General features: G+C 44.2%; 64 protein-coding genes and 1 other RNA gene (2 of these 65 only partly in view). 13 read left to right on the top strand and 52 right to left on the bottom strand.

Going from position 1 to position 56,790, the window contains the following annotated elements; translation table 11 throughout:
* The 17 genes from xseA to AC0YOD_RS07365 all read right to left on the bottom strand — a co-directional run.
* Positions 1-514: the 5' portion of an exodeoxyribonuclease VII large subunit gene (gene xseA, locus AC0YOD_RS07445; protein ID WP_475798640.1), read on the bottom strand. 857 nt of this gene lie to the left of the window's left edge; the window shows 514 of its 1,371 coding nt (coding positions 1-514); its start codon is at positions 512-514; the stop codon falls past the left edge of the window.
* Positions 515-522: 8 nt separating this feature from the next.
* Positions 523-1,383 carry a bifunctional methylenetetrahydrofolate dehydrogenase/methenyltetrahydrofolate cyclohydrolase FolD gene (gene folD / locus AC0YOD_RS07440; protein WP_475798639.1) on the bottom strand — a complete coding sequence of 287 codons (861 nt, stop codon included), beginning with the start codon at positions 1,381-1,383 and terminating at the stop codon, positions 523-525.
* A gap of 49 nt (positions 1,384-1,432) precedes the next feature.
* Positions 1,433-1,876 (bottom strand): transcription antitermination factor NusB, encoded by a 444-nt coding sequence (gene nusB, locus AC0YOD_RS07435; RefSeq protein ID WP_475798638.1) that lies wholly within the window; start codon positions 1,874-1,876, stop codon positions 1,433-1,435.
* Between the two features lie 137 nt (positions 1,877-2,013).
* Entirely contained in the window at positions 2,014-2,244 is a 231-nt protein-coding gene (locus tag AC0YOD_RS07430; protein WP_475798637.1) for a DUF2273 domain-containing protein, read from the bottom strand.
* A gap of 14 nt (positions 2,245-2,258) precedes the next feature.
* Positions 2,259-2,816, bottom strand: a complete 558-nt coding sequence (gene amaP, locus AC0YOD_RS07425; protein WP_475798636.1) for an alkaline shock response membrane anchor protein AmaP — start codon at positions 2,814-2,816, stop codon at positions 2,259-2,261.
* Between the two features lie 100 nt (positions 2,817-2,916).
* A complete protein-coding gene (locus AC0YOD_RS07420; protein ID WP_475798635.1) occupies positions 2,917-3,324 on the bottom strand; it encodes an Asp23/Gls24 family envelope stress response protein in 408 nt (135 codons plus the stop codon).
* Between the two features lie 130 nt (positions 3,325-3,454).
* The gene (gene accC, locus AC0YOD_RS07415) at positions 3,455-4,816 is read right to left on the bottom strand and encodes an acetyl-CoA carboxylase biotin carboxylase subunit (RefSeq protein ID WP_475798634.1); all 1,362 of its coding nucleotides are present in this window, start codon (positions 4,814-4,816) and stop codon (positions 3,455-3,457) included.
* A gap of 52 nt (positions 4,817-4,868) precedes the next feature.
* A complete protein-coding gene (gene accB / locus AC0YOD_RS07410) occupies positions 4,869-5,360 on the bottom strand; it encodes an acetyl-CoA carboxylase biotin carboxyl carrier protein (protein ID WP_475798633.1) in 492 nt (163 codons plus the stop codon).
* 233 nt (positions 5,361-5,593) lie between these two features.
* The gene (locus tag AC0YOD_RS07405) at positions 5,594-6,214 is read right to left on the bottom strand and encodes a SpoIIIAH-like family protein (protein ID WP_475798632.1); all 621 of its coding nucleotides are present in this window, start codon (positions 6,212-6,214) and stop codon (positions 5,594-5,596) included.
* A gap of 31 nt (positions 6,215-6,245) precedes the next feature.
* Entirely contained in the window at positions 6,246-6,875 is a 630-nt protein-coding gene (gene spoIIIAG, locus AC0YOD_RS07400) for a stage III sporulation protein AG (protein ID WP_475798631.1), read from the bottom strand.
* Between the two features lie 30 nt (positions 6,876-6,905).
* Entirely contained in the window at positions 6,906-7,661 is a 756-nt protein-coding gene (gene spoIIIAF, locus AC0YOD_RS07395) for a stage III sporulation protein AF (RefSeq protein ID WP_475798630.1), read from the bottom strand.
* Positions 7,662-7,677: 16 nt separating this feature from the next.
* A complete protein-coding gene (gene spoIIIAE / locus AC0YOD_RS07390) occupies positions 7,678-8,925 on the bottom strand; it encodes a stage III sporulation protein AE (RefSeq protein WP_475798629.1) in 1,248 nt (415 codons plus the stop codon).
* Between the two features lie 4 nt (positions 8,926-8,929).
* Positions 8,930-9,325: a stage III sporulation protein AD gene (gene spoIIIAD / locus AC0YOD_RS07385; protein WP_475798628.1), complete on the bottom strand. Its 396-nt coding sequence runs from the start codon at positions 9,323-9,325 to the stop codon at positions 8,930-8,932.
* Between the two features lie 39 nt (positions 9,326-9,364).
* The gene (gene spoIIIAC, locus AC0YOD_RS07380) at positions 9,365-9,568 is read right to left on the bottom strand and encodes a stage III sporulation protein AC (protein WP_475798627.1); all 204 of its coding nucleotides are present in this window, start codon (positions 9,566-9,568) and stop codon (positions 9,365-9,367) included.
* Between the two features lie 15 nt (positions 9,569-9,583).
* On the bottom strand, positions 9,584-10,102 hold the full coding sequence (gene spoIIIAB, locus AC0YOD_RS07375) for a stage III sporulation protein SpoIIIAB (protein WP_475798626.1): 519 nt from the start codon (positions 10,100-10,102) through the stop codon (positions 9,584-9,586).
* Positions 10,099-11,130 carry a stage III sporulation protein AA gene (spoIIIAA, locus tag AC0YOD_RS07370; RefSeq protein WP_475798625.1) on the bottom strand — a complete coding sequence of 344 codons (1,032 nt, stop codon included), beginning with the start codon at positions 11,128-11,130 and terminating at the stop codon, positions 10,099-10,101. Before spoIIIAA ends, spoIIIAB begins: the two co-directional genes overlap by 4 nt.
* Before the next feature lie 102 nt (positions 11,131-11,232).
* Positions 11,233-11,505: a YqhV family protein gene (locus tag AC0YOD_RS07365; RefSeq protein WP_475799321.1), complete on the bottom strand. Its 273-nt coding sequence runs from the start codon at positions 11,503-11,505 to the stop codon at positions 11,233-11,235.
* Between the two features lie 81 nt (positions 11,506-11,586).
* On the opposite strand from AC0YOD_RS07365, the gene AC0YOD_RS07360 reads away from it, so the two are divergent.
* Positions 11,587-12,351, top strand: a complete 765-nt coding sequence (locus AC0YOD_RS07360) for a 2-phosphosulfolactate phosphatase (RefSeq protein WP_475798624.1) — start codon at positions 11,587-11,589, stop codon at positions 12,349-12,351.
* 82 nt (positions 12,352-12,433) lie between these two features.
* Here AC0YOD_RS07360 and AC0YOD_RS07355 read toward each other — a convergent pair whose 3' ends face one another.
* The 5 genes from AC0YOD_RS07355 to AC0YOD_RS07335 form a co-directional block, all read right to left on the bottom strand.
* On the bottom strand, positions 12,434-13,687 hold the full coding sequence (locus tag AC0YOD_RS07355; protein ID WP_475798623.1) for an aspartate kinase: 1,254 nt from the start codon (positions 13,685-13,687) through the stop codon (positions 12,434-12,436).
* 129 nt (positions 13,688-13,816) lie between these two features.
* A complete protein-coding gene (gene efp / locus AC0YOD_RS07350) occupies positions 13,817-14,374 on the bottom strand; it encodes an elongation factor P (RefSeq protein ID WP_475798622.1) in 558 nt (185 codons plus the stop codon).
* A 28-nt stretch (positions 14,375-14,402) separates the two neighbouring features.
* Positions 14,403-15,476: a M24 family metallopeptidase gene (locus tag AC0YOD_RS07345; protein WP_475798621.1), complete on the bottom strand. Its 1,074-nt coding sequence runs from the start codon at positions 15,474-15,476 to the stop codon at positions 14,403-14,405.
* A gap of 24 nt (positions 15,477-15,500) precedes the next feature.
* On the bottom strand, positions 15,501-15,929 hold the full coding sequence (gene aroQ / locus AC0YOD_RS07340; protein ID WP_475799320.1) for a type II 3-dehydroquinate dehydratase: 429 nt from the start codon (positions 15,927-15,929) through the stop codon (positions 15,501-15,503).
* Between the two features lie 101 nt (positions 15,930-16,030).
* The gene (locus AC0YOD_RS07335) at positions 16,031-16,540 is read right to left on the bottom strand and encodes a YqhR family membrane protein (RefSeq protein WP_475798620.1); all 510 of its coding nucleotides are present in this window, start codon (positions 16,538-16,540) and stop codon (positions 16,031-16,033) included.
* Between the two features lie 216 nt (positions 16,541-16,756).
* Here AC0YOD_RS07335 and AC0YOD_RS07330 point away from each other — a divergent pair, with 216 nt between their 5' ends.
* Together AC0YOD_RS07330 and AC0YOD_RS07325 are read left to right on the top strand one after the other, a co-directional pair.
* Positions 16,757-17,719 (top strand): DUF1385 domain-containing protein, encoded by a 963-nt coding sequence (locus tag AC0YOD_RS07330; RefSeq protein WP_475798619.1) that lies wholly within the window; start codon positions 16,757-16,759, stop codon positions 17,717-17,719.
* A gap of 33 nt (positions 17,720-17,752) precedes the next feature.
* Positions 17,753-18,088, top strand: a complete 336-nt coding sequence (locus AC0YOD_RS07325) for a hypothetical protein (protein WP_475798618.1) — start codon at positions 17,753-17,755, stop codon at positions 18,086-18,088.
* A 75-nt stretch (positions 18,089-18,163) separates the two neighbouring features.
* On the opposite strand, the gene mntR is transcribed toward AC0YOD_RS07325, so the two are convergent.
* Complete coding sequence (gene mntR / locus AC0YOD_RS07320) at positions 18,164-18,586, bottom strand: transcriptional regulator MntR (RefSeq protein WP_475798617.1); 423 nt, start codon at positions 18,584-18,586, stop codon at positions 18,164-18,166.
* A 209-nt stretch (positions 18,587-18,795) separates the two neighbouring features.
* Between mntR and splB the strand changes: the two genes are divergently transcribed.
* Positions 18,796-19,863, top strand: coding sequence for a spore photoproduct lyase (gene splB / locus AC0YOD_RS07315; protein ID WP_475798616.1), 1,068 nt, complete (start codon positions 18,796-18,798; stop codon positions 19,861-19,863).
* Positions 19,864-19,893: 30 nt separating this feature from the next.
* Here splB and AC0YOD_RS07310 read toward each other — a convergent pair whose 3' ends face one another.
* The 11 genes from AC0YOD_RS07310 to AC0YOD_RS07260 all read right to left on the bottom strand — a co-directional run bounded on the left by AC0YOD_RS07310 (position 19,894) and on the right by AC0YOD_RS07260 (position 27,732).
* Positions 19,894-20,607, bottom strand: coding sequence for a cytochrome c biogenesis CcdA family protein (locus AC0YOD_RS07310; protein WP_475798615.1), 714 nt, complete (start codon positions 20,605-20,607; stop codon positions 19,894-19,896).
* A 20-nt stretch (positions 20,608-20,627) separates the two neighbouring features.
* Positions 20,628-21,437 (bottom strand): metal ABC transporter permease, encoded by an 810-nt coding sequence (locus AC0YOD_RS07305; protein ID WP_475798614.1) that lies wholly within the window; start codon positions 21,435-21,437, stop codon positions 20,628-20,630.
* On the bottom strand, positions 21,418-22,245 hold the full coding sequence (locus AC0YOD_RS07300) for a metal ABC transporter ATP-binding protein (RefSeq protein WP_475798613.1): 828 nt from the start codon (positions 22,243-22,245) through the stop codon (positions 21,418-21,420). The genes AC0YOD_RS07305 and AC0YOD_RS07300 overlap by 20 nt, the downstream gene beginning before the upstream one ends.
* A gap of 60 nt (positions 22,246-22,305) precedes the next feature.
* The gene (locus tag AC0YOD_RS07295; protein WP_475798612.1) at positions 22,306-23,307 is read right to left on the bottom strand and encodes a metal ABC transporter solute-binding protein, Zn/Mn family; all 1,002 of its coding nucleotides are present in this window, start codon (positions 23,305-23,307) and stop codon (positions 22,306-22,308) included.
* A gap of 204 nt (positions 23,308-23,511) precedes the next feature.
* A complete protein-coding gene (metG, locus tag AC0YOD_RS07290) occupies positions 23,512-25,512 on the bottom strand; it encodes a methionine--tRNA ligase (protein ID WP_475798611.1) in 2,001 nt (666 codons plus the stop codon).
* Positions 25,513-25,695: 183 nt separating this feature from the next.
* A complete protein-coding gene (locus tag AC0YOD_RS07285) occupies positions 25,696-25,860 on the bottom strand; it encodes a hypothetical protein (RefSeq protein WP_475798610.1) in 165 nt (54 codons plus the stop codon).
* Positions 25,861-25,894: 34 nt separating this feature from the next.
* Positions 25,895-26,134 (bottom strand): membrane protein insertion efficiency factor YidD, encoded by a 240-nt coding sequence (gene yidD / locus AC0YOD_RS07280; RefSeq protein ID WP_475799319.1) that lies wholly within the window; start codon positions 26,132-26,134, stop codon positions 25,895-25,897.
* A gap of 17 nt (positions 26,135-26,151) precedes the next feature.
* Positions 26,152-26,583: a Fur family transcriptional regulator gene (locus AC0YOD_RS07275; protein WP_475798609.1), complete on the bottom strand. Its 432-nt coding sequence runs from the start codon at positions 26,581-26,583 to the stop codon at positions 26,152-26,154.
* A 74-nt stretch (positions 26,584-26,657) separates the two neighbouring features.
* Positions 26,658-26,882 carry a hypothetical protein gene (locus AC0YOD_RS07270; protein ID WP_475798608.1) on the bottom strand — a complete coding sequence of 75 codons (225 nt, stop codon included), beginning with the start codon at positions 26,880-26,882 and terminating at the stop codon, positions 26,658-26,660.
* A 35-nt stretch (positions 26,883-26,917) separates the two neighbouring features.
* Complete coding sequence (locus AC0YOD_RS07265; protein ID WP_475798607.1) at positions 26,918-27,118, bottom strand: hypothetical protein; 201 nt, start codon at positions 27,116-27,118, stop codon at positions 26,918-26,920.
* A 152-nt stretch (positions 27,119-27,270) separates the two neighbouring features.
* Positions 27,271-27,732, bottom strand: a complete 462-nt coding sequence (locus AC0YOD_RS07260) for an Hsp20/alpha crystallin family protein (protein ID WP_475798606.1) — start codon at positions 27,730-27,732, stop codon at positions 27,271-27,273.
* Between the two features lie 99 nt (positions 27,733-27,831).
* On the opposite strand from AC0YOD_RS07260, the gene AC0YOD_RS07255 reads away from it, so the two are divergent.
* From AC0YOD_RS07255 to AC0YOD_RS07230, 6 genes are all read left to right on the top strand, one after another.
* The gene (locus AC0YOD_RS07255) at positions 27,832-28,071 is read left to right on the top strand and encodes a spore germination protein (RefSeq protein ID WP_475798605.1); all 240 of its coding nucleotides are present in this window, start codon (positions 27,832-27,834) and stop codon (positions 28,069-28,071) included.
* The gene (locus AC0YOD_RS07250) at positions 28,068-28,271 is read left to right on the top strand and encodes a spore germination protein GerPB (RefSeq protein WP_475798604.1); all 204 of its coding nucleotides are present in this window, start codon (positions 28,068-28,070) and stop codon (positions 28,269-28,271) included. Before AC0YOD_RS07255 ends, AC0YOD_RS07250 begins: the two co-directional genes overlap by 4 nt.
* A 41-nt stretch (positions 28,272-28,312) precedes the next feature.
* The gene (gene gerPC, locus AC0YOD_RS07245) at positions 28,313-28,978 is read left to right on the top strand and encodes a spore germination protein GerPC (protein WP_475798603.1); all 666 of its coding nucleotides are present in this window, start codon (positions 28,313-28,315) and stop codon (positions 28,976-28,978) included.
* Positions 28,978-29,214: a hypothetical protein gene (locus tag AC0YOD_RS07240; protein ID WP_475798602.1), complete on the top strand. Its 237-nt coding sequence runs from the start codon at positions 28,978-28,980 to the stop codon at positions 29,212-29,214. The genes gerPC and AC0YOD_RS07240 overlap by 1 nt, the downstream gene beginning before the upstream one ends.
* Entirely contained in the window at positions 29,198-29,641 is a 444-nt protein-coding gene (locus AC0YOD_RS07235) for a spore germination protein GerPE (protein WP_475798601.1), read from the top strand. The genes AC0YOD_RS07240 and AC0YOD_RS07235 overlap by 17 nt, the downstream gene beginning before the upstream one ends.
* Positions 29,642-29,854: 213 nt before the next feature.
* Positions 29,855-31,720 (top strand): squalene cyclase, encoded by a 1,866-nt coding sequence (locus AC0YOD_RS07230; protein ID WP_475798600.1) that lies wholly within the window; start codon positions 29,855-29,857, stop codon positions 31,718-31,720.
* 48 nt (positions 31,721-31,768) lie between these two features.
* On the opposite strand, the gene gntK is transcribed toward AC0YOD_RS07230, so the two are convergent.
* The 7 genes from gntK to helD all read right to left on the bottom strand — a co-directional run bounded on the left by gntK (position 31,769) and on the right by helD (position 43,788).
* A complete protein-coding gene (gene gntK, locus AC0YOD_RS07225; RefSeq protein WP_475798599.1) occupies positions 31,769-33,307 on the bottom strand; it encodes a gluconokinase in 1,539 nt (512 codons plus the stop codon).
* Between the two features lie 210 nt (positions 33,308-33,517).
* Positions 33,518-35,497 carry a glycoside hydrolase family 15 protein gene (locus tag AC0YOD_RS07220; RefSeq protein WP_475798598.1) on the bottom strand — a complete coding sequence of 660 codons (1,980 nt, stop codon included), beginning with the start codon at positions 35,495-35,497 and terminating at the stop codon, positions 33,518-33,520.
* Complete coding sequence (gene glgA, locus AC0YOD_RS07215) at positions 35,479-36,942, bottom strand: glycogen synthase GlgA (RefSeq protein WP_475798597.1); 1,464 nt, start codon at positions 36,940-36,942, stop codon at positions 35,479-35,481. Before glgA ends, AC0YOD_RS07220 begins: the two co-directional genes overlap by 19 nt.
* Positions 36,943-36,985: 43 nt before the next feature.
* Positions 36,986-38,095, bottom strand: a complete 1,110-nt coding sequence (glgD, locus tag AC0YOD_RS07210) for a glucose-1-phosphate adenylyltransferase subunit GlgD (RefSeq protein ID WP_475798596.1) — start codon at positions 38,093-38,095, stop codon at positions 36,986-36,988.
* Complete coding sequence (locus AC0YOD_RS07205; protein ID WP_475798595.1) at positions 38,092-39,258, bottom strand: glucose-1-phosphate adenylyltransferase; 1,167 nt, start codon at positions 39,256-39,258, stop codon at positions 38,092-38,094. The genes glgD and AC0YOD_RS07205 overlap by 4 nt, the downstream gene beginning before the upstream one ends.
* Before the next feature lie 16 nt (positions 39,259-39,274).
* Positions 39,275-41,182, bottom strand: a complete 1,908-nt coding sequence (glgB, locus tag AC0YOD_RS07200; RefSeq protein WP_475798594.1) for a 1,4-alpha-glucan branching protein GlgB — start codon at positions 41,180-41,182, stop codon at positions 39,275-39,277.
* A gap of 278 nt (positions 41,183-41,460) precedes the next feature.
* Positions 41,461-43,788 (bottom strand): RNA polymerase recycling motor HelD, encoded by a 2,328-nt coding sequence (gene helD, locus AC0YOD_RS07195; RefSeq protein WP_475798593.1) that lies wholly within the window; start codon positions 43,786-43,788, stop codon positions 41,461-41,463.
* A gap of 242 nt (positions 43,789-44,030) precedes the next feature.
* Between helD and AC0YOD_RS07190 the strand changes: the two genes are divergently transcribed.
* Positions 44,031-44,747 (top strand): queuosine precursor transporter, encoded by a 717-nt coding sequence (locus AC0YOD_RS07190; protein ID WP_475798592.1) that lies wholly within the window; start codon positions 44,031-44,033, stop codon positions 44,745-44,747.
* A gap of 55 nt (positions 44,748-44,802) precedes the next feature.
* Here the strand turns inward: AC0YOD_RS07190 and AC0YOD_RS07185 are convergent, their stop codons facing one another.
* Together AC0YOD_RS07185 and AC0YOD_RS07180 are read right to left on the bottom strand one after the other, a co-directional pair.
* Positions 44,803-47,127 (bottom strand): alpha/beta hydrolase family protein, encoded by a 2,325-nt coding sequence (locus tag AC0YOD_RS07185; protein WP_475798591.1) that lies wholly within the window; start codon positions 47,125-47,127, stop codon positions 44,803-44,805.
* On the bottom strand, positions 47,118-47,906 hold the full coding sequence (locus tag AC0YOD_RS07180) for an ABC transporter ATP-binding protein (protein WP_475798590.1): 789 nt from the start codon (positions 47,904-47,906) through the stop codon (positions 47,118-47,120). Before AC0YOD_RS07180 ends, AC0YOD_RS07185 begins: the two co-directional genes overlap by 10 nt.
* Before the next feature lie 162 nt (positions 47,907-48,068).
* Between AC0YOD_RS07180 and AC0YOD_RS07175 the strand changes: the two genes are divergently transcribed.
* Positions 48,069-48,704, top strand: a complete 636-nt coding sequence (locus AC0YOD_RS07175) for a GTP pyrophosphokinase (protein ID WP_475798589.1) — start codon at positions 48,069-48,071, stop codon at positions 48,702-48,704.
* A gap of 51 nt (positions 48,705-48,755) precedes the next feature.
* On the opposite strand, the gene AC0YOD_RS07170 is transcribed toward AC0YOD_RS07175, so the two are convergent.
* From AC0YOD_RS07170 to AC0YOD_RS07160, 3 genes are read right to left on the bottom strand one after another with little or no spacing between them, the layout of a single operon-like run.
* Complete coding sequence (locus tag AC0YOD_RS07170; RefSeq protein WP_475798588.1) at positions 48,756-49,190, bottom strand: hypothetical protein; 435 nt, start codon at positions 49,188-49,190, stop codon at positions 48,756-48,758.
* A 5-nt stretch (positions 49,191-49,195) separates the two neighbouring features.
* Complete coding sequence (locus AC0YOD_RS07165; protein ID WP_475798587.1) at positions 49,196-49,408, bottom strand: DUF1540 domain-containing protein; 213 nt, start codon at positions 49,406-49,408, stop codon at positions 49,196-49,198.
* Between the two features lie 54 nt (positions 49,409-49,462).
* A complete protein-coding gene (locus AC0YOD_RS07160; RefSeq protein WP_475798586.1) occupies positions 49,463-49,963 on the bottom strand; it encodes a YpuI family protein in 501 nt (166 codons plus the stop codon).
* A 182-nt stretch (positions 49,964-50,145) separates the two neighbouring features.
* Between AC0YOD_RS07160 and AC0YOD_RS07155 the strand changes: the two genes are divergently transcribed.
* Positions 50,146-51,993 carry a S8 family peptidase gene (locus AC0YOD_RS07155; RefSeq protein ID WP_475798585.1) on the top strand — a complete coding sequence of 616 codons (1,848 nt, stop codon included), beginning with the start codon at positions 50,146-50,148 and terminating at the stop codon, positions 51,991-51,993.
* 165 nt (positions 51,994-52,158) lie between these two features.
* Here AC0YOD_RS07155 and rnpB read toward each other — a convergent pair.
* The 6 genes from rnpB to dnaG all read right to left on the bottom strand — a co-directional run.
* An RNA gene (gene rnpB, locus AC0YOD_RS07150) (RNase P RNA component class A) lies at positions 52,159-52,566 on the bottom strand.
* Between the two features lie 74 nt (positions 52,567-52,640).
* Positions 52,641-53,762 carry a Nif3-like dinuclear metal center hexameric protein gene (locus tag AC0YOD_RS07145; RefSeq protein ID WP_475798584.1) on the bottom strand — a complete coding sequence of 374 codons (1,122 nt, stop codon included), beginning with the start codon at positions 53,760-53,762 and terminating at the stop codon, positions 52,641-52,643.
* Positions 53,738-54,511: a tRNA (adenine(22)-N(1))-methyltransferase gene (locus tag AC0YOD_RS07140; protein ID WP_475798583.1), complete on the bottom strand. Its 774-nt coding sequence runs from the start codon at positions 54,509-54,511 to the stop codon at positions 53,738-53,740. Before AC0YOD_RS07140 ends, AC0YOD_RS07145 begins: the two co-directional genes overlap by 25 nt.
* On the bottom strand, positions 54,511-55,347 hold the full coding sequence (locus tag AC0YOD_RS07135; protein WP_475798582.1) for a hypothetical protein: 837 nt from the start codon (positions 55,345-55,347) through the stop codon (positions 54,511-54,513). Before AC0YOD_RS07135 ends, AC0YOD_RS07140 begins: the two co-directional genes overlap by 1 nt.
* Positions 55,348-55,465: 118 nt before the next feature.
* A complete protein-coding gene (gene rpoD / locus AC0YOD_RS07130; RefSeq protein WP_475798581.1) occupies positions 55,466-56,602 on the bottom strand; it encodes an RNA polymerase sigma factor RpoD in 1,137 nt (378 codons plus the stop codon).
* Positions 56,603-56,620: 18 nt separating this feature from the next.
* A protein-coding gene (gene dnaG, locus AC0YOD_RS07125) for a DNA primase (RefSeq protein WP_475798580.1) crosses the window boundary here: on the bottom strand, positions 56,621-56,790 show its final stretch. Its footprint extends 1,684 nt past the window's final position; only the last 170 of its 1,854 coding nucleotides appear in the window; its start codon lies off the right edge, out of view — the gene reads right to left on this strand; the stop codon is at positions 56,621-56,623.

Genomic DNA, 56,790 nt, shown 5'->3' with positions numbered 1-56,790 from the left:
ACACATAAATGGGTATCAATGGATAACGACGACCCAAGGTGATGATAATATCACGTACTGCTGCTCCTGTCGGTGATGTTATAACACCAATTGCACGTGGAAAACGCGGAATCGCCTGTTTGCGCGACTGGGCAAACAGACCTTCCGCATCTAATTTGCTTTTCAGCTGTTCAAAAGCCAAATAAAGACTTCCAATACCATCCGGTTGCATAGCTGTCGCATAAAATTGATAATTCCCATCACGTTCATAGACAGAAACATTACCTCTTGCCATTACTTTCATCCCTTCTTTGGGGATGAATGGAAGACGCTGATTATGTGACGCAAACATAATACACTTCAGTCTGCTATCGCTGTCCTTAAGTGTGAAATACATATGTCCGCTAGAATGATGAGTGAAATTCGATATTTCACCGCGAAGCCAAACATCACCTAGAATGGAATCGGATTCCAGCTTCATCTTGATATATCGATTTAATTCTTTAATGGAATAAATACGTGGCTGATCCGCCATGCCAAACGTCACTCCTTGATTCCGTTTGCCCTTTTTGCTGCTGTTATCGTATTTTTCATTAGCATCGTTATTGTCATAGGACCAACTCCACCAGGTACTGGTGTAATGAAACCCGCAGTCTCAAGACAATCATCAAAATCAACATCCCCGGCAAGCTTGCCATCAGCGAGACGATTAATTCCTACATCAATGACGATTGCGCCTGGCTTCACAAATTTGCTGTCTATTGCTTTTGCTTTTCCAATCGCTACAACAAGGATATCCGCTTGTTTTGCAAGCTCTTCCATGTTAGCCGTGCGCGAATGACAAATGGTTACGGTTGCGTTCTCACGAAGAAGCAACATCGCGACAGGCTTGCCGACAATATTGCTTCTTCCGATGACTACTGCATGTTTGCCAGAAATATCAACACCGCTGCGTTTAATTAGTTCAATCACACCGGCTGGTGTGCATGGCAATAAGCTATCATCTCCAATAACTAGATTGCCTACACTCTCAGGATGGAAGCCGTCTACATCTTTGTCAACATGAATGGCATCAATAACAGCCTTCTCGTTAATATGCTTTGGAAGCGGTAATTGTACAAGAATACCGTTTATCGAGGATTGATTATTCAACTTGTCAATAACAAGCAGAAGTTGTTCTTCAGTCGTATCAGCCGGCAAGCGATGTACCTCGGAATAAAAACCAAGCTGCAAGCAAGCCTTCTCTTTTGATCCAACATATACCTTTGAAGCTGGATCTTCACCCACAAGAACAACCGCTAGACCAGGAGTGATCCCCTTTTCTCTTAAAGTTGCGGTTTCTGAAATCATTTCCTCACGTATTAAATCAGATATTTTCTTGCCTTCAATAATTTGTGCAGACATTGCGCAATTCTCCTTTTGCATCGATGTATGAACTCATTTACAGATTCGATTAAGATTTCAACTCTTCAATTTCCTCCATAAGCTTGCCTAAAACACCATTAACGAATTTCCCTGATTCTTCTGTTCCAAAATGCTTTGCTAGATCAATCGCTTCATTGATTGCAGCTTTTGGCGGAACATCATCGCGGAAAACCATTTCATAGCAAGCCAAACGCAATACTTGACGATCGACTCGTGACAAACGGTCTACCTGCCAGCCCGTCAAAAACTGTTGCAGCATACCATCGATAGCTTGCTTGTGCTCCATAACGCCTAACACGAGCTCTTGCGCAAACTCATCTGTACTGCCAACTTCGGATGGGTCAGCGCCTATTTCATTTTCTTGGCGAAGCTCGTCCATTAACATATCTACTGCTTCCGTTGCGGAAACCTCGTTCATTTCCATTTGATACAAGCTCGACACTGCTATTTCTCGTGCTAATCTTCGTTTCATGTGACCTCCGCGGCAACTTTATAGCCAATTAAATTGATTCTTGCTTAATCTATGCTGTAGATAAAAAAACCTATGATCTCCTCCCTGCCCCGAATAAGCGGCTATCCGGATTCCGGAGTACGGAGGAGACCACAGGATCATTTAAAGGGTCTAAATCTTTCCAACAACGAATACCAAAGCCGTTGCATTGGAAAAATAGGTCCGTTGTTTAATTCCTTTTGTTTGCCGATCGAATAGCCTATAAAGACAAGCAGCCCTACAAAGAGCATGTCCCAAAAACCAACAAACAAATATAAAAATCCAAAAAACAATCCCGTCGCCGCGCCAAAAACACGCTTTCCATAAATAGCCAAATATTCCCGCCACATCGACAAACTCACCTCTATTCCACGCGACTCTTAAACGTGCCTGATTGAATGATGTTCGCAACATATACGGCTACATTCGTTACAGGTATACCGGCAATATCCTCTACATGATCTTTGACAGCCCGCTGGATTTCTTCGGTCAATACCGGTATCGAGCTTTCACCATCGACAACTGCACGAATGACAATTTCAATACCAGCATCAGTTGCACGAATGCGCACACGCAAATCCTTGACACCCTTCTGACGTGAGGCTGCTTTAAGCGCCAAGTTTTCGATGGTTTCCAAAGAAATACGAATATCACCGAAATCTGTTCTTTGATCGATGGATGGAGCCGATGCTGAGCCACGTTTAAGCGATACGATCAAGAATCGCAAGCTTAGAATAAAGAGGATGATACTAACAATTGTAAATGTAATTTGTATGGAATCACGACGATATAATTCATCTACTAAATCGTTCGCCAGATCGTAAGAAATCAGGCCAAATCCTACACAAAGCAAGAAAATAGACAGACATCCAATTACGATACTGAATAAAAACAAAAGCAGCTTGTCCACGACCTTAATCAACGTAGCGTCTCCTCCTGTCTAGCCGAATGAAAACCCCCTAGCGCCGAGCGGCATGCCCATTCACGAGGGGGTTTACGGGATTAAATTAATTATTCATTATCTATTTAACTCTAAGGTTTTGCTCTTCTTCTTCCGGTTTGTCAGGCGTTTTGAAATGCACATCGTGAATATGTACGTTCACTTCAACAACGTGGAGTCCCGTCATCATCTCGATAGAGCGTTTTACATTGCGTTGAATTTCCGAAGCGATTTCTGGTATCCGATTTCCATACTCAATAATGATGGAAACGTCTACAGCAGCTTCACGTTGGCCAACTTCAACCTTAACGCCTTTGGATAAGTTTTTACGACCAAGAAGCTCAACAATGCCACCGGCAAATCCGCCGCTCATTCCCGCAACGCCATTCACTTCAATCGTAGCTAATCCAGCGATGACTTCGATAACTTCAGGTGCAATTTGAATCGTGCCAATATCCGTTTTCTCAAACTCCGCAGCGATCGTACTCATGATGGTTGTACACCTCCTTAAAGTTCCGCGTACTCGGTTTATAGGCCGAGTTATTAACTGCTTCTTGTTAATATACTATAACATTCGGCATGAAATATGACAAACTATACTAGTTGTTCACATCTTTATCCTAAGTGCCTTCCGGCGCATTAATATCATGCTCTTCAAGGAACTTAATGTCGAAGTTTCCATCAACGAATTTGGGATGGTTCAGAAGCTTCATATGGAATGGAATCGTTGTCCGAATACCTTCGATAGAAAATTCAGACAAGGCCCGCTTCATCCGCGCAATCGCTTCTTCACGGTTAGCGCCCCAAACAATGAGCTTCGCAATCATGGAATCATAATGTGGAGAAATGGTATACCCTGGATACGCTGCGCTGTCTACCCGAACACCTGCGCCTCCAGGCGGCAAGTAAAATTGAATGGTTCCCGGAGAAGGCATGAAATTTCTCTCGGAATCCTCCGCATTGATTCTGCACTCAATTGACCATCCATTAATTTTCAGGTCATCTTGTGTGAATGAAAGAGGATTTCCTTCCGCTACCGATATCATTTCTTTAATTAAATCCACGTTTGTGATCATCTCAGTAACAGGATGCTCTACTTGAATACGCGTATTCATTTCCATAAAGTAAAACTTCTCGTCCGGTCCAAGCAAGAACTCTAGTGTACCAGCACCGGAATAGTTTACGGCTAGAGCTGCACGAACTGCAGCTTGACCCATCTTCTCACGAAGCTCTGGAGACAAGACTGAGCATGGTGCTTCTTCAACCAGCTTTTGACGTCTGCGTTGTACGGAGCAATCACGCTCAAATAGATGTACAGCATTGCCATGCTTGTCGGCAATAATTTGGATTTCAACGTGCTTCATGCCCGTCAAATATTTCTCTAAGTATACGCCAGCATTCCCGAATGCTTTCTGAGCTTCCTGCTGAGCAGTGGTAATTTGTTGAACCAGAGTCGTTTCATCCTCTGCAATACGGATACCTTTACCGCCGCCGCCTGCTGTAGCTTTAATAATAACGGGGTAACCAATGTCACGAGCGATGATCAATGCATCCTCCATGCTCTCGACAAGACCGTCAGAGCCAGGAATGATAGGTACATTCGCAGATTTCATTGTTAGCTTGGCAATCGCCTTATCGCCCATCCGATTAATAGCATCCGGAGATGGTCCGATAAACGTAATGTTGCATGACTCGCAAATTTCTGCGAAATCCGCATTTTCAGCGAGAAAGCCGTAACCAGGATGAATAGCATCACATTCCGTGATGGTGGCTACGCTCATTATATTAGTCAAATTCAGATAGCTGTCTTTAGATGCTGTCGGTCCGATGCAATAAGCTTCATCAGCTAACCGAACATGCAAGGAGTCGCGGTCGGCTTCGGAATAGACAGCAACGCTGCTAATTCCTAGCTCGCGACAAGCGCGGATAATTCTGACCGCAATTTCACCACGATTTGCAATTAATATTTTGTGGAATTTCACGTAGGAACCCCTTTCAAACGACTGTTTCCATGTTCGGACGTTCATTCTCTTCTTATTCTGGTTTAACAAGGAACAGCGGTTGTCCATATTCTACAAGTTGACCGTTTGTTACTAAGATCTCAACGATTTCCCCGCGTACCTCTGCTTCAAGCTCATTCATCAGCTTCATTGCTTCCAAAATACAAACAACGCTTTTCTCATTGACACGATCGCCAATTTTCACATATGCGCCTGCTTCTGGAGTCGGTGAACTGTAGAAAGTACCTACCATTGGTGACACGATCTGATGCAAATGATCAGTCGAAGGACTTGCTGGTGCTGTTTCTTGTACAGCTTGAATCTGTCCTGCTTGCGGAGCAGGCTGAGACACAGCAGGTGCAGGCGCGTATGTATGCATAAGTGGGGCAGCTTGCACATTCACCACTTCTGTTTTGCCAGGCTTGCGGATGAGCAGGCGTGTCCCTTCGTTTTCGATTTCCAGCTCATGAACGGAAGTTTGATCAACCAATTTGATCAGCTCTTTGATCTCGCTCAACTTGAACATGAATATTTTCACTCCTTAGATTTGCGATTACTAAAATGGTTTACTCGGCATCTTATCATTATTATGTTTCTATGCCAATCTATCCAAAACCTTCACATAACGTTTAACATTATATCATAAACAAGCCTGAACACGAATCATTTTTTGTATTTCCATGTGATGGGTCAAAAAAAAGTTCCTGTCACCTACAGCTGACACGCTGTAGAAGACAGGAACTTTACTAATGTGAAGAGCTATTCGTTAATATAACGAACAGATACTTGATCAGCGCCAACTTCCATTGTATCCATAACCAGTTTAATGATATCAGCCGCTTGTTTCTTCTCTAGTTTCTCACTGGATACAACTACTTTGAATTGGTCGCTCTCCTCGTCTATGACAGCTACCTCATACTGTTTCATTAATTCCGTCTCTAAGCCTGTAATTTTCGATGATTTATCTTCAAACTTGCTAAGCTCCTCAGCTGCTGCAATCGCATCCTCTTGCTTGTTTGTAACCTCTGCCATTGCTGCCATAATGCGATTCTCAGTATCTGCATTTTTCAATTCCCGCTTAGCAAGCAGATCGCCGAAGTATCCGCCTAGGGCACTTCCTTGCTCCTCCCACTGATTCAGAGCTTCTTTATCCGCTTCGCTAAGCAATGAATCGGCATCCCCTGGTTTCACTTGGTTTACAACTAATCCATCGCCGCCTGCTGCTGCTTCTGTCGCATTCCCTGCAGCCTTTTCTGTTTGTGAGCTGTCAGTCAGTACATCTGACGTATTCGTGTCCTGCGTAAATAGATAATAAGCAGATAATACCACCATCAAGCTAAGCATTGATACGAGCCACACCGTTTGTCTTTTCGTGTTCATTTGAACACCCTCCCCAACTCTTCATTTTATTTTATTGTTTACTAGGTACTACTGAGATTCGGTTGATCGGTACATTAAAGCCTTTCTCTACGGCACTGATAATAAGGCGTCTTACTGTTATGTTTTCTGCGCCTTTAGCGACAATAAGAATGCCGCGAATATGCGGATTGATCGTTTTGGTCACAATCGGCTTCTGTTCCCCCGATACCTCATACATGACTACTTGCCCATTTTTCGTTATCGAGGTAATATGTCTGCGGCCGCCATTCCGGTCATTCTCATCGGTTATGGATTGCGTCTCATCCTCATTGCTCTTGTATATCGTCTCTTCCGTTGAATCGATTGTAATTAGAACATCGACTGTACCCACACCAACAATTTTCTCCAGAATCTCCTTCAGTCTTGTTTCCAAAGGATGCTCTATCGCTTCGAACGGAGAGCCCGATGAACTCGAACTATTCCATGCAGCTTCCGTTTGCGGTGGTGGATTGGGATCCTGCGCCGACGGTTCAACCTCTTTAAAGGTGAGAAAAGAATTCATAATCATTAGCGCTGCGCCAATTCCGCCAACGATTAGCAAAATTCGCAGCGTCCTCACCCGCTTCGGGCCGCTGGGTCCGCCGCCAACCGCTGCTTCTATGCTTTCCAGCCATTTGGCCACCGCGCCATACCTCCTCTCCATACTTGAAATCTATCGTGAATCGTTTTGTACCGCAGGCTGCCTTATGACAACTTTTTTGGCATCAACACCCCAGCCTTGTACAATTATTCCGCTAATAAGGACATTCATCTCTCCACCAACTTCTGACCATTGCGTATCGCCTTGTTGAAACTCTGATTTATCTGCATCGTCCGCAGCTGTTGAATTCGTTTCCGATTGGTCTCCAATTTCACCTTGATGTTCAATTTCTATATCAACGATGACGGGCATCACTTCTTCCACCGTTTTTCCATCCTTCATCAGTCCATTTTTCTGTTCAGTTGCTTTGAGCGTCACAATAACTCCGTCAATATAAGGAATCTGCTTGCCAGAGTGGTTGACCCACTTCAACAATACGTCAACGGAATCAATTGTTGCCTTCGTTCGCTCTGCGACTTCGTTTTGAATCGAAGCTTCCAATGTTTTTTCCATAAGCTTGGCAGCTTCTAGATTTCGTTTTTCGCTCATCTGCTCACCGTCTTGCGTTATTTTTGCTAGACTTGTCATAGTAGATTTGCTTGCCATCTCCTTATCGCTCCACTGCTGCATTCCCTCGTCCAGCTTGGAGCCAATATCGCTTTGCACCAGCTTCAAAATCGGAGATAGAATGGTTAATAAAATAAATAGCCCCACTACGAGACGCGCATATCGCTGCATCGCTTTGTTCGGAAGCAGAAGCTCGACAAGCACCGCAAGCAGTATGATTGCGATTATGTCTCTAAGCCAGTCGCTTAACCAAGCAACCACAGCATCAGCCCCTTCCTCATCGCACCATCAGCGAAGCATTTCCCGCGGTTAATATGATCGTTACAGCAAGGAAAAACATGAGACTGACTGCCGCCAGCGCAGCAAAGATAAAAATCATCGTCTTTCCAATTGTCTGTAGGCATGTAACAATCGGCGATTCTCCGAGCGGCTGCATAATGGCAGCCGATATATTGTAAATGAGTGCAAGCGTTAAAATTTTGATGGCAGGAAAGGCGCTGATGAAGAGCAATATGATGACGCCAGCCAGTCCAATCGCATTTTTCGCAAGCATAGAAGCAGAAATGACAGTGTCGGCTGCATCTGAGAACATTCGCCCAACTACGGGAACGAAATTACCAGTTACAAATTTAGCTGTCCGCAGTGTAACCCCATCTGTTACTGCACCTGTTGCTCCCTGCACCGAAATAACCCCGAGAAAGATGGTGATCAACACCCCCATCACACCGACAGCAATCGTCCGAAGCAAGTTTGCCAGCTGTGTGACTTTGAATTTTTCCGATAGGGAACTGGCAATGTGCAGTACGGCTGAAAAGAACAGAAGCGGAAATACGATTGTATAGATGAGTGTTCCAACTGCATGTATCATGAAAATGATTAAGGGGTGAAGCACCGATACGGTAACGACGTTCCCCATAGAGGCTAACAGTGTCAACAGAAGCGGAACCATCGCTAGCATGAATTGAATCATGCTCTCAATTGCACCCTTGGCATAGTCAATTGCCACATGGAAGCTATTAACGGCAATAATGATCAAAACCATATAAGTTATGGAGTAGGCCACTTTACTCACAGCGTTTCGTTCAAAAGCATTTTGCAGCGTCTCCAGCACCATGCTGAATACCGTAAGCATAATGATCGTAACGAGCAGCTTCCCGTTATAGAGCACTTCATGCCAGAAATAGCCTAGCAGCCCTTTCAACATATCTGTCAGTTTAAGTCCTTTGCCGCCTGGTATAACCATTTCCATAAAGCTAGGAATCTTTTGCTCTGGGAAAAATCCGCCGTACTGACTGCGAAGCTCGTTCCAATAGGATTCAACTGCATCCGTCTCTAATCCGTTGATTTGGTCCTTTGTAAGCTCTTTTGAGAGCTGTTCAACCTCTTTGTTCTGATCAAGAGCAGGCGCCCCTTGCGTGCCAGTTCCTGCATAGCTAATATTCGGGACGAATGAAAAGAGTATCAGGGCTGTAAAGATGAAGAGCATCAAATGGGCCCGCTCTTTGGCGGAGGTGAGCTTGATCATGGTCTCAGCTCCCATCCGGCAGCAAGCCAATTACCGTCTCTACGATCACGCTAATGATCGGCACAGCCATGACGAGTATAAAGATCTTTCCTGCAAACTCAATTTTTGAAGCGATGCTTTCTTGACCTGCGTCTCTTACAATCTGTGCACCAAATTCCGCAATGTAGGCGATCCCGATTATTTTCAAAATCGTCTTTAAGTAAATGGACGGAATACCTGATCGCAGAGCCAAATCCTCAAGCACCGTGATGACAATCTCTATTTTGCCGATCAGATACAGGAAGATGAAGATCCCTGTAAATGCGGCGAGTAAAAATGCGAACAGCGGCTTTTGCTCCCGAACCACTAGAATAAGTACAGAAGCCATCAGACCAAGTCCGACAATTTGAATCATTTCCACTTTACTCACCCGCTTGACAGCACGTCCGACAGAAGACGCCTACTGGAACAAAAATATTGTCTTGATCTCCTGAAACAGTTCATTAAGGAGCCGAACAACCATAAACAGCACGACAACGAAACCAATTAATGTTACCCAATGCGCCATATCTTCTTTTCCCATCTGCTTCAGAACCGAGTGAATCATTGCGATTACAATCCCGATTCCAGCAATTTGGAAAATGGCGCTCACATCCATGTCCATCCCTGCGGCACCCCATTACACCATCAAAATGACGATCAGCACAGCGATCAAAATACCGAGACTTTTCCACATTTTCTCGTAACGCCCTTGATCGTCTCTCGCTGCGTCCTCCTCTGCTTTCAGCTGCAATAATGCTAAACGAATATGTTTCATTTGATCTTCCTTATCGCTAATTCCAAGCGTTGATCCCAATCTGATGAGTGCAGCTTGCTCATTGGCACGCATAGATGTTGCTCCCCACTGCGATTTAACGGCCTGCTCCCAGCTGTCGCGAAAGGTTAAGCTCTCGCTCTCCATAATACCGCTTGCCGCTTTTCGGAATAGTGATGCCAGCGGTTCCGGGGTCGCCGAAGCCGTTCTCTCTAGAGCCTCAGGCAATGGAGTGTGACCATATCCGATTTCGGTCTCCAGCCGCTGCAGCGCATGAGCGAGCTGACGCAATTGCCTTGGACGTTCGGCAAATCTAGCTGCTTGCTGAAATCCAATCATCGTCCCTGCAAATAATATAAGGACGGCGCCAAGCAGCTTGATCATGGATCATCAGCTCTAAGCCTTGCAGGCCACGCCGGAACACGATCTGAGGCAGTGCGGCTCGCTGAGGTTGTCCGTCCAATGGCTTCCGCAGGTACAACTCGGTGCATGATTCCCTGTTCTGTTCTTTTCAGCTCAACGACATAAGTAAATGCCCCCTCGTCGAGCAACTTCCGCAGTACTGGTCTTCCTCTTGCTTCCTGCAAATCGAATGCATGCGCGGTTGCGACAACGCTTATTCCTGCATGGCTTGCTTCGCGAATGGCTTCACCGTCCTCTGGCCTGCCGATCTCATCTGCGATAAGCACCTCGGGCGACATAGAGCGCAGAAGCATCATCATGCCTTCCGCTTTCGGACAGGCATCCATCACATCTGTCCTTGGACCGACATCAAAGGTTGGAATGCCGCGTACGCAAGCCGCAATCTCAGAGCGCTCATCAACAACCCCTACCTTCTTGCCTTGCCAGTTCCCAGCTTCGAGGCCTGGCCATAAGCCATAGCTTACTGATCTAGCAATATCTCGTATAAGCGTCGTCTTTCCTTGCTGCGGCGGAGCTAATATGAGCGTCGAGTGCAGCGTTTTTTTCTCGCGGTCAATCAGCTTAGGCAGCAAGTGTGCACTAGCTCCAATTACCTCTCTTGCAACCCGAATATTAAATGCGCCGATATCACGTATGCCTCTTACTACACCGCTGTCCAAAATCGTTCTGCCTGCTAGTCCGATGCGATGGCCTCCTGATACGGTAATAAAGCCTCTGCGCAGCTCTTCTTCCATCGCATATAATGAATAATTCGTAATGCGTTCTAGAAGCTTCCGACATGTCTCGGCCGATGGCTTATATGCCCCGTCTGCTGATTGTCGAAGTGTGCCGTCCAGCATCAGGAATCGGGATTGTCCCCGAAATCCGATTTCCAGCGGTCTTCCCTCTCGAATTCGTATCTCCTCAAGCTGCTCTTGTGTTTGAGTAGGGAGACGTTCGAGCAATGTTTTCAGCTCCATTGGTAGCAAATGTACGACTCGTGCCAGCATGGCTTCATCACTCCTAGATGTTTGTCCTTCGTAATTCCTATTTGTATGCCCATAGAGCGAAAATATGTCTCCAACTTGTACAATTGCTAGATTGACAGACTATTATTTTTTTAAAATACCAATCATCAAACAAATTACACCTGCACCCACCCATAGGAACTTGGATGGTGACAGCTTATCCGACAATCCAACGAGTCCAACTGTCGTTGTCGCGATCAAAATAAGCGGCCCAACCAGCGCCAGCGATGAATTTACAATCAATGCCTTGTCAATTTGATTTAGTCGAAGCATAAGAATCGCCGCGCAAATCTCTATCGTTCCAGATGTGAGACGCAGTGATGCCATTGTCATTACAACTTTATTGATCACAGTCATATGACCTCCCTTCATGAAAAGGTGTATGGATTATTCATATGCAAGCCTGTCTATATTTCATACCGGGCACCTGCCCACCAAATGCAGCATATAGTGTTGCATGCAGACAAAGCTGAGAAGGGCGGAAGAAATGTTATGCAAGCGCAGGTAATATCTAGTGTTAATGAAGCAAGCTCAGCTAGATTTCATCACAAGACGGCTATTATTGTGGATGTGTTGCGAGCAACCAGCACGATTGTAACGGCAATTTCTGCCGGTGCCTTATGCGTCATCCCTGCAGAGACCGTAATGGAAGCGCGAGCCCTGCAGCGTGAAGGGGATTTGCTTGGAGGCGAGAGATTTTGCAAAAAAATTGCTGGCTTTGATCTCGGTAATTCACCTGAAGAATATACGGAGCAGGTTGTCGGCGGAAAACGTATAGTGCTCACCACTACGAACGGAACAAGAGCCATTCACAAGTCAATGCGAGCCGATTATATTTTGATTGCGTCGATGCTGAATGCGGAAGCTTGTGCTCGATCAGCTATTGAGCTTAGGCGTGATATCGTTATTCTATGTGCAGGCAGTCATGATGAATTTGCTATTGAAGATGGGTTATGCGCGGGGCTTGTTTTAGATAGACTTCATTCTTTAAGCCATTTCCCTATCGAAATGGATGACTTTGGCACAGCTATGCTCGCTCTCTATCGAAATCGAGCGGCGCAGCTAAAAGAAACGATTATGTGCGGGATGAGCGGCAAACGCTTGATTAAGCTTGGCTATAAGCAAGATATTGAAGCATGCTCCTTTGTAGACATCTACAAAGATGCGCCAAAGCTATGTGGGGATCAGCTAATGCGCAATTAAGATTAAGAATAGGCAGTGCATTGCATAAAAAAAGAGCCCTTCCGAAAGCTCGGAAGGGCTCTTGCTCATTATAAAAAAAGGATTAACGACGATCTTGCGGACCACCAACAAAAGCTTGCTCAGCTGTATCAAGACCATATGCGGTATGAAGTGCGCGAACAACGTCATTTAAAGGCTCTGCTGTAATGACGCATGAACATTTAATTTCAGATGTGCTTACCATTTTGATACTTACACCCAGTGAAGAAATCGCTGCGAACATTTTCGCTGCAACTCCAGGGTTGCTGACCATGCCAGCACCTACGATCGAAACCTTAACCAGATCTCCTTCGGATGTGGTTTCACGGAAAGGAACCGCTTTGCGATTGGATTCAATGACTTCAATCGCTTTATCCTTATCGTTGCCAGAGACGGTAAAGGAGAAGTCTGCCTTGCCATCCTGTACACCGCTTTGTACGATGATATCAACATCGATTCCGTTGTCTGCCAATGCGCCAAATACGTTTGCAAGCACACCAGGAACATCCTCTACGCCCAAAATGCTAATTCGAGCCACATTTTTGTCAAACGCGATACCGCGAACGACCACGCCTTGCTCCATGACCGCTTCCTCCTTCACACTTGTACCTTCGTTATGGGTAAAGCTTGAGCGTACAACCAGCTTCACATTATTATGCTTGGCATACTCCACTGCGCGTGGATGTAATACAGCCGCCCCCAAATGAGCCAGCTCCAGCATCTCATCATATGAAATCTCGTTCAGCTTTCTTGCATTTTTCACGACCCGAGGGTCAGTAGAATAAATACCGTCAACATCCGTATAAATCTCGCATACGTCTGCCTTCATCGCTGCTGCCATCGCAACTGCTGTTGTATCTGAACCACCGCGACCAAGCGTTGTGATTTCTCCATCTTCCGTCATACCTTGGAATCCAGCAATAATGACTACATTGCCGCCCTCAAGCGCATGAAATACACGTTCAGGATGAATATTGGTCATCTTTGCCTTGCCATGAACCGCTTCTGTTCGAATACCCGCTTGCCAGCCGGTAAATGAAAGAGCTTTTCCTCCAAGCTGATGAATGGTCATCGAAAGCAATGCGATCGATATTTGTTCACCCACCGTAAGCAGCATATCCATTTCCCGCGCCGGCGGATTTGGATTTAATTGCTTCGACTGATCGATTAAATCGTCTGTTGTATCTCCCATAGCAGAAACGACGACAACAATATCATTGCCTTCTTGCTGCCTCTCAATTATGCGTTTTGCGACGCGCTGCATCCGCTCCGGCGTTCCAACGGAGCTGCCGCCAAACTTCATCACTATCAAAGACAAAGCTGATTCACTCCTAACGTGGCCATATACATACAAGTCAATATTATATCACAACATTTAGCAACATGGGTATAAATAACTGCAAAAAAACCGTCCGCATGATACGGACGGTTCATTTACTACGGCTAACTATGCACGCGAGATGTATTTACCTTCGCGAGTATCAACCAAAAGAATATCGCCTTCGTTAATGAACAATGGCACTTGAACACTTAATCCTGTTTCAACTTTCGCCATTTTTGTAGCGCCTTGTGCAGTGTTGCCTTTAACACCTGGCTCCGTTTCAACAACTTTTAGTTCAACGCTGTTTTGCATTTGAATACCAAGAATTTCACCTTGGTAGCTCGAAATGTTAACATTCATATTTTCTTTCAGGAAATTTAATTCCCACTCAAGCTGTTTCTTGTCCAGGTTGAACTGGTCAAATGTTTCGTTATCCATGAATGTGTATTCCGAACCAGAATTGTACAGATATTGTACTTCACGGTTTTCGATGATTGCGCGGCCAATGCTCTCGCCAGCACGGAAAGTTTTCTCAACAACGTTGCCGTTGCGAAGGTTTTTCAATTTGGAGCGTACAAAAGCAGCGCCTTTGCCTGGTTTAACGTGTTGAAAATCAAGAACGGAGAAAATGTCATTGTCTACTTGTACGGTTAAGCCTGTCTTAAAATCATTTACTGAAATCATTGCTGATTCCCTCCTGAATGAATAGTCCTTAGTCCAGAATGATCAAGTCTTTCGGCGCTAAGGTTAATATTTTAATACCGGTTTCCGTTATAACGATATCATCTTCAATTCGTACGCCGCCGAAGCCGGGTACGTAAATGCCAGGTTCTACCGTTACGGTCATGCCGGGGGTTAAAATCGTTTCGCATTGTTTGGACAATCTCGGCGCTTCATGAATCTCCATGCCTAGCCCATGTCCCGTCCCATGGCCGAATAAATCACCATAGCCGTATTTCGTAATAATATCGCGAGCCAATGCATCCGCTTCACGACCGCTCATGCCTGGCTTGATATTCTCCAGAGCATGGAGCTGAGCTTCCAGCACGATATTGTAAATCTCTAGATGCTTGTCAGTTGGCGTACCAATAAAGACCGTCCGAGTAATATCGGAACAATAGCCCTTGTAATAAGCGCCATAGTCAAGCTTAACGAACTCATTTGTACCAATAATCCGATCACTGGCAACGCCATGCGGCAGAGCCGAACGTTCCCCGGAAGCTACTATTGTATCGAAGGATGATGAGGTAGCGCCATTGCTGCGCATAAACATTTCCATCTCTAGCGCTATATCGGTCTCACGAAGGCCCGGACGAATAACCTTCAAAATATGAGCGAAAGTGTTGTCTGCTAGCTCAGCAGCTTCCTTCATAATTTGCAGTTCAGCTTCATCCTTAATGATACGAAGTCCTTCTACCAGCGCTGGAGCAGGCTCCAACGTAATACCGGACAATGTTTTTGTCCATGCCGTATATTGGCTAAATACGACATGATCCTGTTCAAATGCAAGCTTCATCAGATTGTGCTGAACAAGAAGCTCACGAACATTCTCTAGTGGACTTGACCCGTGCTCGACTATTTCAAATCCGACCGCTTGTTGTGGTGCTTGTGTGCGATAACGGAAATCAGTCAGCAAATAGGCCGCGTTCAGTGTAATCAGAACCATGCCTGATGAGCCTGTAAAGCCGCTTAAGTAGCGACGGTTATGCTCACTTTCGATTAAGATTGCCTCAAAACGGTTTTCCTCCATCAGTTGGCGGAGTCGCTTTACTCTTTCGTTTGGCATAGCAGTTTCACCTTGTCTTTCCTTTTATGATTTTTGCAAATGGCTAACGAGCGCAGTTAATCCCAGCTCATAGCTTTGAGAACCAAAGCCTGCAATTTGACCGACAGCAATCGCTGCAATGACAGATACGTGACGAAACGACTCTCTTTTGTGAATATTGGACATATGAACCTCTATAATAGGCAATCCAATCGTACTAAGAGCATCTCGCAGCGCATAACTGTAATGCGTCCAAGCTCCGGGGTTAATGACGATACCGTCCACTTTTCCATATGCACTATGTATCCGATCAATCATTTCACCTTCATGATTCGTTTGAAAAAATTCAACTTCGACACCAAGTGTCTTCGCTTTATCCTCCAGCAACGATTCAATGAATGCAAGTGTTTCTGTCCCATATACACCCGGCTCACGAATACCGAGCATATTTAGGTTTGGGCCGTTTAAAATCATGATTTTGTGCACTAATGCACCTCCCAAGCAACCGAATCCATCATACCTTCAAAGATCATTAGCCATTTTACCACAAATGTCCGTCGCTTGAGAAGTGAAACTCATGATGAAATCTTCATTGGCTCGCGTGAAGCCTCATCTGTAAACTCGAATGCGATTGAATAGCCAATAAAAACACCCCATAGAAGGGATATACAGAGCTCCGTAAAAAGGGTATTCCAGCCTGCCTGCCAGATTGGTTTCATTATGCCCATCATCGGTCCTACTGCAATAAACAATATGCCCCACCAAACTAAGCCATAAATTATTCCTGGCCATGGACCGTGCAACCGACCAAGAAGTACCTTATAGATAAAGGCGACCAGGATAGAGAGCACAATATAGCTTGCGATGCCGACTACTATTCCCCAGCCCGTCTTTAGGAAGGATGATTTTAAAAAAGGATCGGCAACAAATCCGGGTAGAACCGTCGTAAATTTCATTTCATAGAATACCCAGCGAAGCGTTCCCCATATCAGCCCTGCAAAAAAACCAATTTTGATGCAATACAACCATGGATTTGTATGTTTTTGTCCCTCGTCCTTGCTGCCGGCTTGCTTCTGCCCTGCCATGGTCTTATTCCTCCATTCTGCATTCTGATCTTATCTCAATTTAGTATGCGAAATATTACCGATTCGTAACCCTATATTTTCATGAGCCTCATGATTCCGTCTTGACGGGGACGTTGGCAATTCACCGATAGATCAAGTACAATAGATGTATAAAGCAATCATTTTAATCATCGCAGTATTTCTAGCGATAACCTACTCAAGGAAGGTGACAAGCACTTGCCGCAAGACTCCAGAAGTATATATGGCGGACAAGCGGTTATCGAAGGCGTAATGTTTGCTGGCAAACACGTTAACGTAACAGCTGTTCGACGCAAAAATGATGAAATCGTATTTTACGAGGTTCCTCGAACCTCCCAGCGCTGGGTACAACGTTTAAAGAAAATTCCGCTTGTTCGCGGCGTGGTAGGTATTTTAGAATCAAGTGCGAAGGGATCGCAGCATTTGAACTTTTCGATGGAAGCTTATGCAGAGGATGAGGCTGTCGAAGAGAAAGATCAAGCAAAAGATAACCCCGCTCCCGCTAAGGAAGAGAAGAAATCAAGCGGTTGGAGTCTGAGCATGATCGTCGGCGTTGCCGTTGCAGGCGTCATTTCTTTTATTTTCGGAAAGCTCATCTTTACTGCGGCTCCAGCTGCCATAGAAGAATTGCTATTCTCAGGGGTATTCGATAACAAGGTCGGTCATAACTTATTAGAAGGCCTTATCAAAATCATTTTATTGCTTGGCTATTTATACTTTATCTCCATGACTCCGCTCATCAAGCGTCTTTTTCAGTACCACGGTGCGGAGCACAAAGTGATAAGCGCTTATGAAGCTGGTGCTGAATTAACGGTAAAAAACGTACAAAAGTATAGCCGACTTCACTATCGTTGCGGATCTAGCTTTATTATCTTCACCGTAATAGTCGGTGTTGTCGTTTACTCTCTACCTTTCTTTACTTGGGATTCCATTTGGGAGCGTATTTACATTCGTATTTTGCTGCTTCCACTTGTTCTTGGTTTGTCTTATGAGGTATTGCGCTGGACAAATGCATTGCGAGAAGTTCCTGTACTTCGTTACTTAGGCTATCCAGGGCTTTGGCTGCAACTTCTGACAACCAAAGAGCCGCGTGATGAACAGCTTGCTGTATCCATTGCATCGTTCAATCGGATGCTTGAGTTAGATAAACAAATGAAATAAAGGTTCAACCTATTTAGAAAGGCGGTATTTATAATGAGCAGAGTGCCTAGCAAATGGAATGTAGGGTCAATAACATTGTTAGCATTGCTGGCCATCGGTATTGTATACAGTGTTGTTCTTAATTTTAGCGCCTATATGCTCATTCCTGTTATCGTGCTTGGCGTAATTTTCTGGCTGTATAAATATCCACCGGCTTTTCTGAGAGGCTATGGCTCTACGCAAGGGCGTACGGTGGTCAAGCAAAGCCGAGCTACCGCTGCTAAGGTCGCTAAGAGCAAAACAAAGACTAAAGGCGCGAAGTCCAAAACCGTTCCGTTCCGAGTCATTGAGGGCGGTAAGGATGACGATGATTTGCCTAAATATCATTAACAGCTATACAAAAAAAGGTCAGCAGGCAAATGCCTGCTGACCTTTTTTTGAGGGTTTTCAAATAATCGCTATGTATTATTCGCTTTCCATATCCGTGCGAACGGCACGAAGCTCGTCCAATCGCTGAGAATCACGGTTAAAATATTCGACTAGTGCTTCAATGCAGGTTATCGAATCCCAGCTTAGATGATGCTCGATGCCTTCTACATCCTGATAAATATTCTCATCCTGAACACCAATTGTCGTAAGAAACGATTCTAATAGCTGATGGCGATCAACAAGCCTCTTACCCATCTTCTTGCCTTTATTGGTCAGGACAAGTCCGCGATACTTTTCATAGATTAAATAATTATCCTTATCGAGCTTTTGAATCATTTTTGTGACGGAGGACGGATGAACCTCTAGTCCTTCTGCTATGTCCGAGACACGTGCATACCCTTTTTCATCAATGAGCTTATAAATTCTTTCCAAGTAGTCTTCCATGCTCGGTGTCGGCACTGAAGAACCCCCTAACCAAACTTCTTCACCTTGTTTCCTCGGCGTTACTCTAAGTATCATACACTTTTCGGCATGTTCACTGCAACCTGTTCTCCTTCCCAATTACATTTGAAATCGACTTTGCTCATTAAATTACCAGTTTGAGCACTCGCCCGCCTCCACACACTAAGCTTGATTCATTATTCATTTTCAATATGGGAGGAATGACGGTGAGTACTGCCACTATTGATCGTCCTAAAACAGATCGTTCCACGCTTTCCTTTGTTCCAGAGCTTGTTTATTTTGAACCATCTGCGCTCGATTATCCAAAAGGACAACGGATTTTTGAATGGGTTAAGAAGGAAGGCATTCCATACAGGATGACGACCTCACATAACCGAATTACAAATTTGCCAGGCGATTCCGAGCTCGAAAAATACAGGATCGCCAAGCGAACGCTTGTTGTCGGCATTCGCAAGACATTAAAATTTGATACGTCTAAGCCCTCAGCAGAATATGCCATTCCAATTGCAACCGGCTGTATGGCTCATTGCCATTACTGCTATTTGCAAACCACATTAGGAGCCAAGCCTTATATCCGGATTTACGTTAATATCGATGATATTATAGAGGCAGCAAAGGGCTACATTGAGGAAAGAAAGCCTGAAATTACAAGATTTGAAGCCGCATGCACCTCTGATCCGGTTGGTTTGGAACCCATATCGGGCAGTCTTCGCGAGCTAATCGAATTCATGGGGCAAGAGGAGCATGGTCGACTGCGCTTTGTTACTAAATTTCATCATGTGGACTCCTTGCTTGACGCCAAGCATAATGGGCATACTCGAATTCGATTTAGTGTAAACTCCAAATATGTGATCAAAAACTTTGAACCCGCTACCTCCCGCTTCGAGCAACGTATTGAAGCCGCCGCTAAAGTAGCCAGAGCGGGTTATCCTATGGGCTTCATTATTGCCCCGATTATTTGGCATGACGGCTGGGAGGAAGGCTATGGCGAGCTTTTAGCCTCATTAGACGCTGCTCTCCCTCAGGATGTTAGAAAGGATTTAACCTTTGAGCTTATTCAGCATCGTTTTACGAAAACCGCAAAAGGCGTTATAGAAAAACGATATCCAAAAACGAAACTTGAGATGGACATCGAAAAACGAAAATATAAATGGGGCCGATGGGGTCAAGGCAAATATGTATACCCTGATGAACAAGCAAATGCGCTCCGCATGTTTATATCGGAGCGCATTTTCGAACACTTTCCAGAAGCAAAAATTGAATATTTCACTTAAAACCGCATCTCAATTCTGGTTGAATTAATATTAAAAAGCCAACCATTCAGGCGTAATCATATTCAGCCATATTGTAATCTTCGTCATTTGATCTGTGAACAGAAGCAAACCCATTAGAATCATTACCGCTCCGCCGATTTTCATGACCGTTGAAGAATACTTCAATATCCATCTAGCTGTGCCTAGGAAAAAGGCGAGTACAAAAAATGGTATAGCAAATCCAAGCGCGTAGGCTGTCGTTAATTGAAACCAAGTTCCCGGTTCAGTAGCGGCAAGACCTAAAATAGCAGTAAGTGCCGGTCCCATACAAGGTGTCCATCCTGCTGAGAAGCCAATCCCAAAAATAAATGAGCCCATGTAGCTCGATTTTTTTGGAATGAGATTCATACGACGCTCCTTCATGAGCAGCTGCGGTTGAAAAATACCGATGAGGAATAATCCCATCAAAATAATAAGTACCGCGGATAATTGCCTAATAAGCTGACGATACTCACTGAAAAATTCAGCGAAAACATTTGTTCCATACCCAAGAGCATAGTAAACCGTACAGAAGCCTAAAATAAAAAACAGCGTATGCGACATCGTTCGCATGCGTTTTTGTTTTCCATTTGAATTCTCTTTCAAATCCGTTACTGAAATGCCTGTTATGTAAGATAAATAAGAGGGATAAAGCGGCAAGCAGCATGGCGATATAAAAGATGCAAAGCCGGCGCCAAACGCCAGCCAAATATTAATATCAGACAATTCCTACACCTCGCTTCCTATCAACTACCTGATCGCACTCCTCGGCGGAATGCAAGCAGCAAAAGAAGAATTGCAATAAGCAATAAAACAATCGTACCGCCTGGTGCTAGGTTCCACACACCTGCAATAAGCAATCCGCTTACGACAGCCAGTTCACCAATAATCACAACCGTTATCACACTTTGTCTAAAGCTGCGTGCAAAAATCATACTGCAAGCAGCTGGTATTGTAAGCAATGCAGATACAAGCAAAGCTCCAACTATTTTAATAGATACGCTAATTACGAGTGCAGTGAGCACGCTAATCATAACATTATAAAATTTGATAGGCAAACCGCTTACAGCAGCCGCATCCTCGTCAAAAGTAATTAGAAACAATTCTTTTATTTGCGTACGGATAGCGACAAGCACGATGATCGTAACGGCTCCGATCACATATAAATCCGTGCTGTTAAGGGTTAAAATACTTCCGAACAAATAACTGTTCACATTCATATTGAAATTTTTCCCCATCGTAAATAAGATGGATGCCAGCGCGACACCGCCTGACATAATAATGGCTATGGATAGCTCCGCATAAGTCTTGTATGCTTTCCTGAGCTTTTCAATTGCAAAGGAAGCGATAATCGCAAAGACTAAACCCATGGCAATGGGATAAACCCCTAATAAAAATCCAAGCGCTACACCAGCAATGGACACATGTGATAACGTATCACCAATCATCGCAAGTCTGCGAAGCACAAGAAATAGACCCATTAGCGGTGCGGTTACGCCAATTAGCAGCCCGCCAATAAGTGCCCTTTGAAAAAACTCACTCGTTACGATCTCCAATCAAAACAACCTCTTTCCTGCTCTCCATTTGCTCTCTTAACCCTTTCAAACTGTGTGTCAAATCACTTTCCACACAATCCTGCGTTTCATGCGAATGCTTAATATGAAATTTCAGCTTTCCGTTTTGTGCTGCAGCCTGTTCGCCTAAGTAAGAGCGAATCATTTCTAAATCATGCGACACCATCAAAAACGTAATATTGTGATGCTGATGCATGTGCTTGATCATATGAAAGAAGCTCTCTTGCGTTTCCGTATCAATGCCTACTGTCGGTTCATCAAGTATCAACAACGATGGATTATTAATAAGTGCTCTTGCAAGAAACACTCTCTGCTGCTGACCGCCTGACAGCTGTCCAATACGTTTATCCCTCAGATCATCAATTCCCATAGCATGAAGCGCATCATCACATTTTTTATGGTCAGTTTTCGTTATCTTCTTAAATATTTTATTTCTACCATATAGTCCAGACATCACAACCTCACGAACGGTCGCTGGAAATAAGGGATTAAATGAGTTTTTTTGCGGTACGTAACCGATTCGCTCCCACTGCTTGAACTTATTTACATTCTCACCGAATAATCGGATCTCACCGCTCGTTGGTTTCAGTAATCCTACAATCATTCGCAGCAGCGTCGTTTTTCCAGCTCCATTTGTTCCTATTAAACCGATGAAGTCACGTTCCTTCACCGCAAAACTTAGATTTGAAATAACGTTCTGCTGTTGATAAGAAAAGGAGACGTTCTCCAATGAGATAACCTCTTGGTGGCAGCTAGAAATGGTTGTCGTAATTAGGTTGGATTGTCCCATACTTATCTCTCCTCACAACAATGCGGAGCTTGGTTAGCCCCGCAGGTATGCTTTATTGTTCTATTGTAATGCTTGCACAAGATTTTGCAAGTTCCGTTCCATCAAGGTCAGGTAGGTTTCTCCCGCTTTTTGTTGATCCTTCGTTAAACCTTCTAATGGATTAAGCACCATGGTATCTACTTTCGCTTCGCTAGCTAGTGTTTTAGCCAGCTGATCCGAGACTAATTCTTCAAAGAAGATGTATTTCACGCCATTTTTTTTGACAAACTTCGTTAGTTCGAGCAAGTCCTGAGCGCGTGGCTCTGCTTCTGGGCTTAGTCCCATAATAGCCACTTGATTAAGTCCATAGTCACGAGCTAAGTATCCAAAAGCTTGATGAGAGGTAACAATGTTTTTATCCTTCGTCTGTGATAGCTTAGCGGTATAATCAGCATCCAGTGCTTCTAGCTTTTGCTTAAGAGCATTATAGTTTTTCTCATAGTCTGCTGCATTAGTTGCATCAACCTCAATCAAACTGTTTTTAATATTTTCAGATATAATAAGTGCTGATTTCGGACTGTTCCACGTATGGGGGTCCGAATTGCCATGATCATGATCATCCCCATCTTCATGCTCATGCTCATGTTCATCCTCTGAGCTTGCAATAAGTGTAATCCCTTCGCTCATTTCTTTCGAAATGACTGTACTGTCTTTGGACAAGCCTTTCAGAAAACTATCTACCCAGCTCTCCAAGCCTGCCCCGTGATACAAAAATAATTTCGCATTGGATGCTGTTTCCAAATCACGGCTTTTTGGAGTCCAATCATGCGGCTCCACGCCAGCTGATACGAGATTGACTACATTAACATGTTCTCCCCCAATTTCCGATGCAATAAAATATAAAGGGTAAAAACTAGTCACGACACTAATCTTTTGGTTTCCATCTGAATCCGTTGTATGACCTGAAGAACCTTGTTGATTAGTGCTATTAGCATTGTTTCCGCATGCTGCTGCAAATATAAGAAGTGCTGTTAGCAGCAAGCTTAGCGCTGAAAATCGAATTGATTTCTTAATTGCGATCATTTAAGTAGTCTCCATTCTGTTTTTGTTCTTGTTCGTAATCGTTACTATTACGATTTGTATTATACGATGCTAGAATTGGGCTGTCAACCATAGGTTTTGAATTCATTTTCAATTCATAAAAAAAAGAGAAGTCCGCAGCTATCACTAGCGCTTACTTCTCTTTGTTTCTATTTTTAAGCATATTATACTTGGAAGCTTAGCTATTTATTTTACAACTGCTCCGTTTGGCATCTCTTCCGGCACACTCGCAAGCGTCAGCTGATCACCGTGCGATGCTGCAAGAATCATACCTTGTGACCATTCACCGCGCAGCTTGACGGGCTTCAAGTTTGTTACACAAATGACTTTGCGGCCAACCAGCTGCTCAGGTGTATAGAACTTCGCAATTCCCGAAACAACCTGACGCTGCTCGTAACCAAGGTCAAGCTGCAGTTTCATCAGCTTATCAGCTTTTGGAACGGGCTCCGCTGCAATGACTTGCGCTACTCTTAGCTCAACCTTAGCGAATTCATCAATCGCAATTTCTTCTTTGGTCTCTGCTGGAGGTTCAACTGTCTTACTGGTTGTGCCCGCTTCCGGTGCAGCAGGCGCGTTTTCGGCAGGTTGCTCCGTTTGAGCTCCGCCGCCCATTGCAGCCGCGATAAAAGCAGACTCTTCCGCTGTATCCAGTCTCGGGAATAGAGGTGCGCCTTTGCTAACCTTCGTTCCGCCAGGCAGTAAGCCAAATTGCTTCGTGCTCTCCCATGACGTTAGATCGCCCGGCTCAAGCCCTAGCTGCTTCCACATTTCACGTGGAGCATGCGTTAAGAAAGGCTGCAACAAAATCGAAACAATACGAAGGGACTCAGCCAAATGATGCATCACCGATGCCAGCTCGCCGTTCTTCGACTCATCCTTAGCTAGTGTCCAAGGCTGTGTCTCGTCAATGTATTTGTTTGTACGGCTCACAAGCTGCCACAAAGCAGAAAGTGCAACCGAGAATTCCATATTTTCAAGCGCTTCTTCAACTGTTGCAACCGTTTCGCCTGCAAGTTTTTGCAAAGTTTCGTCAAATGCAGTTACCGTACCCGCAAAAGCTGGGACAGCGCCATCGAAATATTTATCGATCATCGCAACCGTACGGTTAAGCAGATTACCCAAATCATTCGCTAAATCAAAGTTAATCCGTTCAACGAAATTTTCTGGTGTAAACGTACCATCAGCGCCGAATGGCACCTCGCGGAGCAAATAATACCGAAGCGCATCCAAGCCATAACGGTCAATCAGCATGACTGGATCGACAACATTACCTTTGGATTTCGACATTTTACCATCCTTCATCAATAGCCAGCCATGCGCAAACACCTTTTTCGGTAGAGGAAGGTCTAACGCCATAAGCATAATCGGCCAATAAATCGTATGGAAACGAACAATTTCTTTCCCTACTAGATGAACATCTGCTGGCCAGAAGTTGCGGTACTTCTCATCAGCACCCTCATTGCCATAACCAAGCGCTGTAATATAGTTGGATAACGCGTCAATCCATACATAAATCACATGCTTAGGATCGCCGGGAACTTTAATACCCCAGTCAAACGTTGTACGTGATACTGCCAAATCCTCCAGACCCGGTTTAATGAAATTGTTGATCATTTCATTTTTGCGGGATTCAGGCTGAATAAAATCAGGGTGATCCTCATAATACTTCAGCAAACGGTCAGCATAATTGCTCATACGGAAGAAATAGCTTTCTTCCTTCACAAGCTCAACTGGACGTCCGCAGTCCGGGCATTTCCCATCATTTAGCTGACGCTCTAGGAAGAATGATTCGCAAGGCGTACAGTACCAGCCTTCATAAGTACCCTTGTAAATATCATCTTGCTTCAGCAGCTGAGCAAATATTTTCTCAACAACTTGTTTATGCCGCTCTTCTGTCGTACGGATAAAATCATCATTGGAAATCTCAAGCTTCGACCAAAGATCTTTGATACCTACCACGATATCATCCACAAATTGCTGCGGGGTTTGATCCTTTTCTTTTGCTTTTCGTTCGATTTTTTGGCCATGCTCATCCGTTCCTGTTAAATACCACACATCATAACCACGAAGACGCTTATAGCGGGCCATTGCATCACCAGCCACCGTCGTGTATGCATGTCCGATATGAAGCTTATCACTCGGATAATATATCGGGGTTGTAATATAAAATGATTTTTTCTCAGTCATTAAGGACCCTCCTCCATTGGTTTTAGAGTAAAAAAACGCAAAAAACTCCCGTCCATAATGGGACGAGAGTTAGAACTCACGCGGTACCACCCAAATTTCAATCACGGAAGAATAGTTAAAATCGCTTCTCTCGTGAAAGCTTCGTGTGCCGCCTGCTTGGCGGCTATCGCTGTTAACGCTAGCTTAGCGTCGCTCCCTTGCTGGACACTCATTCATGCCGCAACTCGAAATCGAATCCTCCCGGACCATTTTCCAAATGGCATCCCTTACCGGCTTACAGCGCATTGCCCGGCTCTCTGCAAAAGGTACTCCACTGTACTTATCCATTCCTCGGATATATGGTAACATCTATCGCAAATATACCGAAATTACACCCTCTCTGTCAAGGCGCTTCTTTTTCAATATCTTTCACAGGGGGTACGGGATCATATCCTCCTGCATGAAACGGATGGCAACGAGCTATTCGCTTCATTGCCAGCCATGATCCCTTAGCAGCACCGTGCTTTTCAATAGCTTCTAAAGCATACTGCGAACAGGTCGGGTAATACCGGCATGAAGGCGGTGTCAGTGGTGAAATGAACTTGCGATAAAAAAGAATCGGAGCCTGCGTCACGCGCTGCATCACTCGTTTATTGGACATTACAGCTCGCTTGGCGTTTCCTGCACGCATCCCTTACAGTAGCCGAATACTTCAAATTTATGCTTTACGACCTGGAAATCCTCAGGAGCAACCGTTTGATCCATTGGACAAAAAGTTATCGGATATGTTTTGCCGCATTGCAAGCAAATCATATGGTGGTGATGATCATTCTCGCGGCAGTGCAGCTTGAATTTTCCGCCATCCTCAAAAATAACCTGCTCCAGCACTCCCAGCTCTTCCATTACCCGCAAATTCCGATATACCGTATCAAAACTTAAACCCGTATACGATTTGCCCATATAATCATAGACTTCCTTCGGAGCAAGATAGCCCTGTGTTTCTGAGAAAAGCTTTGCAAGTGTTTTTCTTTGATCCGTAATCCGCAGTCCTTGACTTGCCATGCGTCGTATGATGTCTTCCATTGTATGCATATGTCGATCCCCCGTACTTAAAAGTTTCTATCTCCATAATGACGAAAAAAAAAGCTCTCGTCAATGAGAGCCTCTTAACCGTTTAATCTCATATTAATAACAAAGCTAGCAACCATGGCCACAAAAAACAAAATACTAATACCGCCTACCAGCTTCCGGCGACGGTCAAGACGTTTTACTAGCTCCGCTTCCTTTGCCATCCTTTTGGCTTCCACGTACGATCGATGCATAAACATATAAGTAATTAAAGAAATAACGAACACCGAATTAACTAAAAACCAAATCATTGTCCAGAACAAGAAAATTCCTCCGGTTGTGATCAGCTATAGACTGACTATAGATACCACTTATTTAATATGTACATGAAAGCGACAAAACTAATAACCGCTCCACCGAAGCTAAACCAGCCCGCCCGAAATTTTTGCTGAAACATCCGCAATATGCCAAAGCTTAGCAAACCGAATATAAGCATTATGAAAACGATTCCGAGTATGAATAACGAAGATGATGTGCTGCTCAAATCTACTAATGACACCGAACACACTCCCTTTTTGCTAATATGTACATGTTCCCTAGACATTATAAGGGATAATACGTCCATTAGCCAGCCGGAACTCCTGTCGATTTCGTGACAAAAAGAGCACAGCGTCCTTGCGCATGCGCTCACTTCATCTATAGGAACTGGATTCACCAGCGAATAACGTGTTCGTGATAAGAGCGATTAGTCTTTCTCTTCTGAAGTTTGACATGAAGCACGTTTTCTTTAAGTAAGGTTTTGCAGACACGCGGCTTGACTAGCTTTGGCAGCTTGATTGTCTCACTCTTGCCGCTCGGAAATCCGTCAATCCGAATTCGATCTTCGCGAACGAACAAACGAAGCTTCTCTTTTTCAAAACCGTTCGGTAAATTAATTTTCACAATAACGAATTGCGGTGTCTCCGAAAAAGTCGCAGAACTTGATCCGATAATTACACCTGCTGCTTCCGGAAGTGCTTTTGTAAGCATTTTTCTCACGTACCGCTCAACCCATTCAGGCTCTCGCAGCACCTCAAACCCTTTCGGCAGCTGCTGCCCTTCCATCCACCGTTCAAGATCATCCCATTTGGATGCCACAAGCACACACCTGCCTTCCAGCACTTCTACCATCATATGCGCATGCCTGCTAGAGGGATACTTCACAATAAGGAACCTATAGGCGAATGCCGCATAGGATGTAGCAACAATACTTCAAAATGAAGGAGGATTCTTATGCCAGCCGTCGTCGGTTTTGTCAAAATTATAAGCGTTGGCTCGGGGTCGATTATCCAGTTTGGCGATGCCGTTGAAGTTAACCCGAACAGTACTTCAAAGACGTATGCAGGATCAGGCTCTTTCTTAACAGGCAGCTTAACCAATTCAAATAATGCCGTGAGCGCTACAAACACCTTGGATCCTGACGTACAAGACAGCACGAATAATGAAGTTGCCAGCGGGGTAAATGTCATATGAGTATTACGATTCATCAAAATATTACGATCAATTCACTTCGTGTAGATAGTGTATCTAATAGCTCCGTTCTTCAAGTTGGCAGCGCCGGGTCCATTCGTTCCCTTTCGCAGCTTTACAATAGCGGCGGTTTCACAACACCCGCTCCAGAGCTTGGCGCAGACAATCCGCTAAGCTTCGTTCCACTTCCAAATCCAAGATAACAATACTGCTTCTTTCATTAGACAAAAAAGGAGGTTGTCGCATGCAGCAGAATAATGAGCTTTCACCTTGGCAGGCCTGGTCGATTGAAGTGCAAAATAAGATCAACGCACAGCAAGAATGTCTCGATAAACTACAAGCTAAGATTTTGGCCTTATGTGAGCAGGTTAATCAGCTTGAAGCGCGTCCTGCTTATAATATTGAAAGTATTGCCTATCATTTTGATCAGCTAAAGGTAGAGAAGCTTGACGGTACATTAAATATCGGGATGACTACCCCCGGTATGGGAGACAGTACCTTCCCAGGTACAATTGAGCAGGTATCTGTATCGAAGCCTTTAGTGTTTCCTTCTTCCGAACCAGCCCCCTATCCCCAAGCCGGTCCTTACAACGAAATCTATAGCGGAATGAATCAATATTTGGATGTAGAAGCGCCTCAAAAACTCATGTCATACGAAAACGATCTTTGCCTGCCGCTAGATCCTTATCATCGTAGAATCATTATCAACGATATTCGCAAACAGGTTCCGACAAGGATTCAATACTATTTACAGCAATGCAACAGCTCAGAGGGAACCTCCGCTGGGCTTGATCAGAACACGATGACAGCAAATGTACTTAACAAAACAATGAGAGATGCCGATTCCGCTTTGCTCGCATATATGCAGCAACTCCAAAACGGCGCTCCACCATCGGGAGGAAATGCTTAATGCTAGAATTTAATGTAATCAATCATGTTCTCACAGTTGGACAAATTGAAATACTTGGTGTATCCAGTGCATCTATGCTGCAAGTAGGCGACACGGACTACGTCACCTTATATTCTATGTTCGACACGCCACCAGAATCCATAATCGTAGGTCCAATAGCTCCATTTCCACAGCCGGAAAATGTCCGTAATGCGCTTGGAGAAGCTCAAATCGATAGTGATGAAGATGGAGATTAATCTTAGTTCCTGCGATGCTTATCCAATAAGGACAGCCAAAATCGGCGCCATAGTCATCATCAGCGCAGCCCAATCCGCTGCCGTTCAAATGGGTGATCGTGGTGCAACGAATGCCAGATTGCGCGCACTAGCACTTCAGCGACAAGAGGACCATTTGACCTCAGGCGATGTTTTCTTCGAATCCTACCGAATATTTGATCGACCTTTCCCTGTACTTTCCGACTCTGAGTTCGAAAACGGTGAGGTCGTTGGCATCAATCGAATAAATACCTTGCCCTATATTACTGTCGGTTACATTAGAGTTATTGCTACAGGCTCTGCTTCCAGCATTCAAGCTGGAAATGGTATGAGATACACAGGAGAGTCCCGCATCAAGCATATTAGACAATATCCGCGGCCTAAGCCCTATCCGCCTGTTGGCAATTAGCAGGGATGGTTACGCTATGAATCATCTAAAAGAAGATCATGAAATGACGTAAGAACAGTTCTTTCCTTCTTACGTCATTTTCCGATTCATGCTCCACTTTCCACTTTTTGATTATCACAATCCCTAACATAATTATCTGCCCATTATACCTATTTCACATGTTTAGCAGCATATGTATGATACAACATCATTTGCAAAGGATGAATGCGGCTAATGGATATGAACAGAATCCGTGCACAAATAGATGAAATGACTGCCAGCCTCTCTAGGCAACAATCAGATGATGGCTCCTGGCGCATATGCTTTGACTCCGGCACGATGACCGACAGCTACTACACCATATTGCTGCTCCTTCTTGAGAGGAACAATGATCCCTTAATACCGGTGCTAGCTGAGCGAATTGCATCCAAGCAGGAAATGAATGGCGCATGGAAGGTATACCCTGATGAAACCGGTGGAAATTTAGAAGCAACCGCCGAATCTTACTTTGCGCTGCTATATTCCGGATACTATTCCGCTTCAGATCCACGTATGATACGCGCCAAGCAATTTATCATTTCTCAAGGCGGCTTGGCTGAGATTCGGACGCTGTTAACACAAGTTATATTAGCAGCAACCGGACAAGCGAAATGGCCGCGATTATTACGTTTACCCTTAGAAGCTTTTTTCTCGAATCATGGCATTGGCCTTGATCTATACTCACTCTCCGGCCATGCTCGTGTGCATCTCGTGCCCATTCTTATTCTATCTAATAAAAATTTCAGTCGTCGCACCTCATCGATGCCAGATTTATCGGACCTCTTCCTCGATGATACTAAGGCTTTCAACAATGATTCAACCTGGATTTCAGCACTTAGCGGATTTCTCTCTACACTGCCATTAGCAAGTTTGCTACCCGCAAGCTCACATTCTGCCCTAGAGGAAGCTGAGCGCTTTATGTTTCAACGAATCGAACCGAATGGAACGCTGCTGACCTTCTCTACTGCTACCATTCTTATGGTACTTGCCTTGCTTGCACTTGATTATTCAGCACAATCACCGATCATAAATCGTCTGCTGCAAGGTATCCATTCCTTGCTTTGCAAGGACCGTCCGCATCTTCAGGTAGCATCTTCTGAAATATGGGATACGGCTATGATTAGCTATGCGTTGAGTGAAGCTGGCATGGACTCCAGCTCATCTATCTTGCAGCAGGCTGGTTCTTATTTAATGGAAAGACAACAGACACGCTTGGGCGACTGGAGCAAACGCAGCCCTCATACCCCTCCTGGCGGCTGGGGCTTCTCAGATGTGAATACCATGTATCCCGACGTAGATGACAGCGCAGCTGTCCTTCGAGCCATCAAGCCCTATATGACCAGTGAAAATGGACGATCGGCCAATTGGCAAAAAGGCTTGAATTGGATGCTCGCTATGCGCAATGATGACGGAGGTTGGCCTGCTTTTGAAAGAAAAGGAAAACAGCTGCCAGCAAGCTTTTTTACATTCGAAGGCTCCGCAGATATTTCCACAGACCCCTCAACTGTTGATTTAACGAGTCGGATACTCGGCTTTCTAGGCAAAGAGCTTCATATGACACTCGGCCGTACATGGATTGATGACTCCGTTCAATGGGTACTCTCGCAGCAAACCGGGGATGGGAGCTGGTATGGACGCTGGGGAATTGCTTACATTCATGGTACGGGAGCAGCGATTCAAGGGATGACAACAGTTGGTGTAGCAGCAGACCATCCTGCTATTGAGAAGGGTATTAATTGGCTATTATCCATTCAAAACAAGGATGGCGGCTGGGGGGAATCTTGTCGTAGTGATAAGTTGAAGCATTACGTGCCTCTGTATGCAAGTACACCTTCTCAGACAGCCTGGGCACTTGACGCGCTAATAGCTGTTAAGGAAAAACCTACACCAGCTCTCGAGAATGGAATGGAAGCACTCCTGCAATCGCTGCAGCGAAGAGACTGGACCTTTACGTATCCTACTGGAGCAGCGCTCCCCGGCAGCGTTTATGTACACTACCCGAGCAACAACTATATATGGCCCCTGCTCACCTTAACTAGCTATTTGAAGAAATACAGCTGATAAAGAAAAAAAAGCCGAGCGTAGCTCGGCTTTTCCAATGGTTGATACTTAGACCCATTTTTGTTGATAGGCGGCAATATTCGCGTATTCCTCAGTCAATAGTGTTGAGACTCGACTATAAATACTCATGAGCTCCGCATACCTTTCCGCATTCTCTTTAATTGGCTGATGAGAATGGGACGCTCCAACCATATCTGAGACCACTTGCAGCGAATCAATCTCCCCTATTCCATACAAGCCAAGTATAACGGCTCCTAGACATGAACTCTCAATACTTTCGGGAACCTGCAGCTCTTGTTTAAAAATATCACTCATCATTTGCCGCCAAAGCTCAGACCTTGCAAAACCGCCAGTCGCTTGAATTTGTTTCGGCTTGCCTATCAATTCCTCAAGCACCAAAAACACACTGTATAGATTATAAATAACACCCTCTAATGCAGCCCGAATAAGATGCGCCTTCTTATGATGCAAGCCAAGACCAAAATATGATCCTCTCGCATTAGCATCCCATAACGGAGCACGTTCACCCGAGAGGTAGGGATGGAAGATTAATCCATCCGATCCTGGTCCTACCCCTGCTGCCAGCTCTGTAAGCAGCTCATAGGGATCAACGCCAAGCTCTTTTGCGACACCCACTTCAACCATCCCGATCTGATCACGAACCCATCTGAAGATCATCCCGCCATTATTGACTGGACCCCCGACAACCCAGAGATTCTCGGTCAACGCATAGCAGAAGGTTCTGCCCTTAGGATCTGTAATGGGCTTGTCGGTTACAGCTCGTATTGCCCCGCTAGTGCCTATGGTTACAGCTACAATTCCTGGTTCTATTGCATTGACACCAAGATTTGATAAAACACCATCACTTGCTCCAACAACAAATGGTGTAGTAGGAAGCAGAGACATGCGGAGCGCATATCCAGCATTCAATCCTTCCATTTTGTAAGTGGTCGGTACAAGCTCAGATAGCCGATCAGCCGTTACACCAGCAATGCTTAATGCTTCTTCATCCCACTGCAGCCTCTCTAAATTCAACATTCCAGTAGCGGACGCCATTGAATAATCAATAACATAACGTCCAAATAGTTTAAAAAACACATACTCTTTAATAGAAATAAATTTATACGTTTGAATAAACCATTCCTGATGCTCGTATCGCAGCCAAGTCAGCTTCGATAGAGGAGACATGGGGTGAATCGGTGTCCCTGTCCGCATGTAAATCTCATGGCCATTCCAATCACTTTTAATCTTATTTGCCCAAGCTATACTTCGATTGTCTGCCCAAGTAAGACAAGAAGTAATAGGCACACCATCCTTGTCTACCGCAATAACACTATGCATAGCCGAGCTGAATGAAACACATAAAATATCACTTGGTGAGACTTGACTCCCTGTAATAACTCTACCAATGGTCTCCAGAACAGCATGAAAAATTTCTTCCGGATCTTGCTCCGCTATCGCAGGAGAAGGTGAATGCAATGGATATTCAATTCCGTGTCTTGCAATAATTACACCATTGACTGTAAAGAGTACAGCTTTCGTACTCGTTGTACCGATATCTACGCCGATTACATATTTAGTATTCATCTCTATGCCTCCAACAGCTTTGCAATAACCAAAACTAATTTTTAAGAGCATCGCTCTATAAGTATACGATACCTCTCTTTTTCCTAATATACCATTTCATATTTCCAAAAAAAAAAGCATAGAGTGAATTTGCAACTATCCTGGACGCAAAGAGGGAACTTATGCGAAAGAGCATAAGTCCCCTCAAAACAATTGTTGTTATATTTATGGTTATCCGTTTGATTCTGCTTTCAATCGCAGCTGTTTATACTTCTCTGCATATTTACTTACACTATGCACAACCGTGGCATGCGACCAGGTGAGCGGTGCAACCGACAGCGGTGATCCGTCGTAAGGATTCAGCTGCTCTGGTAATAAACCGCTTTGCAGCGCATGATCAGCGACCCATTGCAGCGTTCGGCGAGGACCTTCCAGCCCCTCAAGTGTCTTAGCCGACTCAATCTCATAATTGGCTACCCAGAGAGTACAAATGATCCAAGGATTTCCCGGCACTTTATCAATCTCTCCAGATTGTTGAAAGTAGTAATCATTCGTGTACCTAGCGATGCCACCAATGTCTGTTTTAATTTTCAGACCTTCCTTGATGGCCTCCATCGTTTGGATAACCCGATAGTCATCCACAGGAAGAACACCAAATTCCAGTACACCGAACAAGCTGCTCTCAAGTGTCATATCCTTCACCCAGCGATTATCCTTCTGAATGAGTCCTCGAGCGAATCGTCCAGTATCTTCATCCCAAAGCTCGGTAAGAATTCCATGCTTAATTTTTTCAGCGGTACTCTTATAATGATCACTGCGCTCATAGTCGCCGAACAGCTCCGTAAAGAAAGACGCAGCCATTAAACCGCCATAAACAGAGGCAGCCGTATACGTCCAAATTCCGTAGCGCTCCTCCCATAGATCATAGCTTGGCTTTGGAAGCGATAAAGAATCCTCCATGTAGGAGCTTAGGAAGGAAGCTGCCTTGCGAATGAGATTGCTGTACAACGATTGCGGCAGCTCAATCACTTGATTGCGGGAGTAATCTCTCCATAGCGCGAACAGTACCAGTGCTGTCTCATCTTCTTGAATCGGCAACCTTCTACTGCCTTGTACAATATAGGGATGCCAGCTTGACCCCACAGTTCCATCCGGATTGTATTTATGATATAAATACCCTTCCGGTGATAAGGCTTGCGCGCAGAAATGGAAAAATGGAGCAATAACACTCTGGTAACCAGCCATCGACATTGCTTCTGCAATGAGCGCACCGTCACGAGGCCACATATAGCTGTAATGATCACGATTGTATTGCAAAATATCAGTATCATTAGCTGCCAATATAGCACCGCGCTCGTCAACCTGAGTTCTTACAAGCAGCAAGCTTTGCTTAAACATTTTTACAACAGCTGGCGACAGATCACCAAGATCAGTTTCTGCACGGCCAAGCCAGTGCTTCCAATAAATAACCATGCGACTAAGCAGCTTCTCCGGATGATGATCCTGCACGTATTGGTTTAACACTTTGACTTCTTCAAGGTTTTGACCAATCGACATCCAATAATAGATGGTTTTATCGCCATTTGGAGGTACAACCGTTCGAAAGCTAATCGTACTGTCAACAGAGCCCTGTGCAATGGAGTTGCCCATTAACACACCGTCCTCCGCGTCACGCCATGTGCCCTCAGCAGATTGAAACCTCTTAATACCCGTGGAATATTGTGTCATTCCACCTTCATCCGAGAAGCCATTGAACATAAAATAGTTATTTCTTTTGTAGTGATAAAGCGTATGATTCTCAGGATAATAGACGGCTGTATCCCCAACCTCTGTCCCATCAATCATCAAATCCTGATGGAAGAACAAACGAACCTCTTTCGCCTCATTTTTTGTATTGCGAATAACAACCCTTTTAATATAAATACACTCACGCTGGTGAATGCCGTCATTCATATAAAGCTCTATTCCTAAGCGTTCATGCCTTGCTACGATATTGGTGACTAAAGAGTCCTCAATATAATCTAAATCAAATTTCCACTCCGGCTCATCCAACCAGCTAAAGACACCCTCAACCCAAATACCTAAACGGCAATATTGTCCGCCCACATGATTCAACTGCCCCACGTAGGGATAATATATATCGCGAATGTAGCAGTGCTGATCTAAATTAAGCAGCATCTTTCCGTTTCCGATTACAAGATGACGGGCCATGATTCGTTCTCCTTTCCAAGCGCTGTAAGTTCTGTATAAACGGATATATAGGCTTTGGCAGAACGGTTCCAGCTATAATCCTCTTTGGAGCCATTCGCCACGATTTGCTTCCATGCTTCCTCATTACGATAGTGAGCTAATGCTCTGCGAACGGTATACATATATTCATGCGCATTGTAATTAGAGAAGCTGAAGCCAGTTCCTTCGCCAGTATATTCGTTGTAGGCTTGTACCGTGTCCTTAAGTCCTCCAGTCTCGCGAACGATTGGCACGGAACGGTAGCGCAAAGCTAGAAGTTGGCTTAGTCCGCATGGCTCGAACTGCGACGGCATCGCAAACATATCCGAGCCTGCATAAATACGGCGAGCAAGTCCATCATCATAACCAATCCATACTGCAACCTTCTCCGGATAGCGCCAAGCTGCATCCTTAAAAAACCGTTCATACTGCTCTTCACCAGCACCAAGTATAACGAACTGCACATCCTCCTGAAGAAGCTCCTCGAAGGTGGCCATAATCAGATCAAAGCCCTTTTGCTCAACAAGTCGAGATACAATTCCTATAAGCGGAACGGATTCCGATTGCGGCAAACCCAGCTCCTGTTGAAGCTCCAGCTTGTTTTTTCGTTTCCGAGAAATTGAATTTCGATAGGGAACAACAATCGCCGGATCATTCATAGGATCAAAGATTTCGTCATCAATGCCATTGACAATACCAATTAAATCTCCCGAACGATATTGAAGCAGGGAATGGAGTCTCTCTCCAAAATACTCGGTTTGAATTTCCTCTGCATAGGTATGGCTTACGGTAGTCAACTTGTCCGCATAGACAAGTCCACCCTTCATACAGCTTCCCGCTCCATGAAATTCAAGGCTGTCCGTAAGGAACATATCATCGCCTACACCGATCAGATCCTTTAACAATTGAATGCCGAACAGTCCTTGATATTTCAAGTTATGAATGGTAAAAACAGATTTTGTATAGGCCCATACAGGGTCCAGCGAGTGTCTCGTCTTAAGCAAAAAAGGTATTAATCCGGTTTGCCAGTCATGACAATGGACAATATCAGGGTGAAAATCCATATAGCGAACAGCTTCCATTACAGCTAAGCAGAAGAATACAAATCGTTCCGCATCATCTCCATAGCCGTACAAGCCTTTTCGCTTAAAATAAAATTCATTGTCAATTAAATAATAGATGACACCGTTAATTTCTGCTTTTAGCAAACCACAATATTGACGACGCCAGCCGACTCCGACCGTGAACTCTGCAACTCTTTCGAATTGTTCCGTGTAAGAGGACGGAATTTCTTCATATTTAGGCATAACTACTCTCGTATCTAGACCGCGCTGATTAAGCACCTTGGGGAGCGCGCCTGCAACATCGGCAAGCCCCCCCGTTTTCGCTAACGGCACTGCCTCGGAAGTAGCAAATAAGATATTCATAGGCTTCTCCTCTCCGTATTACCAAGCTCTCTCTATGTAATCCCTAAATAATTTTTCGTTTCCCTGCTAAGAACGGCGCGCTGTTCGCACCTCGAATATCGCGATCCTCTTCGACACGCACATCTTTATCCAAGATGCTGTGCTGTACAAAGCTGTTCTCACCGATAATGCCATTTTGCATGATGATACTATTGCTTACGATAGCGCCTTTTGCAACATGCACGCCACGGAACAAAATACTATTCACGACTGTTCCTTCTACACGGCAGCCGTTTGCAATAAGTGAATTCGTTACTTTAGAATTGCCCAAATAACGTGCAGGAGGCTCATCCTTTACTTTCGTGAAGATCGGACCTGGCTGATAGAAAAGCCCCTTCCAAACATCCGAATCGAGCAAATTCATACTATTGTGATAATAGCTAGATAACGTATTTACGACACCCAGATAGCCCTCATACATATAGCCGTAAACATTCAGCTTATCTAATCTAGAAAAAATGGCATGACGCACCAGATGATCCTGTCCCTGTGCAAGAGAGGTTTCTACAAGCTCTAGCAGTAGGTCCTTATGCATCACATACATTTCCATGGAATGAATGTCACTTGCCATTCGACCATAATGATCTTGAATAGCAGTAATCCGGCCTTCCTCATTCATTCTGACTCTGCGTGCTTTGCCTAGCAGATCCTCCTGCTGCTTGCACACAACAGTGATATCGGCTTCCCGCTCCAAGTGTGCTTCAATGACCTTCTCAAAATCAATGTTGCATACCATATGGCTCCGAGTAATGACTACATAATCGAGAGAAGAACGATTAAAATAATCACGATGCTGATAAAAATGATAGAGGTCTCCCCGGCTTAGCTCTTGAATATCATCCGTCGCAGGAGGAAGGACGAATAGTCCGCTCTGCCGATGCTCCAAGTCCCAATGCTTGCCTGATCCAAGATGATCCATTAAGGAACGATACTTCGTATGTGCGAACACTGCAACCTTGGAAATACCGGAGTTAACCATGCTGGAAAGAGCAAAATCAATTAAACGATAACGAGCGCCAAAAGGAACTGTTGCCAGGCACCGTCCCTGTGTCAGATGTTCAAGTTCATCCGTCTCATGAATCAAATTGATGACACCCATAACTTTATGCTTCATGATTGCTCTACCTCCTGCAGCAGATGGTCGTTCGTAACATATTGATCAACCGCGATTACTGTAATCGCATCGTCATCCGGACTTCCAATCGTTACACCCGCTTGAATAACTGCACCTTCACCGATAATAGCTCTATAAATACTAGCGCCTTCGCCTATTCTTACATTTGGCATAATGACAGACTCTGTAATAATCGTGTTTTTAGCAGCTTTTACGCCGTAGAATAAGACCGATCGATCCACTTCTCCCTCTAGCATGCAGCCTTCTGTAATTAAAGAAGAGGATACTTTTGCCGTAGCCCCGATGAATTGCGCTGGCTGCACAGGACTAACGGAATAAATGCGCCAGGAGGAATCCGAGAGGTCAAGAGAAGGCTCATCTGCCAGCAAATCCATGTTAGCCTCCCAGAGACTTTCGATCGTGCCGACATCCTTCCAATACCCTTTGAATGGATAAGAATAAATTTGCTTGCCGTCTTTCATCATCATTGGAATGAGATCCTTGCCAAAGTCATGGCTGGATGCTCGGTTTGCCTCATCGTAAATCAAATACTTTTGCAACTCAGACCAAGTGAAAATATATACACCCATTGAAGCAATATTGCTCGTTGGATTTTTTGGTTTTTCTTCAAATGCCGTTATTCGGTCCTCGTCATCAATATGCATAACGCCGAAACGGCTTGCCTCTTTCCAATCCACCTCAATGCCCGCAATCGTAACATCCGCCCCTGAACGCTTATGATGCTGCAGCATGAGATCGTAATCCATTTTATAAATGTGATCACCTGAAATAATGAGGACATACTCTGGATTATACCGTTCTATGAAGCCCATATTTTGATAGATCGCGTTAGCTGTGCCTTTATACCAAACGCCGCCTTTTTGCTTCACATAAGGAGGTAAAATTGTCATACCGCCGTCACGGCGATCAAGTCCCCAAGGACTTCCAATACCTAAATATCGATTGAGTTCTAGTGGCTGATATTGTGTTAGTACCCCTACTGTATCAATACCCGAATGCGTGCAATTACTGAGCGTGAAATCTATTATTCTGTATTTACCGCCAAAAAAAACAGCTGGTTTAGCTAAATCCTTTGTCAAAACACCTAACCTTTTCCCTTCGCCTCCGGCGAGCAGCATAGCCATCATTTCTTTTCGACCCATGGACACCAACTCCTTTTCAGTGCGTATCCCCCGGCTCTAAGCTGAAGTATTGAAATGTAAAGGGGGGTAAATGTAGAGAAATGCTTTGATTGTGTCCATGCCAAGCGACATTTTCACTGCTGTAACATAGCTGTGATTGTGTTTCCGTTCCGCCAAATTGCTTGTCATTGCTATTTATGAAAGAGCGGTAAGGACCAGGCTCTGGAACACCAACACGATACTCGCGATAATCATTTCTCGAGAAATTCGCTATTACGAGAGAAAAATCAGATTTTCCGCAACGGATAAAGGATATGACTGATTGCGCTGCATTATGAACATCTATCCATTGAAATGTTTCTGGATCTCTGTCCCTCTCCCATAGAGAAGGCTGTTTGATGTAAATATGATTAAGAGTTTTCACATAATGACGCATGCTTCGGTGCAAATCATAGTCGAGCACCATCCAGTCGAGCATATCTGCGTCTTTCCATTCATCAAACTGTCCCCATTCACTGCCCATGAATAGCAGCTTCTTGCCGGGGTGAGTCATCCAATAGCCGTAAAAAAGTCTTAATTGAGCAAATTTTTCTTCATAAGTACCTGACATTTTATTGAGTAAGGAACGTTTGCCATGAACAACCTCATCATGAGAAAGCGGTAGCACATAATTTTCTGAAAAAGCATATAGGAGTGAGAAAGTAATCAGATGGTGGTGGTGAGGACGTTCAGATGGTTCAAGTGCCATATAACGCAGCATATCGTTCATCCAGCCCATATTCCATTTAAAATTAAATCCGAGGCCGCCATTGTCAGTAGGAGATGTGACTGCGGGCCAAGCGGATGAATCTTCTGCGAGCATAAGCGTATCGGGGTAATAATGAAACACAGTTTCATTGAGCTTCTTGAGGAAAGAAAGAGCATCTAAGTTGTCAGCACCGCCATAACGATTGTATGTGTGCATTTCCGGCGGTTTATCCATATGTAAATTAATCATGCTTGCAACGGCATCAACTCGCAAACCGTCGATGTGAAATAAATCCATCCAATAAATCGCGTTGGATATGAGAAAACTAATGACTTCATTTCTGCTAAAATCAAAGGAGAGTGTGCCCCAAAGCGGTTTTTCTGCTCGCCGCGGATCAAGACCCTCATAGATCGGCGTGCCGTCAAACTCTCTCAGACCATGATCATCCTTACAGAAATGTCCAGGGACCCAATCTAAAATAACACCTATCTCCTGCTGATGACATTTGTCTATAAAATGCATCAGTCCTTTTGGAGAGCCGTAACGGCTTGTTACACCGTAAAAACCAGTAATTTGATAACCCCATGATTGATCCAGCGGATGCTCAGAGATCGGCATTAATTCAATATGGGTATAGCCCATTTCTTTCACATAAGGAATCAAATCTTCGGCAAGCTCTTCATACGTGTAATAGTCTTCTTTGCCTTTGATTTTCCATGAACCGGCATGCACCTCATAGATGAGCAGCGGATTTGTATAGGATGGCTTACCGTGCTTGTTCTGAAACCATTCCTTGTCCTTCCACTCATATCCACTTAATTGCGTAACAATGGATGCCGTTTCCGGTCTGCGCTGAGCCCAGAACGCATAGGGATCAGATTTCCGAATCACTTTCCCATCTGGAGTCACAATCTCGTATTTGTATAATTCGCCTTCCCCGATTAACGGTACAAATAAAGTGAATACACCTGTAGAGCCTGCTCTCTCCATAACATGCCGATTGCCGCTCCAATTATTGAAGCTACCGATTACACGAACTTCTGCGGCATTTGGTGCCCAAACCGTAAAGCGGACACCAATGGAACCACCCATTTTTACAGGATGAGCCCCCATAAAACGATAGCTGTGAAAAGAGTTTCCCTCGTTAAATAAAAATAAATCCTTCTGCGATAATCCATTAGGTGCTGTATAAACCATGCGTGGTCTCACCCCCTGGTGGATAATCAATAGGTAGTCAATTCGGAGTCACTCCGATGACTTAAACCACATTATACATGTTTTACAGAAAAAAACACAGTATGTTTTCATAGATTTCATTAGTTAAATTTATTTAATGTCATATTACTTAACATGAATTAGTTGTTATTTGAATTTTTATTTAAATAAAGAAAAAGAAGCCTCAAAGGCTAACAGCAAAGCTGCTCGCTTCAAGGCTTCCTATTGAATAATCCTATAAGAGTTACATCTTATTTATTCTAGCTAATGAAATGTGTCAGCTTTCCAGTATGCATAAGATGCAGCTCATGCATGGCTCTTGTACAAGCCGTATAGAACAGCTTGCGTTCACTTTCCAAACCATAGCAATCTTCAGAAGCATTGCTAATAATAACGGCGTCAAATTCAACGCCTTTGGCAAGATAAGTCGGTATCACAACAATGCCCTTCTCAAAGGTTACCGTTTCCTTCTCGATAAGCCGCAGCTTTGGAATGTGATTATGCAGCGCATCAAACAATCTTTTGCTCTCCTCTGCTGTTTTGCAAATGACAGCAATCGACTCATAACCCGTTCCTTCCAGCTGTCGAATTCTTTCCTTTATTTCGCTCACGAGCTCATCTTCTCCAGAAACTGGTGTAATCGTTGGCTCTGCTCCATCGCGATTAAATGGCTCAATCCCTTCTCCGCCCTCTATCATTCGACTCGTAAACGCAACGATTGGCCGGGTGGAGCGATAGCTTCTGGTCAGGACGATTTTCTCCGTTTCTTCCTCACTGTAAAGCTGCGACAGGGGCTGGAATCCATCACCCGCAACAGCATGAGCGAATATCGACTGATTAAGATCGCCAAGAACGGTCATTTTACAACTAGGAAAAATACGCTTGAGGTAATGGTATTGGAAAGGAGAATAATCCTGCGCTTCATCTATGAATAGATGCTTAACAGAAGTATTCGTTGCAAAGCCTTCCAGCTTCCCCTTTAAATAAAGGTAAGGCGTTGCATCCTCGTAATAGATCGTTCCGCTGTCCAGCACTGAGACTGTTCCTTCGCTAATTTCCCTCCACCGGCTAGGGAGTTCCAGTTGCGCGCCTTTCAAGCTCTCAATCTGATCGACATCGCTTTGGAATAGCTGTCTGTACATAGCTGGAACATCAAGGAAGGTTAAACGCTTCACTCGCTTGCGAAGTCTTTTAAACCTCTTCTGAACAACCATTGCAGCTAAATAATCCTGTTCAGCATCAAAATCATCAAATGATTTGCCGTCAAATTTATTTTTTCTTTGAAGCTCATCATAAGCTTTAGCGTAGGTTTCCTGATCCAGCAGCTCAATCTCACTCAGCACCCAATCCTGCTCACGCTCTTCTCGGCTTAGCCTTGTAAGCTCCTTCAACATCCACTCCGCAGTAAAACGCATCCGATTAGCAATAGATATGGAACGATCCATTTCATAGAACTTCTCAGAAATTGCTTTGGCAGAAATCAAGGTTCTTCCTTTAAAAACAACAGATTTGAACAATAACCCCGTGCTGCTTAGCTCCTCAGCGTATCGATCAATGAAATGCATGAAGCTGATACTTGATTTATAAGTAATTGCATCTATCCTTGCCGCATAACCCGGCTCATGAATAGCTGCTAATGTATATTCCATTTGTGAAAAAGGGTCTTCTAAAGCAAAGGTTTGACCTAGTCGGTGCTCCAAATACTGTTGATAGGTAGTTTGCTGCATGTTTTGTTCGCCCAGTTCAGGCAATACCGTTGCCACATAGCTGTTGAACATGGGATTCGGTGAAAATAAAACAATTTGATCCGAATTCAACATGCCTCTATAACGGTAAAGCAAATATGCAACACGCTGTAAAGCAGCTGAGGTTTTCCCGCTTCCCGCAGCACCTTGTACGATCAATAATCTTGCACGTTCATTACGAATAATACGGTTTTGCTCTCGCTGGATTGTAGCAACGATGCTCTTCATTTGTGCATCGGATTGCTTGCCCAGCACCTCTTGCAGCAGCTCATCACCGATAGTCACACCCGTATCAAACATACTTTGAATATGAGCATTTCGAATAATGTATTGCCGCTTCAGCGTCATTTCGCCATCTATGGCTCCACTTGGCGTTTCATATTGAACAGGTCCAGGACCATAATCATAGTAGAGACTGGAGACAGGGGCACGCCAGTCATAAATTAAATAGTCCAAGCCGGTCTCATCAAGCAATGAACCGACACCCAGATAGATTTCATCTGATTTGGAATCGCCCTTCTCTTTGAAATCAATTCGTCCAAAATACGGAGACTGTTCCAGCTTTATTAAGGTCTTCAGCTGCTCTTCCGCATGGCGATGACTTCTTTCTCTCTCTGACAAAACCTCAGCCTGCTGCTTCATGCTAGCATGTGATTCAGCTGATTCGGCTGCATCCTCAAAGTTTAGGGTCACATCATCCCAGAAATTTCGGCGTATATCGACAATATCCCCGCGCAAACCGCCGACCTGTTTCTGCAGTTCCTCAATTCTTTCACGAATCAATTGCGATATGGCATTTACACGCTTCTGCTCAAGTATCAACTGTTCATCTGGATTTGTCATCTTAACACTCCTTTTTCTACATCGTAAGCCAAACACGCTTCCTTTATTAAGCAACATTAAATAGGACTGATCATTATACCATCTTCTGCCTCGCAAATAAACGTTTTATTGTGAGCTCTTGCAGCGATTTCTACAAGCGACTATAATGGCATAGGCAGAAAAACAAGTCGGAAGCTTCATGATCCACGCAAGCCGCGGTTCGAAAACTCCCGCGTTATCAAAACTAGGAGGTAATGTTTTGTATGTTTAATTTATGGTTTGGCGCAATCTTCATGCTGGTGCATTTTACACTTTTTTTGCTTTCATATCGCTTCTTTGGTCGAATTGGTATCTACGCCTGGATTGGGATGGCAACCGTTCTCGCTAATATTCAGGTGGTAAAAACCATTGATATCCACGCTTTCGGTCTTGTCGTTGCCATCACACTTGGAAATACGATGTACGGCACCATTTATTTGGCTTCAGACCTTTTGAATGAAAAGTATGGTCACAAGGCTGCAAAAAAAGCAGTTTGGTTCGGTTTCTTTACTCTCATAGCTACGACCATTATTATGCAGATGGCGTTAGTATTTAATCCACTAAACTCAGAATTTCCTCTGCAGGTTCAAGGAGCTCTCGAAACTTTATTTGGACTGATGCCGCGTATTGCGCTTGCAAGCTTATGTGCCTATTTTGTAAGTCAGTTTCTGGACGTTAAGATTTATTCCACATTGAAACGCTTATATCCTGCACCGAATCAATTGTGGATTCGCAACAATGGAAGTACAGCGATAAGTCAACTAGTCGATACATTTATTTTCTGCACCATTGCTTTTGCAGGTGCAGAAGGCTATGATCGCAAGCTATGGTTCTCGATCTTCATATCGACCTATGTGATCAAATTTATCGTTTCCATTTGCTCGACTCCGTTCCTATATGCAGCAAGAAGCTTTACGTTCAAAGAAGACCCAATGAAATAATAGCAGTAACAAAAAAACGGGATGCTAACTGCCTAGCATCCCGTTTTTTTGCTGTTTATGGCATAAAACCAATATCATCAAGCATGACCTTACCCGGTCCATTTACAAAACGAAACGTAATTCGACTAATCTCATCAATAGCGATACTGCCCTCTGCGTCCTCAGATTCAAACTGCTCAATCGGAATGACATAAGTTTGAAAAACAGGCTCCGTTGATTCGCTGTATTTATTATTTTTTATTCGTTCTTCCAACCAAGACATAGACATAAAGGCTGTGTAAGAAGAAGGAGGAACTGGCATAATATCAGTAAGCTCCAACATTCTGCTCTCGCCATCATTCGTGGTCACCTCAATAGCTACATCAGGCAATGGGGGCAATTTCAACTCACCAGAACTGGAATTAGCAGCCGAATCCTCCTCTTGCTTCGAAGCTTCGGTAAGTTCTCGCTCAAGGTTCGCCATTGAAAACACAAAGCTGCCCTCTGATATTTCCTCAGTACGGTCATTCGTTTGCGGAGAAAGCTCAAGCTCATATTGCGCACCCGGCTTGGACCACTCCAATACCAGCCCATTCGTTCCTTTGTTTTTGCCGTCCCGGTCCTTCGCTGATGCGATTTCCCAATCGGTCATGCCCTCCACTGTCGCCTTTCCGCCATCTTTAATAGCCGTTTTGCGGGCACTATTATCAAAGCGAGCAATTTCAGTGAATGCAGCCCCTTCGAAACGATTCGTATATTGCGTGTCCGGCAACCAACTCAAACCTGTGCGATAATCTGTAAACAATTCCTTATAGCGATCATCTCCAAGCAAAGTTGACTGTAGAAATGCAGAAATGTATACCTTCGAAATTTGACGCTGCTCCTCAGGCTGTAATAATCCTTCACGATTCAGAAATAATCCGCCTGGCGAACGTTCATCCATTCTTCCCCATTCCGAGTTGAACTGGCTATGATTAGCATCTGCAATATAAAGCGCTGCTTTGAACTTATCTGATTGCTTACTAAATGACGTCCTGCTATACTGCCGATCACCATAAAAGTTGTTAACATCTGCATCTCTTGCTCCTTGAAGTGTCAAATAGTTAACATTTGTTAACCGTGCAGACTTATCATCCACAGCCTTATCAGTAGGTGCAATAGCCACTACGCTCTCAATATGAATGTTGTCTAAACTCTCTAAAGTCTTATCCTCTTTGAACCAGCGATCGGCATCAGCAGCCATTGCTACGGCTTGCCCGCCTCGAGAATGACCTATTAATGCAACTTTACTTATATCTACTCGTCCGCTAAAAGGATTTCCTGCTTCTTCATTCAATTTCTGTATCTGCTGCAAATGCTTGAGCAGGACCCAAGCTCGCATCTTCATGTCATGATTAGGAATACCTGACCAGACCGAATAGTTCAAAAAATTCTCGTCTACTGATATAGCTATAATACCTTGACTTGCCAGAAGCTCTCCTAAATAGTCATAACCGCCATCAGAGAAGCTTTCCATAAGATGATTGCCATGTACAATGAGTGCAATCGGATAGGTTCCTTCACCCTCTGGCATCCATACACGACCGTTTAAAGGAAGCTCATGCTCATCGAAACCCCAGAAGCGGGTTTTCAGCCAAGACCAGCTCGTAATATAAGAGGATGCATCCACTGCTGTCGTCTTGACATTTACCGCTTTGCCAAAAATATCTCTGTGCTTATCTTTCCCGCTCCCATAAGTAAAGGTTTGATAAGCAAAGCTCCCTTGCTCAGCAGGATCTGCGAAACCCAGCGCTACGGAACTGTCATTCGCCGAATCATTCTGTACACTATCCCGCTGCGGCACCGAAGCCGGACCAGGCCAGTCAATGAAAACAAAAATAGAACCCATCATAACAGCTGATAGAAGCCCAACAACAATCTTTTTGCGCGGCTTCATCTTAAGCTTCAAGAACATTCCTAATAGAGCGCCTGCTGCTGCGCCTGTCAATGTAAATATGATAGACATTATGATCGATAATAGAATGCCAAACTCTGCAAAATACAAGATCATATAGGTTTCTACTCCGACATATAGGCAGACACTAGCAAATCTGCGCGGCAACGGCAAATAGAGCATATTCAAAATGAAAGCAAATATATAAGCGCCCAAACTCATCGCCGCTGCATTTATGATTAAAAAAAGTATAATATCAATAACTGTTCCGAAGCCGGTTGGCATGCCAAACACCGCTGTCAACATCGACAAAGTACCGAATAAAGCAGTGCAGCCAGTGGCTACTCGCCATACATAAGTATCACGGTTATTTCTCGTCTGATATTTCTGCCTGAGCCAAAGCTTTATTGTTTCAAGCTTTCTCTGCTCTGGTAATTGCAGCTCAGGCTGTAGCAGTTCTAATTCCATAAGTCCCCCTTCACTGTAAGCCAGCTTCTACCCTCACTTCGATCGATTTCTACGGGAACACCAAAAAAATCGCTCATTCTATCAGAAGTGAGCACATCCGAGTTAGGCTCAGCTGCAAATATTTTACCCTCTTTAATTAACAGTGACTTTGAAAAGCACGGCAAGATTTCTTCAACGTGGTGAGTAACATATATAATAGTAGGAGGTCCCTCACCTGCAGCCACTGACGCAATCATATTAAGCAGCTGTTCTCTTGCAAAGACATCCAGGCCTGTACATGGCTCATCAAGAATAAGCAGCTCAGGCTCGGCCATAAGAGCTCTAGCAATGAGCACACGTTGCCTCTCACCTTGTGAGAGAGTATCATAGGTACGATTAATTAAAGCAGAGCATCCTAGCTTCTTCATCAAGGACTCCGCTTTTTCTAAATCTGCATCATCTGTTGCATCATACAAGCCAATCGTTGCATATTTACCGCTTAAAACGATTGACAATGCATTTTCTCTCCCATATAGCTTTTGCTGAAGAGAGGTACTGACCCAGCCAATTCGTTTGCGAAGCTCTCGTAAATCATACTCTCCGAATTTTTTACCGAGAATGGTCATGCTGCCTTCAGTCGGATATATATAGCCATTAATCATATTTAGAAGCGTCGATTTGCCAGAACCATTCAATCCAAGCAAGCACCAATGCTCTCCTTCGCGTACTGTCCAATTAATATTTTGCAATATCATTTTATTCTCACGATCCCATGAAACATTGCGAATATCTATAATCATAGGTATATTCCTCCGTCTAATTCTCGTAGTAGATTGCTATTAATTTGACTTCGATTATATTATCGACCATTATAATAATACAACGAATTTCGTTTGTCTGAAACTGTACCGCTTATAATCAACAAATATTTACATATTTGTTATCTCAGGAGTGAATAGCTAATGAAAACGGAACAACTTAAACAGTGGGCTCATTTTTTTCTGACTTATAAATTTGCATTAGATGCTGTAGAGACGAAGCTAAATATTTTAAATGAGGAATTTCAGTTTATTCATGATTACAACCCTATTGAGCATTTAAAAACTCGTATCAAAACACCAGAGAGCGTTATGCAGAAGCTTAGGCGAAAAGGACTCGATATTTCTCTAGAAGAAGCAAAGGAACATATTCGTGATATTGCCGGCGTGCGAATCATCTGCTCATTCTCCAACGATATTTATCAAATTGTAGAAATGATCAGTAAGCAAAGCGATGTACGGGTTGTCGAGGTGAAAGACTATGTCCTTAATCCCAAGCCAAATGGCTATCAAAGTATTCATTTGATTATCGAAATTCCTGTGTTTCTAACCAACAGACAAGAAAATGTGCTGGTCGAAATCCAGATTCGTACGATTGCAATGGATTTTTGGGCTAGCCTTGAGCACAAGATCTATTATAAATTCAATGAACAAATTCCGCCACATATCAAGCAGCAGCTCAAGGGCTCTGCTGAAATGATTAACTCGCTTGATAAACAAATGCTTGCGCTTAATGTTGAAGTACAGCAGCATCGCGAGGAGCAGCAAGCCTTGAAATAACAAAAAAGAAGCTCCAACCCATTGCTGGGTTGGAGCTTCTTTTTGTTGAAACTAGGTTACTGCATAGTAAAAAGGAACAATGATTAAATTTAATGCCAGTGCAATGATTCCGATCGCCATAGCCCAACCGCCTAAACCGCGTGCGCCTTGCCGATATGCAATAAAGCCGATCACAGCTGCCGTGGCTCCCATCAGTACAGGCCACACAAACCATGAGGCTACCGCAAACAGCAATGATACCCATCCGAGTCCATAACCGGATGTATCGGTTTCTACGCGCTCCGCTGATTCCAGATGTCGTTCCTCTCCACGGTCCGCATTTACATATGGGCTGCCGGCAGCGAACTCAGCGCCCATCTCCTCATTGAGGTTGAGCATGTCATATGCATCAGCCCCTACAATGGAGCGAGTCTCAATCAATGAATCATCTTGCTCCTGCTCGTCGCGTTTGTCTAGACTTTCGTGTTCCTCATTAAACTTGTCCACCCTAATCACTCCTTAGGTTTAAAAGTGAGGCAGCATGTTTCTTTGGACTGTTTCGCCTGATCTTGATGCTCGGTACCCATCTCTTCTCCGGCAAATTCTTCATTGAATGAGGCGCCTGCATGCTCATCGATCTCAATAGAAATTTCATTTGCACCACAGTTATTGCCTTGCTTCCAGAAGCTACAGTTGGCTACACTACAAGTCACGCCTTTCGGCATAAAAAAATCACCTCCGATATCAAGTTTCCCTGATCGGAGGTGATTCATTCTGCCTTATTTTTGTCCTTGCATGCGACGTTGTGTCATGTAATCATTTTCGTAATAAGCTAGCTCGTCGCGCAGCTCCTCGAAATTTTTCGAAATACTAAGTACGATTTCACGCGCTTCACGAATCGGTTTGTATCGAAAGCGGATAGCATCCTGACCGGTATAAGCATAACGGCCGTCTTCTGAGTAACATTCATTTTTCGGATAGAAAAACGCGCTTACACATTGATGGTAAACTTCATACAGCACGCGTTCCGCATAATCTGTATCAAAATTTGGCCGTCTAAGCAAAACTCCCAGCTTTTCCACTGAAACTTCTGAAAAAACCAATAAGTGTCTCAAATCGGACAATAGACCTTTATAAAAGGCTTGCGCTTCTTCTCCATTATCAACTTCAGTCAGCTGGGCTAATGCATAATTATTAAGAAACGGTTCAATTTGATTGACTGCATCCTTAAGTCTTGTACGAGATTCTTCAGTTAGCGTCTTAACGTTAGCAGATGGCATATAGGTAGTTCCCCTTTCATAATCCAAACACGCTTTAAAACTACAATTATTAATATCGTACCACAAATTACATCGGAGTGGTACTGGCGTTTCACTCTTTCGGTCGCATAATTTCCTCCTTGAAATCTAAACCTACAGATTAGACTTAACTTATCTGAGATCGATTAATGGAGGTATGAAGCATGGCAAAAAAATGGATCGGCGGCTTAACAATCTTAGCCTTGGCCGCACTACTTATACCTGCAACCCCCTTATTTGCTCCACATGACATTAAGAAAGCGCCAAAGGTCTCATCCTTCTCCGCTAAGCGCGAACATACGCTCAAATTAGCAGCGGTTCAGGACGATATGCACGCAACGGCTATGCTCTGCAGCACAGAATGCTCCAAAGATTTTCAGAAGCTCATGGCTTCAAGCATGGGGTCAAGCACAAAGGCTGAACAACATATCAAGAGCATGATGAAAGAGCATATGCACATGAGCTACATTAGCTGGGTATCTGGTGAACGCAGCGTCAACCGCGGCGCTCTTCCAAAAACGAATAAAGCGCAAGCTGAGCATTATGTAAAGCAGGCTAAAGCTGAGGTGGCAAAAGGTTCTAAATATCAGTCTCCACCTTTTACAGCTCAGAACGGCAGTCGTTATATGGTTCTTGGGGTACCTGATTCCAACCATAAAAGTATTGGCGTTGTAGGCGTCATCAAGCAGGATATTATTAACTCTGTGAAAAAGCATCAGATGCGCAACCTTCGTCTTGTTCCTTATCCATCGGAAGGCAATTACAAAATTGAATCTGTGAAACCTAATTCAACCATCGATACAACGGTTCGTTCAGGTGAAGATAACGGCAATGCCAGTCATTATCATGTTCGCGATGTCGTCGTTCATTTTACAAAGCCGCTATCTGAAACAGAACTAAATCGCGTCAAAAATGATATCCAAGCAGAATCATTCAAAAAAATGGGTGATACGTTCGTATTTCGTTCAAAAAGTCTTGAAACGGATCAGCTAGTGAAATATTTTAAAAAGACTTGGAATACAGAGTACACAGAACCTCATTATTTATATATGACGAATGAGACTTCTGATGTCACCATTCCTAATGATGCTCTCTATTCTGAATATCAATGGAATTTACCATCCATCGAAACAGAAAAAGGCTGGAAATTATCCAAAGGGGATGAGCAGGTCATTATTGCCGTGCTGGATACCGGCGTTCAAAGCAACCATCCAGATTTAACAGGTAAAATAACGAAAGGTATCAACATGATCGATGAAACAAAGGATCCGGATGATGATGTTGGTCATGGTACTCACGTTTCTGGCATTATTGGAGCTACAGTCAATAACGGCGAAGGTGTTGCAGGCGTATCTTGGTACAATAAGATTATGCCGGTCAAAGTTCTAGATAGCAGCGGTGCTGGCTCTACGTATTCCGTAGCGCAAGGGATCATCTGGGCCGTCGACCATGGCGCCAAGGTTATTAATATGAGCTTAGGTAATTATGCGAAAGCCGATTTCCTTCATGATGCCATCAAGTACGCTTATGAGCATGATGTCGTGATGATTGCAGCAAGCGGCAATGATAACACGGATCGTCCGGGCTATCCAGCGGCTTATCCGGAAGTCTTTGCTGTTGCTGCTACTGACAGTAAGAAAGAAAAAGCTTCTTTCTCCAATTATGGGGATTATATTGACGTAGCAGCTCCTGGCGATAGCATAGCAAGCACCTATCCAGGCAGCCAATACGCTGCACTATCAGGAACCTCTATGTCCACACCTCACGTGGCTGCATTAGCTGGACTGATTCGTTCCATCAATCCAGAGCTAACAAATGTAGAGGTTATGGAGATCATGCGCAAGACGGCAAACGATTTAGGAACCAAAGGCAAAGATATCTATTTTGGATATGGTGAGATAGATGTAGATAAGGCGCTCCAATCCGCATCATCCTACGGCGGTGCGCTTCAAACCTATCCAGAAATGGTCAAACGCAGACTTGAACGAATTGTTACAAAATATCGGAAATAAACTATTAATTTGTAGTTGTACAAATATAACAGGAAACACAATAAAGCACCCTTCGACGAAGGGTGCTTTTTTTTATTCATTCATTAGAGTTTTTTATAATCATCGCGAAACGAGCTATTGCCGCCAAATAGGGCGCCAGCCGTTTACGCTAAGATAAATAGTCGTGCGGAAAGTTTGCCGTAAGCCGGGTTCTGTACCTCTGGTGGTTCAAACGGGAACGACCCTCCCACGATGAAGCGACAATCATCTATCTAGGCCGTACATTGCTATACGGCTCCAGCAACCAACCCGGACGCGCCTCAGGCTAAGGCTGCAGCTCAAATGGCTGCGGCGTCCTCTCGGTCTTGCTCCAGATGGGGTTTACCAGGAACATAGTCACCTATGCTCCTCGTGGTCTCTTACACCACGGTTCCACCCTTACCTGTACCGGCTAAAAGCCGGCCATCGGCGGTCCATTTCTGTGGCACTATCCTTCAGCTCGCGCTGACTGGACGTTATCCAGCATCCTGCCCTGCGGAGCCCGGACTTTCCTCTCGCGGCAACAAGGCCGCCAGCGATTGTCTGTCAAACTTTCCGTGCATGAATCAGTATACAGGCTTTTCGACAAAAGCTCAACCCTTTTACGGATATAGCATTTTAATGGTATTTTAAACGAAAGTAAATGACTCTGTGTTTAAAGCAGAAGCAATGGCCGTTGTTTCATATTTACTGCCCTTCAATTGCTCATTCAGCCAATCTGCCACTCGTTGCTTCATGACCTTCTCGATGTTGTGACCAGCATCAATAATCGTCATGCCCGCAGCCAGCGCATCATGCGCAGTATGATAATCTATATCACCAGTTATAAGAACATCCGCTCCCGCAAACATGGCATGCCTTACATATCTGGATCCTGCACCGCCAAGCACAGCAGCCTTTCGAATTTTATGATCCAGGGCTCCTACGACACGAACAACTGGTACATCAAAAACTTGCTTTGCATGCTCGGCAAGTTCTCCTAGTGTTGTCGGCTCTACAAGCTTGCCTGAGCGTCCAAGTCCAAAAGATCTGCCCTTCAGATCAACGGGATAAAGGTCGTAAGCAACCTCTTCATAAGGATGAGCCTTAAGCATCGCCTGCACAGCCTTACGATGAACGCTATTTGGAACGATCGTCTCAATACGAACCTCGTCTGCTTTCTCCAGCTTTCCCGGTGTGCCAATAAACGGATTTGTACCATCGCCAGGAATAAATGTACCTGTGCCTTTGATATTGAAGCTGCAATGGCTATAGTCCCCTATTTCACCAGCACCAGCTCTCCAAAGCGCTTGAAGCACTGCCTCTTGATGACTTTCAGGAACAAATACGACGAGCTTATACAGCTTATCCGTATGCACTTCCTCCAGACATTGGCGACCCTCCGGCAATATCCCGATTTGATCAGCCAGCCAATCATTAATGCCGCCGTCTGCAACATCCAGATTAGTATGTGAAATATAAACAGCAATATCATTTTTAATCAGCTTCTCGTATAAACGACCTGGCGGAGTTGACGTATCAAGCTTAGCAAGCGGTCGATAAATAATCGCATGATGAGCAATGATAAGCTCGGCTCCTTGTTCAATTGCTTCGTCTACTACAGCATCCGTTACATCCAGTGCGACAAGCACCTTATTAATTGTTTTGTTCAAAGTCCCCAGTTGAAGACCAATCTTATCGTTTTCAACCGCATAATGCTTCGGAGCAAGCTGCTCCATTAGCTGAACTACGGTTTGACCGTTTGCAAACATTGCAAAACCTCCTCAAGCACACTAATCTCTGCTTTGATTTGCTCTCGCTTCTGAGCGGATTCTGGCAGATCAGATCCTGCCATCTGCTCACAAATACGTTCCAGCTTTTTGATTTCATGACGCCATTTTTTAAATAATACAGGCTGTGGACTGCGAAGCAGATACGGACCCATTTGCTTCATAACATTTACTTTCGTATCCTCTTCAAGCTGCAATGGCAAGAACTCAGTATTATACAAGGCATCATTTAAAGTTTTTGCATCAGCTGTACGGGTTGCATGCATAACCTCGTATATTTTCCCATCCTCTTCAATAATGCTCTCAGCCTTCAGATACCAGTCATGCTTTAACAACCATACACGTACAGCTTCTTCACCAACATTCGGCTGAAGAACCAGCTCCTTAACGCCTTCAAGCTTACCAGCCAAATAACCCGCTTCTAAAATATCGCTCATCAAGCTGCCGCCCATACCAGCGATCGTTACCGTATCAGCCTCTCCAGGCTCCAATACAGCGAGTCCGTCCCCTTGTCTAACTGACAGTGACTTTGATACGCCTGCAGCCGCTCCTTGCTTGCGTGCGGCTTCGTATGGACCCCGGTTCAGCTCGCCGGCGATGGCAGTCGGACATTTGTTTATTTGAAGCAAATAAACGGGCAGCATGGCGTGATCAGAACCGATATCAGCTACTCGTGACCCAGAAGTTACATAATCTGCAATGACTTGCAGACGTTTAGATAGTTTTAACATTATACGACCCACACCATCCATTTTTTTCGCATTAAAAATAATAAACCTCCGCCAATTGCAAATTTAACAATGAGCTGAAGTTGTAACCAAATTACTACATCTGCGAACATTATCGCATAAAGCTCAGGCATGAAAAAGACAAGCGCGCTTATTGAGAACAACACAGCAGACACCTGCTTTGACCAACGGTGAATAAACCAGCTTCCCCAACCAAAAAGACAGGCTAATGGCAGCCAGTAAAGCTGAATTTCATACCATTTTGGATCAATCATGAAATGAGAAAGCAACCAAGCATAAACAAGAACTGCTGCAAGCCATCCTGAGAAATGCAAAATATGAATCCTAGTACTAATGCCATAAACGATCCAGAAGAGCGAACATAAACCGATTAAACCAGTTTTCCAGCCCCAAACGGTCAGCCCATGTTGATTGAGCATATAGATTCCTCCGCCTAGAAGCAAGAGCATTCCTACACTGGTAAGAGATAATCCGGTTGCCTCATTACGTGTCCGAAACCTTGCTCCTACCCATAAAAAAACGGCCGTTCCGCTTGCTACGACTGCCATTTGCAATAACGGATGAAATTCGTTAAAATAAAGCACAACAAAGGAAATTAAGGTAAAAGTTCCAAATGTAAGAAGCCATTGCAGACCTGTTGCTCGCTGTACAGCAGCAATCGCTTTTCCTACTGTATTATGCTGCTCTTTCAGTTTTTCTACGGTGTCGTGGTCAGCATATAGATTCAGAAGAAAGTCACAATATTGATCTGGCAGCAGCTTACTGCGTCGCCAGTGTTCAATTTCTTTCACGATAATTTGCCGACGATCCTGATTCATGAATCCCGCAATCCTTTCGCTCTGGACTTTAACATTCATTCTCATATGTATGAGCAATTCTGTTTAGAAAAAAGACCTCGCTGCAGCAGCAGAAAGGTCATTATATCAAATCATGCGATTATTCGAGGAAATCCTTCAAACGTTTACTGCGACTTGGGTGACGAAGCTTCCTAAGCGCTTTGGCTTCGATTTGACGAATACGCTCACGCGTTACGCCAAATACTTTACCCACTTCTTCAAGCGTTCTCGTACGACCATCATCTAGTCCGAAGCGAAGACGTAATACATTTTCTTCTCTTTCAGTTAGAGTGTCAAGAACGTCCTCAAGCTGCTCTTTAAGAAGTTCATACGCTGCAGCATCAGCTGGAGCAAGCGCTTCTTGGTCTTCGATGAAGTCTCCAAGATGAGAATCATCTTCCTCCCCGATTGGGGTTTCAAGAGATACTGGCTCTTGTGCGATTTTCATGATCTCGCGAACCTTCTCCGTGCTTAGTTCCATTTCAGCCGCAATCTCTTCCGGTGTCGGTTCACGTCCAAGCTCTTGCAGTAATTGACGGGATACGCGAATAAGTTTGTTAATCGTTTCTACCATATGAACCGGTATACGAATCGTACGTGCTTGGTCGGCAATTGCACGAGTTATCGCTTGACGAATCCACCATGTTGCATACGTACTGAATTTAAACCCTTTTTGATGATCAAATTTCTCAACGGCTTTGATGAGACCCATGTTACCCTCTTGAATAAGATCAAGGAACAACATCCCTCTACCGACATAACGTTTAGCAATACTGACCACTAGACGAAGGTTAGCTTCCGCCAGTCTCCGTTTTGCTTCTTCATCGCCATTTTCAATACGTTGTGCCAGTTCAATTTCATCATCCGCAGAGAGAAGAGGAACGCGGCCGATTTCCTTCAAATACATCCGTACCGGGTCATTAATTTTTATACCCGGAGGCAATGCCAAATCATCATCGAAGTTAAAGTCGTCCGACTCCCGCTCACGTTCACGGTCTTCTCCATTTGCAGCAAGTGGGTTTTCTTCATCGTTTTCGTTCAGAACCTCGATTCCAAAATCATCAAGCTGTTCGAAAAATTCATCAATTTGCTCTGGGTCCTGATCGAAAGGAGACAATTTCTCCATAATCTCTTTGTAAGTCAAGGAAGACCTCTTCTTACCTTGCTCGATCAACTGATCCTTCACATGATCCAGTTTTTGTTCGGTATCTAATTCAGTATGCTGATCATTCGCCATGTTCCGACTCCCTCCCCCCTAGAAACGATCTATGTTTCTTGCTTTCAGCTGTTGGCCTAGGGTTATAATCTCAATTGCTAATTTTGTTGCTAGTGCTGCATTTCCGGTACGTTCGGCATGTACCATCTCATCTTCCTTACGCTGCAACTCGAGCTTCAGCGGATAGGTGATGATATCTTGAATATCAG

This window comes from Paenibacillus sp. J31P13 (assembly GCF_056269295.1).
Note: the sequence above shows the minus strand (reverse complement) of the source record. Positions and strands in the feature narration are given on the sequence as shown.

Excerpts from the sequence above, each read along its gene's own strand:
- folD (WP_475798639.1), bottom strand. The coding sequence starts at position 1,383 with ATGTCTGCACAAATTATTGAAGGCAAGAAAATATCTGATTTAATACGT.
- nusB (WP_475798638.1), bottom strand. The coding sequence starts at position 1,876 with ATGAAACGAAGATTAGCACGAGAAATAGCAGTGTCGAGCTTGTATCAA.
- AC0YOD_RS07430 (WP_475798637.1), bottom strand. The coding sequence starts at position 2,244 with ATGTGGCGGGAATATTTGGCTATTTATGGAAAGCGTGTTTTTGGCGCG.
- AC0YOD_RS07420 (WP_475798635.1), bottom strand. The coding sequence starts at position 3,324 with ATGAGTACGATCGCTGCGGAGTTTGAGAAAACGGATATTGGCACGATT.
- accB (WP_475798633.1), bottom strand. The coding sequence starts at position 5,360 with ATGTTCAAGTTGAGCGAGATCAAAGAGCTGATCAAATTGGTTGATCAA.
- AC0YOD_RS07405 (WP_475798632.1), bottom strand. The coding sequence starts at position 6,214 with ATGAACACGAAAAGACAAACGGTGTGGCTCGTATCAATGCTTAGCTTG.
- spoIIIAE (WP_475798629.1), bottom strand. The coding sequence starts at position 8,925 with ATGATCAAGCTCACCTCCGCCAAAGAGCGGGCCCATTTGATGCTCTTC.
- spoIIIAC (WP_475798627.1), bottom strand. The coding sequence starts at position 9,568 with ATGGACATGGATGTGAGCGCCATTTTCCAAATTGCTGGAATCGGGATT.
- spoIIIAB (WP_475798626.1), bottom strand. The coding sequence starts at position 10,102 with ATGATCAAGCTGCTTGGCGCCGTCCTTATATTATTTGCAGGGACGATG.
- spoIIIAA (WP_475798625.1), bottom strand. The coding sequence starts at position 11,130 with ATGCTGGCACGAGTCGTACATTTGCTACCAATGGAGCTGAAAACATTG.
- AC0YOD_RS07365 (WP_475799321.1), bottom strand. The coding sequence starts at position 11,505 with ATGACTGTGATCAATAAAGTTGTAATGACAATGGCATCACTGCGTCTC.
- AC0YOD_RS07360 (WP_475798624.1), top strand. The coding sequence starts at position 11,587 with ATGCAGCATATAGTGTTGCATGCAGACAAAGCTGAGAAGGGCGGAAGA.
- efp (WP_475798622.1), bottom strand. The coding sequence starts at position 14,374 with ATGATTTCAGTAAATGATTTTAAGACAGGCTTAACCGTACAAGTAGAC.
- AC0YOD_RS07345 (WP_475798621.1), bottom strand. The coding sequence starts at position 15,476 with ATGCCAAACGAAAGAGTAAAGCGACTCCGCCAACTGATGGAGGAAAAC.
- aroQ (WP_475799320.1), bottom strand. The coding sequence starts at position 15,929 with ATGATTTTAAACGGCCCAAACCTAAATATGCTCGGTATTCGTGAGCCG.
- AC0YOD_RS07335 (WP_475798620.1), bottom strand. The coding sequence starts at position 16,540 with ATGGCAGGGCAGAAGCAAGCCGGCAGCAAGGACGAGGGACAAAAACAT.
- AC0YOD_RS07325 (WP_475798618.1), top strand. The coding sequence starts at position 17,753 with ATGAGCAGAGTGCCTAGCAAATGGAATGTAGGGTCAATAACATTGTTA.
- AC0YOD_RS07300 (WP_475798613.1), bottom strand. The coding sequence starts at position 22,245 with ATGGGACAATCCAACCTAATTACGACAACCATTTCTAGCTGCCACCAA.
- AC0YOD_RS07295 (WP_475798612.1), bottom strand. The coding sequence starts at position 23,307 with ATGATCGCAATTAAGAAATCAATTCGATTTTCAGCGCTAAGCTTGCTG.
- metG (WP_475798611.1), bottom strand. The coding sequence starts at position 25,512 with ATGACTGAGAAAAAATCATTTTATATTACAACCCCGATATATTATCCG.
- AC0YOD_RS07285 (WP_475798610.1), bottom strand. The coding sequence starts at position 25,860 with ATGTTACCATATATCCGAGGAATGGATAAGTACAGTGGAGTACCTTTT.
- yidD (WP_475799319.1), bottom strand. The coding sequence starts at position 26,134 with ATGCAGCGCGTGACGCAGGCTCCGATTCTTTTTTATCGCAAGTTCATT.
- AC0YOD_RS07275 (WP_475798609.1), bottom strand. The coding sequence starts at position 26,583 with ATGCATACAATGGAAGACATCATACGACGCATGGCAAGTCAAGGACTG.
- AC0YOD_RS07260 (WP_475798606.1), bottom strand. The coding sequence starts at position 27,732 with ATGATGGTAGAAGTGCTGGAAGGCAGGTGTGTGCTTGTGGCATCCAAA.
- AC0YOD_RS07255 (WP_475798605.1), top strand. The coding sequence starts at position 27,832 with ATGCCAGCCGTCGTCGGTTTTGTCAAAATTATAAGCGTTGGCTCGGGG.
- AC0YOD_RS07250 (WP_475798604.1), top strand. The coding sequence starts at position 28,068 with ATGAGTATTACGATTCATCAAAATATTACGATCAATTCACTTCGTGTA.
- gerPC (WP_475798603.1), top strand. The coding sequence starts at position 28,313 with ATGCAGCAGAATAATGAGCTTTCACCTTGGCAGGCCTGGTCGATTGAA.
- AC0YOD_RS07240 (WP_475798602.1), top strand. The coding sequence starts at position 28,978 with ATGCTAGAATTTAATGTAATCAATCATGTTCTCACAGTTGGACAAATT.
- AC0YOD_RS07235 (WP_475798601.1), top strand. The coding sequence starts at position 29,198 with ATGAAGATGGAGATTAATCTTAGTTCCTGCGATGCTTATCCAATAAGG.
- AC0YOD_RS07230 (WP_475798600.1), top strand. The coding sequence starts at position 29,855 with ATGGATATGAACAGAATCCGTGCACAAATAGATGAAATGACTGCCAGC.
- gntK (WP_475798599.1), bottom strand. The coding sequence starts at position 33,307 with ATGAATACTAAATATGTAATCGGCGTAGATATCGGTACAACGAGTACG.
- AC0YOD_RS07220 (WP_475798598.1), bottom strand. The coding sequence starts at position 35,497 with ATGGCCCGTCATCTTGTAATCGGAAACGGAAAGATGCTGCTTAATTTA.
- glgA (WP_475798597.1), bottom strand. The coding sequence starts at position 36,942 with ATGAATATCTTATTTGCTACTTCCGAGGCAGTGCCGTTAGCGAAAACG.
- glgD (WP_475798596.1), bottom strand. The coding sequence starts at position 38,095 with ATGAAGCATAAAGTTATGGGTGTCATCAATTTGATTCATGAGACGGAT.
- AC0YOD_RS07205 (WP_475798595.1), bottom strand. The coding sequence starts at position 39,258 with ATGGGTCGAAAAGAAATGATGGCTATGCTGCTCGCCGGAGGCGAAGGG.
- glgB (WP_475798594.1), bottom strand. The coding sequence starts at position 41,182 with ATGGTTTATACAGCACCTAATGGATTATCGCAGAAGGATTTATTTTTA.
- helD (WP_475798593.1), bottom strand. The coding sequence starts at position 43,788 with ATGACAAATCCAGATGAACAGTTGATACTTGAGCAGAAGCGTGTAAAT.
- AC0YOD_RS07190 (WP_475798592.1), top strand. The coding sequence starts at position 44,031 with ATGTTTAATTTATGGTTTGGCGCAATCTTCATGCTGGTGCATTTTACA.
- AC0YOD_RS07185 (WP_475798591.1), bottom strand. The coding sequence starts at position 47,127 with ATGGAATTAGAACTGCTACAGCCTGAGCTGCAATTACCAGAGCAGAGA.
- AC0YOD_RS07180 (WP_475798590.1), bottom strand. The coding sequence starts at position 47,906 with ATGATTATAGATATTCGCAATGTTTCATGGGATCGTGAGAATAAAATG.
- AC0YOD_RS07175 (WP_475798589.1), top strand. The coding sequence starts at position 48,069 with ATGAAAACGGAACAACTTAAACAGTGGGCTCATTTTTTTCTGACTTAT.
- AC0YOD_RS07165 (WP_475798587.1), bottom strand. The coding sequence starts at position 49,408 with ATGCCGAAAGGCGTGACTTGTAGTGTAGCCAACTGTAGCTTCTGGAAG.
- AC0YOD_RS07160 (WP_475798586.1), bottom strand. The coding sequence starts at position 49,963 with ATGCCATCTGCTAACGTTAAGACGCTAACTGAAGAATCTCGTACAAGA.
- AC0YOD_RS07155 (WP_475798585.1), top strand. The coding sequence starts at position 50,146 with ATGGCAAAAAAATGGATCGGCGGCTTAACAATCTTAGCCTTGGCCGCA.
- AC0YOD_RS07145 (WP_475798584.1), bottom strand. The coding sequence starts at position 53,762 with ATGTTTGCAAACGGTCAAACCGTAGTTCAGCTAATGGAGCAGCTTGCT.
- AC0YOD_RS07140 (WP_475798583.1), bottom strand. The coding sequence starts at position 54,511 with ATGTTAAAACTATCTAAACGTCTGCAAGTCATTGCAGATTATGTAACT.
- AC0YOD_RS07135 (WP_475798582.1), bottom strand. The coding sequence starts at position 55,347 with ATGAATCAGGATCGTCGGCAAATTATCGTGAAAGAAATTGAACACTGG.
- rpoD (WP_475798581.1), bottom strand. The coding sequence starts at position 56,602 with ATGGCGAATGATCAGCATACTGAATTAGATACCGAACAAAAACTGGAT.